The sequence below is a fragment of the Pseudomonas sp. NBRC 111119 genome (genome assembly GCF_001320125.1).
Lineage (GTDB): Bacteria > Pseudomonadota > Gammaproteobacteria > Pseudomonadales > Pseudomonadaceae > Aquipseudomonas > Aquipseudomonas parafulva.
Map to the genome: position 1 here is coordinate 1 of NZ_BCAV01000009.1, position 56,602 is coordinate 56,602.

The following is a 56,602-nucleotide window of genomic DNA, read 5'->3' on the forward strand; positions in this document are numbered from 1 at the left end:
ACAGTTGCACCCACAGGTTTCTGTTGAGTCAAAATGGCGTGACGGGCCGTGAAGCGGCCCATCACCCCATACCCTGCAGCACATCCCGCACCCGATCCAGCGCCGGGTCGATGTCCAGCAGGTCGATAGCCCCAAAACCCATCATCAACCCGGCCCTTACCGGCATTTCACTGAAGAACGGCGCCAGCGAGTACAACCCCACACCCGCAGTGTTCGCCAGCCTGGTCAGCCGTTCCACATCGACCCCAGGGCGCGCCAGTGCGCTTAGGTGCAAACCCGCGTGGGCGGGTATTGCGCCCAACCAAGGCGCAAGGTCGCCCTCCAGCCGTGCCAGAATGCGCTCACGCCGGGCGCTGTACACCTCATGGCAACGGCGGATGTGCTTGTTCAGGTGCCCTTGCCCCACAAAGCGCGCCAATGCCCATTGCAAAAGTGTGGGGCTGTGCCAGTCGCTCAGCTGCTTGGCCACGCAGGCGGCGTGCAGTACCGCCGCTGGCAGCACGGCATAACCCAGGCGCAGTTCAGGCAACAAGGTTTTCGAGAACGTGCCCACGTAGGCCACCACCCCGTGCTGGTCCAGGCGCTGCAGCGCATGGGCGGCAGGGCCGTGGTAGCGGAACTCGCAGTCGTAGTCGTCTTCGATGATCAGCGCGCCCAGCGTGGCCGCACGTGCCAGCAGCGCATGCCGGCGCGCCTCGCTCATCGGTACGCCCAGTGGGAACTGGTGCGAAGGGGTGACGTAGATCAGCTGGGTGCCTTCGGCGATCTGCTCCACGCACAAGCCTTGCTCATCCACCGACACCGACTGCACACGTGCGCCCAAGGCCAGAAACAGCTGCCGCGCCGGTGGGTAACCTGGGTCTTCCATGGCCACCTGGCAACCCGGTTCCACCAGCACCCGGGCGATCAGGTCCAGCGCCTGCTGGGCGCCGTTGCACACCAGCACATCGTCGGCCGAGCAGTGCACGCCGCGGGCATAGGCGATGTGGTGGGCGATGACCTCTCGCAGCTCTTGCAGGCCCTGGGCGGGGAACTGCCGCTGTGCATGGCGCTGGCAGCGCCGCGCAGCGTCGTTCAGGCAACTGCGCCACTGGTCGAACGGGAACTGGGCCTTGCTTGAGGCACCGCCGACGAAATCATAGCGCACAGGTTGCTGCGGGCGCTGGCCCAGCACCGTGGCGCGTTGTTGCCAGCGCTGCAGCGAGGCACTGCCGGCCAGGGCGATGGGGCTGGCCTCGGCCGCGCGGTTTGGCTGGCGTGGGGTGATGAAGGTGCCACGGCCCACCACACCGCTGAGCAGGTTGTCGTAGGTGAGGCGTGAGTAGGCTTCGGCCACGGTCTTGCGGGACACGCCCAGCTGGACTGCCAGCAAGCGGCTGGGCGGCAACTGGCTGCCCGCCGCCAAATGGCCACTGTCGATGCTGGCGCGCAGCTGCCGGTAAAGCTGGTCGGCCAGGCCTTTGCGGCCTTCGAGGCGGATGTGCAGTTCCATGGTGCGATCCGGTGCGGAGGGCCGCTCAGGATAGCGGATTTGCCGCCGCTGTTGCGCTGGCCGTTCACAGCCGGGCAGTACTGACCGTGATGTAGTGCTTGTCGGGCAGCAGGATGCGGATCATGGTCTCGTCCGCAGGTGCGTGGCGGTTGCGTTTGATCGACACGCCCTCCAGCGCCACGGCTTTCATGTGCTGGGTGATCGCCCGCCCGCTGGCATCGAAGAATGCCTCGCTGGCGAGCAGTTCGATCCGTTCGATAAGCTGCCGCGTACGTTCGTCGGTGGCACAGAAAAACAGCACCCCGGACAAATGCGGGTCATCCTCCGGGTTGCTGAGGTCGTGGGCCAGCAATTCGCAAAGGCTGCTGCGCAACTGGGCGATGGTCGGTGGGTAGGGGGGCATGGGCGGCTTCCTCGGGTGCTCAATCCAAGCCGATCATGTTTTCTCCACGGAAGGCTAACAAGTAAGACGTTTCTGATACTGCACTAGGAAGCTTCCTAATCTGACGGTCGTGAACGCGCCACGGCCTAGGCCAACGGTGCTTCAGTGCCTGTCAGATCAAGTGCCGCCTCGACGATTTCCACCCAATGCCGCACGGGCGTGCGCCGGGCACCGCCCAGGTGCACCTGGCAGCCGATGTTGGCGGTGGCGATCAGCTGCGGGTTGCCGCTTTCCAGGGCATCCAGCTTGTTGTCGCGCAGTTGCAGTGCCAGCGCCGGCTGTGTGAGCGAGTAGGTACCGGCCGAGCCACAGCACAGGTGGCCGTCCGGCACGCTGGTCAGGCTGAAGCCCAGCCGCAGCAACAGGGCTTCCACCGCGCCGCCCAGCTTCAATGCATGCTGCAGGGTGCACGGGCAGTGAAAGGCCAGGCGCTGCCCGGTGTTTACCTGCAGTTGTTCGACCGGTTCGTTGGCCACCACCTCCACCAGGTCGCGGCACAGGCCACTGACCGTGGCCGCTTTATCGGCGTAGGCCGGGTCGCCTGCCAGCAGGTGCCCGTACTCACGTACAAAAGCGCCGCAGCCGCTGGCGGTGATGACGATGGCCTCGGCACCGGCGGCGATTGCCGGCCACCAGGCATCGATGTTGCTCCGTGCACGCTGCAGGCCCCGCTGCTGGGCGTCCAGGTGATAGTCGACCGCGCCGCAGCAACCCGCCTGTGGCGTGGTTGCAACGCTGATACCCAGGCGGTCCAGCAGGCGAGCGGCAGCCGCGTTGGTCGCCGGCGACAGGGCGGGTTGCACGCAGCCTTCGGGCAGCAGCACCTGCCGCGTGTGCCGCGCGGTGGGGCGTGGACCAGGCGCCGGCTGGTGCGCCGGCAGCTTGTTCCTCACGGCGAGCGGCAGCAACGGGCGCAACACCTGGCCGCTGCGCAACACTGCCTTGAACAGCGCCGGGCGTGGCAGCACGGCACGCAGACCCTGGCGTAGCAGGCGCTGACCCAGTGGGCGAGGGATCTGCCGCGCGGCGAACCCCCGGCCAATGTCCAGCAGGTCATGGTACTTCACCCCCGATGGGCAGGTGGTTTCACAGCTGCGGCAGGACACGCAACGGTCCAGGTGCAACTGGGTACTGGCGGTGACCACCTGGCCTTCGAGCATCTGCTTGATCAGGTAGATCCGCCCGCGCGGGCTGTCCAGCTCATCCCCCAGCAACTGGTAGGTCGGGCAGGTGGCGGTGCAGAAGCCGCAGTGCACGCAGGACCGTAGAATGCTGTCGGCTTCGTCGGCGCGGTCCAGGGCACGGGCGTGTTTGCTGAGCGTGGTCTGCATGGTCTGGCCTCACAGGTCCGGGTAGAGACGGCCGGGGTTGAACACCCGCTTGGGGTCCATCTGGTGCTTGAGTGCACGGTGGTAGCGCATCAGCGCTTCTGGCAAAGGCGGGCTGTGGTGCACGCCGGTGCCATGACAAGTCGCATGGCCACCGGCCTGCTCGGCAATGGGGTGGATGCTGTGGGCGTCTGCGGCGCACTTCAGCCAGCGCTGCGCGCCACCCCAGTCGAGCAGCTGCCTGCCGGGCAAGGGCAGATCACCTGTGGCAATCGGCAATGACAGGCGCCAGAGCGGCTCGGCACCTGCGAAAAAGGCCAGGCGCTGCTCGCGCAGCTCGGCCCAGAAACCGCCGTCTACCACTTCGCCGCCCAGGCGCATGCGTGCCGACTGCACCGACCCTTCACCGCCTTCCAGGCGCAACCACAGGGCATCACCGTCATGGCAGGCGGCGCTGATCGGCAACGGCTGCTGGCCCCAGCGCAGCAGTTCGGCCAGGGCCTGTTGGCGGCTCATCGGCAGGCACAGGCTGAGACACTGGCGCGGCCGGGGGAGCACTTTCAACGACACTTCGGTCAACACGCCCAGGCAGCCGAAACTGCCGGCCAGCAGCCGTGACACATCGTAGCCCGCGACATTCTTCATCACCTCGCCGCCAAAGCGCAGCAACGTGCCGTGGCCGGTGATCACCCGCGTGCCCAGCACATAGTCACGCACCGAACCTGCCCAAGGGCGCCTGGGCCCAGACAGCCCGGCAGCCACCATGCCACCCACGGTGGCCCCAGGTCCCAGATGCGGTGGCTCGCAGGGCAGCATCTGCCCGGCCTGGTGCAAAACTGCTTCGATTTCCTGCAGCGGCGTACCGGCGCGGGCGGTGATCACCAGCTCGGTGGGGTCGTAGCTGACGATGCCACGGTGGCAACGGGTATCCAGCACCTGGCCAATCACCGGGTTACCCAGCATCGCCTTGCTGCCGCTGCCTTGAATGGCCAATGGCGTCTCTGATTCCAATGCCCGGCACACCTGCTCCAGCAGGGCCTCGCTCATGTCCCGGTCAAGGCTCATCAGAACCGCTCCAGTTGCGGAAACGGCAATTGCCCGTGGTGCACGTGCAATGCGCCGAATTCAGCACAACGGTGCAGGGTAGGGATGTTCTTGCCAGGGTTCAGCAGGCCGCGGGGGTCGAAGGCCGCCTTCACTGCATGAAACAGGCGTAGCTCGTCGCTGTTGAATTGCGCGCACATCTGGTTGATCTTTTCCCGGCCGACCCCGTGCTCGCCGGTGATGCTGCCCCCCACCGCCACGCAAAGCTCCAGAATTCTGCCGCCGAGGGTTTCAGCCAGTTCCAGCTCGCCGGGCAGGTTGGCATCGAACAGAATCAGCGGGTGCATGTTGCCGTCCCCGGCATGGAACACATTGGCCACCCGCAACCCGTGCTCGCAGGCCATTTCTTCAATGCGCTTGAGCACGTGGGCCAGTTGCCGGCGCGGGATGGTGCCGTCCATGCAGTAGTAGTCTGGCGACAGCCGCCCCACAGCCGGAAACGCATTCTTGCGCCCCGCCCAGAAGCGTACCCGCTCAGCCTCGTCACGGGCCAGGCGCACCTCCCGTGCGCCGGCCTGTGCCAGCACTGCCGCCACCCGCTCGCAGTCGTCCTGCACATCGGCTTCCACGCCATCGAGTTCGCACAGCAGCATGGCTGCTGCATCTACCGGGTAGCCGGCGTGAATGAAGTCCTCCGCAGCCCGAATGGCCAGGTTGTCCATCATCTCCAGCCCACCTGGAATGATCCCTGCGGCAATGATGTGCGCCACAGCGCGCCCCGCGTCTTCGACGCACTCGAAGCTGGCCAGCAGCACCCGCGCCACCTGCGGTTTGGGCAGCAGCCTCACGGTGACCTCGGTGACCACCCCCAGCATACCTTCGGAGCCGGTGAACAGCGCCAGCAAGTCGAAACCTGGGCTGTCCAGGGCTTCGCTGCCCAGGGTCAGGTGTTCGCCCTCGATGGTCAGTATCTCGACCTTGAGCACGTTGTGTACGGTGAGCCCGTATTTGAGGCAATGCACACCCCCGGCGTTCTCCGCAACGTTGCCGCCAATGGAGCAGGCAATTTGCGAGGACGGATCGGGGGCGTAATACAGGCCATGGGGCGCGGCGGCCTGAGAGATGGCCAGGTTGCGGACACCCGGCTGCACCCGGGCAAAGCGGCCCTCCGGGTTAACTTCGAGAATGCGGTTGAGGCGCGCCATGACCAGAAGCACGCCTTTGGCCAGGGGCAGGGCGCCCCCGGACAACCCCGTCCCGGCACCGCGCGCCACGACCGGCACATTGCGCTGGTGACACAGGCTCAGCACGGTCTGCACCTGATCGGTTCGCTCCGGCAGCACCACCAGCAAAGGCAGCGTGCGGTAGGCCGACAGGCCGTCGCATTCGTAGGGTGTCAGGTCTTCTTCACGGTGCAGCACCTGCAGATCGGGCATCGCTTGGGTAAGGGCCTGGCGCAGGCCTTCCCGGTCTATGGCAGGTAACACGCCGTCGATGCGTTCGTCGTAGAGCATCGTCATGAATGACTCGGTTCTTATTGTTATGGGGGGCAGGAAACGCCCCAAGCATAGCGATGCCGGCCAGACATCACGACCTTGTCACTTGGCCGGCACGCAGGCCCTCATTGCTGGGCGACCAGGTCGTCCTGGGACAAAATGGCCTGGGCAAGTTCGTCATCGCTGGCCTGCAGGCCAGGGTGGTCCTTGCGCGCCTGTTGCAGGGCCGCCTCAACATAGGCGCCCCGGATCGCGCCACCGCTGGCAACGAATGCAGACAACTCGTCACGGGCGGGGATGATCCGTTTGTCGTCTTTGAAGGTTGAATACAGCGAGGCCGATACACCGGCCGAGGTGGCGATGTCACGCCCGTCGACACGGGCCAGTGCCGCACCGGCAGGTACTAGAAGTAGCAGGGCAGGGACGAGCATAAGGTGGCGCATGTCGTGTTCTCCAATAGGGTGACGCCCAGGGAAGATGACCACTCACAGTTTATGAGGCCAACCCACCAAGGGTAGTTCCATTGCCGCGTCGGGCCACCCGCGGCTGCGGCTTGAGGCGTCAGGCCACGGCTGACGGCGCGCCCCGGCGATACAGCGGCCTTGGCGTGGCGGGTTGCTGGTCACAGTGCTGGTGGCCGGTCAGCGCAAAACCTGCCCGTTCAGCCAGGCGCTGGCTGGCGGCATTGTCAGCGGCGGTGGTGAGCCAGACCGGTGCCGCGACCGCATCCAGCAGGCAAGTGAGAGCCTCACGCATCAGCCCCTGGCCCGCGCAGGCCTGGTTCACCCAATAGCCCACCTCATAGGCGCCGTCGCCAGGGGTCAGGCCAATGCAGCCGATAACCGCGCCACTGTCGGGCGCCAGCACGAAGTAGCGCTTTTCCTTGGTGGGCTCGTGGAATGTTTCGGCGCTGGTCTGCAGGTTGTCGCGCACTTCGTCCAGGGTCCAGTCAGGCTTGGCCCACTCCAGAAAAGGCTGATGCAGGGTGTAGCTGTGGAGCAGTGCCTGATGCACCTGTTGAGCGAATGCCGGGGCAGGGCGTACCAACAGGGTACGGGCCGTGCTCAGGGTACGGGGGAGTGGGGGGTAAGGCATGGTGAGCCGTCCTTGCGCAGTGAAGACAGCATCTAAGCACAGCTTCATGACCGTTTGCACCGGGCCATTGACCAGACCGGTTGGCCCATGGTCTGCTCGCCCTTGCCCCAATCACCTCACGCTAGGATCGCGCCCATGGCCGAATACACGCTGCACTGCTTCGCCGAGTCTGGTAATGCCTACAAGGCTGCCCTCATGCTCGAACTCACCGGGCAAGACTGGCAGCCGGTTTTCGTCGATTTCTTCAACGGCCAGACCCGCGAGCAGGTCTGGCGTGATGAAGTGAACGAGCAGGGTGAGGTACCGGTGCTGGAGCATTACGGTAAATCGCTCACCCAGTCGGCGCTGATTCTTGACTACCTCAGCCAGCGCACTGGCCAGTTCGGCCCGAAGGATGATGATGAGAAGCGCGAGATCTGGCGCTGGATGCTGTTCGACAACCACAAGTTCACCAGCTATTACGCAGCGCTGCGCTTTCTATTCTGCCTGAAGAACACCGGTGAGACGGACGTGACCGGTTTTCTGCGCGAGCGCGCCACCGCTGCCTACCGCATCGTCGACGCGCACCTGGCGAAGACGCCGTTCATGGTCGGCGCTCGGCCGACCATTGCTGACCTGTCACTGGCAGGCTATGTGTTCATGCCCGAAGACACCGGCATCGACCTGGCGGCATTCACCCATATCGAGGCCTGGAAGGCGCGGCTGCAAGCACTGCCGGGCTGGAAGCACCCCTACGACCTGATGCCCCGCGCGGCCGCCTGAAACCAGGCAGCCGCTACCCGTGCGGTGACGCCTTGGTGGTGTTGCCGCTGGCGTACTGCGGCTTGAGGTGCCCCTGGTCATCCAGCAGGTAGGCGTCCATCACTTCCCGCACCACCGGCCCTGCCACGCGGCCGCCTGCTTCGCCGTTTTCGATCATCACCGCCACCACCACGCTGGGGTGCTCGGCGGGCGCAAAGCCGACGAACAGGGCGTTGTCGCGGTGACGCTCAAGGGTCTTGTTGCGGTTATAGCGCTCACCCTGCTTGATGGCGACCACCTGCGCCGTGCCGCTCTTGCCGGCGATGCGGTACTGGGCACCTGCCGCCGCCGCCCGGGCAATGCCGCGCGGGTCGTGCATCACCATCTGCATGCCCTGGCTGACCTGGTCCCAGGCGCGCCGGTCGCGCAGCACGATATCGGGCATGGGGTTAGGGTCTACCGGTGTGTCGCCGCCCACCGTCATGGCCAGGTGCGGGCGGTGCCACACCCCCTTGCTGGCCAGCAGGCTGGTGGCCTGCGCCAGTTGCAACGGCGTCACCTGCATGTAGCCCTGGCCAATCCCGAGAATCAGCGTTTCGCCCGGGAACCAGGCCTGGCGCCGGGTGGCCCGCTTCCACTGCGCCGAGGGCATCAGGCCGGACGATTCTTCGAACATGTCCAGCGAGACCTTCTGGCCCAGGCCGAATTCGGCCATGTAGTCGTGCAGGCGGTCGATGCCCAGCTTGTGTGCCAGGTCGTAGAAGTAGGTGTCGTTGGACCGCATGATCGCGGTGTACAGGTCTACCCAACCGTCACCGGTGCGGTTCCAGTTACGGTACTTGTGGTCGTAGTTGGGCAGTTCGTAGTAGCCAGGGTCGAATACCCGGCTACCCGGTGTGATCACGCCACTGTCCAGGCCCGCGATGGCCACCTCGGGCTTGACCGTGGAACCTGGGGCATACAGCCCGCGCAGTACCCGGTTGAACAGGGGGCGGTCGATGGAATCGCGCAGCTCGGCATACTGCTTGAAGCTGATGCCCTTGACGAACAGGTTGGGGTCAAAGCTGGGGTTGCTGACCATCGCCAGTACATCGCCATTGGCCGGGTCCAGTACCACCACCGAGCCACGGCGATCACCCAGGGCCTTTTCCGCAGCCTGCTGCAAGTGGGCGTCCAGCGTCAGCACAATGTCCTGCCCCGGGGTCGGGTCCTTGTGGTTGAGTACGCGCATCACGCGGCCCTGGGCATTGGTTTCCACCTCTTCGTAGCCCACATGGCCGTGCAGCTGGCTTTCGTAGAAGTGCTCGATACCGGTCTTGCCGATCGACTGGGTGCCGCGGTATTCGGTGCTGTCGAGGGCCTTGGCTTCTTTTTCGTTGATGCGCCCCACATAGCCGACCGAGTGGGCGAAGTGCGCGCCCAGGGGGTATTCGCGGATGAACTGTGGTTCCACGTCCAGGCCCGGCAGGCGGAACTGGTTGACCGCCACCAGGGCAATCTGCTGCTCATCCAGCCCAACCATCAGCGTGACCGGCTCAAACGGCTTGCGACCGCGCCGCAGGTCCTTGTCGAACTGCTTGCGGTCTTCTTCGCCAAGGCCCAGCACCTGCGTCAGGGTATCGAGCACCTGGGCGGTGGCGCCGCCGGTACGTTCACGGGTCATGGTCAGGTCGAAGCTGGGCTTGTTGTCGGCCAGCACCACGCCGTTGCGGTCGTAGATAAGCCCCCGCTCGGGGGCGATGGGCAGCACATGCACCCGGTTGTTTTCCGACACCGCGCTCTGCTGGGCATGCTGCAGTACCTGCAGCACGTAGAGGCGCCCCACCAGCACGGCCACCAGGCTGAACACCAGGGCAGCGCAGGCCAACAGCCGACGGTTGACCAGGTTTTTCTCCTTGTCGTGGTCCTTGAGGGGGATCGGTTGCGGCATCGGCTCGGTCTGCTGGGGTACTGGGCGAAGGCGCGTGGCCTGCCGGGGCATGGGGGGCAGTGATGCTACGCAAGGCAAGAGCCACGCTCAAGGCGCCAGGCCCCGCCGCCCGCCCGGCCTGGCGTGCCACGCCCGCCAGCACAGGGCTGGCTGCAAGATGAAGATTTGTTCATTGGCGCCGCTGGCAGCGTTACTGCGCGCACCTGCCATACCCACGCAAGCAGGTATACTCGCCGCCCGTTCTTCTACCCCGGAATATGCCAATGCGTCAGGTTTTACTCGTCGTCGATGTCCAGTCCACGTTCAGCCCGCCGGAATGGCTGGTGGATGGCCTGCGCGTGCTGTCGGCGAACATCCCGACCATTGCCTCGGTGGAGTTGCATGACGAGCAGGTAACGCCCTTCGAACGGCAGCTCGGCTGGCACCCCGCAGCCCAGGACGACAGCCTGATCGAGGCCGACCAGGTGTTCGTCAAGCATGGTTACGGGCAGAGCGCAGAGGCCATTGCCTACATCCGTCAGCTGGGCGTGGAGCGTGTGCTGGTGTGTGGCCTGCAAACCGACACCTGCGTGCTGGCGGCAGGCTTTGCCCTGTTCGACGCAGGGCTGATGCCGACGCTGGTTACCGACATGACGGTGGGCTCTGCCCTGGACCGCAGTGCGAAGATGGGGATCGCCTTGTGGCAACACCACTTTGGCCAGGTCACCACCTCGGCTGAAGTGCTGGCTGACCTTGCGGGTGAACGCCAGGGCTGAGCCAGCCGGCGAGGGTAGGGTGGCCGGGGTCAGGCCACGTCTACCAGCACGATCTCGCTGTCTTCCAGGGCGGTTACCCGCAGCACCGCCTCTTGCTCGATCGCCACACCGTCACGCGCCTTGGCCTGCACACCATTGACTTCGACCCGCCCTTTGGCCGGCACCAGGTAACCGCGGCGGGCCGTGTCGAAATGGTACTCGGCGGTTTCGCCGGCGCGCAGGGTGGCGGCTACCAACCGCGCGTCGGTGCGAATCTGTAAGCTGCCTTCGTCGCCCTCGCGGCCACTGGCCAGGGTGACGAAGCCCTCACCGCGCTCGCCTTTGGGGAATGGCCGGGTGCCCCAGGCCGGGGCATCACCGGTGCGCTCGGGGATGATCCAGATCTGGAAGATGCGCGTGTCCACCGCTTCGCGGTTGTACTCGCTGTGCACGATGCCAGTGCCGGCACTCATCACCTGCACGTCACCCGCTTCGGTTCGGCCCTTGTTGCCCAGGCTGTCCTGATGGCTGATGGCCCCTTCTCGCACATAGGTGATGATTTCCATGTCCCGGTGCGGGTGTGGCGGGAAGCCACTGCCTGCCGCGATCAGGTCGTCGTTCCAGACCCGCAGGTTGCCCCAGTGCATCCGTGCAGGGTCGTGGTACTCGGCGAACGAGAAGTGGTGATGGGCGTCAAGCCAGCCGTGGTTGGCATGGCCCAGGCTTTCGAAAGGTCGCAGTTGCAGCATGATCAGGTTCCTCGGTGAGGTTGGAATGGCACCATCATGCGTCATTCACGTATCGAAAATAAGTGTAAATATTGGCTTTATACAATCTATGTACTCGATATTTTTATAGGGAAGGATTTATGCGCTTCATCGCCTAATGCACTGATCCGCAAGCAATTGCTGGTAGTTTTTGCGTGCAGCGGCGAACATTGGCAGCTGTTTTTGCCAGACAACGGAGTGACCGTGGCCAACGAGCAACCCCAGGCCCTCGCCGAACTGATCCCACCCGCCCAGTTGCCCTGGTTCCGGCGCCTGGTGGCCCGCTTGCTGGGCCGCTGGCTCACCGGCCTGCAGGCGCAACACCGCCATTCGGTGGAGTATGGCCGCGCTGAAGGCTACGAGGCCGGGCGGCAAGTGCTGGTCATCCGTGATTGCCGGTCCGACCTGCCGGCGGTCCCCGGCCAGGACGACAACCTGTTCGACGATTGGCGCCTGCCCTTGACCGCAGAGCTGAAGAAACGCTTCAAGGCCGATGTCGCCCAGCGCTTGCCGGCCCACTCACAACCCAGTGCCGCACAGTGGAAGCTGATTTTCAGCGACACGCCCTCCACGTGCGTGGTGGCCGGGGCGGGCGCGGGCAAGAGTACCTCCCTGGTGCTGCGCATCCTGTTGCTGCGCCATTACCTGGGTTATGAGCTGGACGCGATGACCGTGGTCACCTTCACCCGCGAGTCGCGCAAGGATTTCATCAAGCGCCTGTTGCAGGTGTTTGCCTTGTGGCAGATCAACCTGCTGCCAGCCCAGGCCCGCGACCTGGTGCGCACCTTCCATTCACGTATCCTGCCGCTGGTGCGCAGCCTGCCGGGCTTCGACAGGGTGCAGGCGTTCGAGACCCTGGGCAACGACCTGCCGGCCGGCCAGGAGGCGGGGGCCGACAGCAACCCGTTCGACCTGCGCCTTAACGATGCCCAGCGCCAGCAGTTGAACCAGTGCTACAGCACGTTGCTGGGCCATAGCCCGCGTTTTGCCGAGCTGGTCGGCCAGTTGCGCAACGAAGCGCTGCAGCTCAAGCCGCTGGACCCCGACAACCCGGATGTGCAAAAGCGTGCCCAGGTCACCCAGTTGGCGGCCCAGCGCGATGAAGAGCTGTGCGATGTAATCGAAGACCTGTGGTTTGCAGCAGGCGCCTGGCCCATAAAGGGCATCGAACCGTGCCGGGAGACGGTGTCGATACGCGGCAGCCGCTTTCATGTGCACGGTCGCCTGGGGCAGGGCGGGCCGCTGCTGGTGCTGGGTTTCGACCCGTCCGAGAGCGCGCAATACCAGCGCCCGGGTGCCAAGCTGGCGGTGCGCGGCGAATGGGCGGTCAAGCGTACCTTGTTGCAGGCCTTCTGCGACCAGCCCCTGATCTGGCTGGACAACTACGCCATGGCCCGGCGCCTGGCCGCCTCGCTGGCCGGTGATGCCGTAGCGGGCCCAGGCTTTGAATACAAGGTGAAGGGCGAGCTGGCCCCGGCGCCACTGCTGGATGCATTCGTGGCGGCGGCCAACTTCATCGAAAACCTCGGCCTGGATGTGCCCACCGCCGTGCGCGCCATGCAATTTGCGTCAGGCGACAGCGATGCATTGTTCTTCGAGGCGCTGGCCCTGTATTGGCGCGCGCTGGAAGGGCATCTGCTGGACCAGTCGCCCCCGGTCATGACCTACAACCACATGTTCGCCCTGTTCGGCGAGAACAACGCGGAAAACCTGCGGTTGCTGCCCGACCCGCTGCTGCGCCCGCTGGCGCACCTGATGATCGACGAATTCCAGGACGTTTCGCCGCAGATCGTCAGCTGGCTGCGTGCGTGCCTTGCCGAGATCCGCCGGCGCGGCTCAGCCATGCACGTAGGCCGGCAAGCTCAACACTCATCGCTGATGTGCGTGGGCGATGACTGGCAGTCGATCTATGGCTGGCGCGGCAGCTCGCCCAAGTACTTCATGGAGTTCACCAAGGCCTTCCCCACGCCCGCCAATACGCGCGTGCTGCTGGTTGACAACTACCGTTGCCAGCAGCAGGTGATCGATGCGGCCGAGCACCTGGTCAAGGGTACCCCGACCATTACCGGCAAGAAGGCCCGTGCCAGTGGCCCGGCGGCGGCGTTGCCCGGCACCCCGGTCAAGGTGTTCGACCGCGACGAGGCAGCACTGGGCCAGACCCTGATCGAACACTACCAGCGTGGCGAATCGGTGCTGATGCTGTACCGCAAGGGGGCCGATCGCGCCCTGATGAGCGAGCACCTGCACAGCGTGATGCAGGCCGAGTCGGCGCTGCCCCCCGAGCAGCGTCGGTTGCGCCAGCTCACCTACCACAGTGCCAAGGGCCTGCAGGCCGACGCGGTGTTCATGCTGGGTGATTGCCAATACCTCACCCGTTCACCTTACAAGAACCAGGTGTACCGCCTGGCGGGGCTGGGCAAGGCCGGCGATGGCCAGCCGTTCGACACGGCGCAAAAGGACGAGGTGCAGCGCCTGGCCTATGTGGCCGTGACCCGGGCGGTGCAGCACTGCTACTGGCACGTGGAGCCGGCCAATGGGGACGGTGTGGTGGCGGCCCGGGCGTCCAGCCAGGTCGATGCCGGGCAGGTGTTTTTCGAGGACTGCCGCGGGCAGTAGGGTCGGTGACGGTTAAGTCACCGTCGGTGAGGGGCCAGTGGCCGGGCGTTTCTTGGGCCAAGGTTGAGTGTCGGCGCCCAGAGCGGCCCGGCGCAAGGGTTGCCGCTGGCGACAGGAGTCGAATGCCACGGTGGCGTATTCGGCCTGGAGCGGTCGTACCAGGCATCATGTCAGGAAGCGTACCCATGCGATCATCATCCACACCCAAGGATCACCCCCTGGACCTCCACGGCATCGAAATCGCAGTGCGGTGCTGGGGGCCGGAAGACGGCATCCCCGTGCTGGCATTGCACGGCTGGCTCGACAACGCGGCCTCGTTCGAGCGCCTGGCGCCCATGCTTGATGGCTGCTTCGTGGTCGCCCCCGACCTGGTCGGGCACGGGCGCTCCGACCACCGTCGACACGACAGCGGCTATTACCTGTGGGAACACGCCGAAGACATGTTGGCCGTGGCTGAAAGCCTGGGCCTGGGGCAGTTTCACGTACTGGCCCATGGCATGGGCACCGGCGTGGCCTCGCTGCTGGCCGCCATGACCAGCGCCATTGTCAGCATGACCTTTCTCGACGGCATGGGCGCACCGTTCACGGTGGCCGAGCATGACCGGGTTCAGCATCTGGCCCGGGCCTACCGCCTCAAGCGCATGGTGCAGCGCAGCCAGCTGCAGGGTTTCAGCGAGCGTGACGTGCAGCGTTTCGACGACCTGGACACCGCCCTGGCCCAGCGCCGCGAGCGCCTGGACACCGGCCTGTCCGAAGCCTCCGCCCGGCTGCTGGCCCTGCGCGACTTGCTGCAACTGAACGAGGGTTACTGCTGGCGGCACGATCCTCGGCTGGTGCTCCCCGAGCCCATGCCGCTGACCGAGCGCGAGGCGTGCGACCTGCTCGCCCAGATCCGCTGCCCGTTGTACCTGTTGTTCGGCCGCCAGGGCGCCTTCAGCGGTGAAGCCTTCGGCCGGCGCGAAGCCGCATTGCCCAGCCAGGCCAAAGTGTCCTGGCACCCGGGCGGGCACCACTTCCACCTGGATGCGCCGGACCGCGCGCTGGTGGACCAGTTGCTGCGCATTCTGGCGCGTCATGAAGGCGGGGTACTGCAGCGCCTGGTCAACGAGTAGGTGGAGTCAGTCGAAGTAGCCCCGCAGGCTGAAGCTGTAGCGGGTATCCACGGTCGTGGCTTCGCCGCGGCTCCAGCGCCGGGTGAGGACGAACTCGAAGGCCGGCTCGTACAACCCGTCGCGGACCAGTGCCCCGGCCAGTACCTCTACACCGTACCAGCCGTTTGCCACTTCGATCATGGGGCGGCCTGGGGCCTGGTAGCGCGCCATCAGGTCGCCGAGTGTCTTGGCGGTGAAGTGCTGCAGGATACCCCAGGTGTACAGCATCAGCGCGCCGTGTTCGACCCGTACCACATAGCCATCGCGTTGATGCTTCAGGCGGCTGCCCGGCATGCGCAAGGCCGGTGTCTCGCCCTCGAGGGTGAACAGAATGTGGTAGGGCAGGTTGTCTACCCCTGCAAGTGGCAACACCACGCCCTCGCGCACCGCCTGGTCGCCGGAGTCGTTGTGGGTGAACGCGTAGGCCAGGTCATCTGGCAGTGCATGCTCCTGCTTGAAGCGCTCCAGCAGCTGGATATCCCCGAGCAGAAAGTAGTCCACCAGGTCGTTGAGCACTTCACTGAATTCGTGGCGCATCTGTTTTCCTTGTAAGTGCGCGGAAACGGCTGAGGCAAATGTAGCACTTCAGATTGCCTTCAGATTGCCCGTCGATACTCCCCCGAACTTGACCTGAAGGGGATCGCCATGACCCAGCCAGATTGCACCCGCCTGCTTGCAGTGGCCCTGGGCAGCCAGCCCGGGCGCCTTGCCCATCTGCACCTGGAGCGCCCGGGCGACAGTGGCCGTGTTGCGCTGGAGCAGTTTATCCACGACCGCTTCGCCTGTGTGCATCAGGCCGATGTCCGCCATTACCTGCCCGAGCTGCTCGGCCTGCACGACAGCCAGGGCCACCTGGTCGCGGCGGCGGGCATGCGCCTGGCTGGCACCGGCAAGACCTTCATCGAAGGCTACCTGCAAGAGCCCCTGGAGGCCGCAGTAGCACGGCTAAGCGCTGCGCCAGTGAACCGAGCGCAACTGGTCGAGGTGGGTAACCTGGCCTCGACCAGCGCCGGCAGTGCCCGGGTGATGATTGCCGTGGTGACCTGGCTGCTGGCGAGCCGCGGGCTGCAATGGGTGGCCTTCACCGGTGCCGCCACCCTGGTGAACAGCTTTCACCGGCTGGGGCTGATGCCCACCGCGCTGGCCTTGGCTGACCCGGGGTGCCTGGCAGACGAAGCGCGCTACTGGGGCAGCTACTACGCGCACTGCCCGCAGGTGTTCGTTGGCAATATTCAAGCCGGCTACACGGCCTTGGCTGAGGCTGGCGTGTTCGAGCGCCTGCACTTGCCAGTGGGCTTGCAGGAGGCTGGTCATGCCGCGTGAGTGCCAACTGTTCAAGCAGGTGTTGCAGGCCCACGCACGGGATCGGGCCACGCAACCGGCGGTTGTAGGCCTAGGCGGGCGCTTCACCTACGCTGAGCTGCTGGCCGCAGTGGAGCAGCGCCAGGCCTGGCTGGCAGCGCAGCCTTCCGGCACCTTGGTGCTTGGCCTGGACAACGGCCCCGAAGCCTTGTTCTGGGACCTGGCCGCGCTGTTCGCGGGGCGCCCTGTGGTGGTGCTGCCCACGTTTTTCAGCAGTGCCCAGCGGTGCCACTGCCTGGCCCAGAGCGGGGCGGTGCTGGCGTTGATTGACGAGGGCTTTGCCGATGACCTGCTTGCCGCCGGCTTCAGCGCCGGTGAGCGGTTCTGGCACCGCCTGCCCCCGGCGTGCGCGAGCGTGCCGCCGGGTACCGCCAAGCTGACCTTCACCTCGGGCAGCACCGGCGCGCCCAAGGGCGTATGCCTGGGTGCCCCGGCGTTGCTGCGCGTGGCACGGGAACTGGAAGCTGCCAGCCGCTCTGCGGCACCTGGCATCTACCTGGCCGTGCTGCCCATGGCGGTGCTGCTGGAGAACATCGGCCTGTATGCCGGCCTGCTGGCCGGGGCGCAGCTCATGCTGTACCCCTCGGCGCAACTGGGGTTGCGCGGTGCCAGCCAGGTCGACCTGCGCAGGTTGCTGGGTGCGGTCGCCTTGAGTGGTGCCCACAGCCTGATCCTGGTGCCGCAACTGCTGCTGGGCCTGGTAACCGCTGTCGAGCGTGGGCTGATGCAGGTAGGGCCGTTGCGTTTCGTGGCGGTGGGCGGCGGGCGGGTTGCACCCAGCTTGCTGGCCCGCGCCGAGGCCGTCGGGTTGCCGGTGTTCGAGGGCTACGGCTTGTCCGAATGCGCCTCGGTGGTCTGCCTGAACCGCCCCGGCGACCGGCGCCCGGGCAGCGTAGGGCGGCCGTTGCCCCATGTGCAGGTGCGCATCGCTGAAGATGGGGAAGTGATGGTGGCAGGGTCGATGATGCTCGGTTACCTCGGCGAAGCGCCTTTGCGAACACCCTGGTTCGCCACAGGGGACCTGGGCCGGCTCGACAGCGACGGCTTCCTGCACCTGGCCGGGCGCAAGAAGCACCAGTACAGCACTGCCTACGGGCGCAACGTCAACCCCGAATGGGTCGAGGCAGAGCTGACCCAGGGCGGCGTCATCGCCCAGGCCTTCGTCCACGGCGATGGCCTTGCCCGCAACCTGGCATTGCTTTGGCCGCTGGACCCCCTGGCCGACGCTGCCGCCCTCGAGCAAGCGGTACACCAGGCCAACCAGGGCCTGCCTGATTACGCCCAGGTGCACGCCTGGCAGCGCCTGCCCGAGCCGCTGTCCACGGCGCAGCAGACCCTGACCGCCAACGGCAGGCCCCGCCGCGAGCAGATCCTGCAGCGCTACCAGGCGCTGTTATCCGATGTTCAATGAGCCACGAGGTTGACCATGCCTTTCTTCGACACCCTGCAACAGCACACAGCAGCCGAGCGCGCGGCATTGTTCAGCGTTCCGGTGATCCGTGACGCACTGGCCGGCACGGCCAGCCTGGAGGCCTATGTGGCCTTCCTTGCCCAGGCCTACCACCATGTCCGGCACACGGTGCCACTGATGATGGCCTGTGGTGCCCGCCTGCCGTCCCGCCTGGAATGGCTGCGCGGGGCCGTGTGCGAGTACATCGAGGAAGAATACGGCCATGAGCGCTGGATTCTCGACGACATCCGCGCCTGTGGGGGGGACCCGCAGCAGGTGGCGGCCAGCCGCCCTGCGCTGCCCATCGAACTGATGGTGGCGTACCTCTACGACACCATCGCCCGCGGCAACCCGGTCGGGCTGTTCGGCATGGTCAACGTGCTGGAGGGCACCAGCATCGCCCTGGCCACCCAGGCGGCCGGTAGCCTGCAGAGCAGCCTGGGCCTGCCCGATCAGGCGTTCAGCTACCTCAGTTCGCACGGTGCCCTGGACCAGGACCACATGGCCACCTACCGCAGCCTGATGAACCGCCTGGACCAGCCCGATGACCAGCAGGCGGTGATCGACGCCGCCAACGTGGTCTACCGCCTGTACACGGCGATGCTCGAACAGCTGCCACGTGCTGCGCAGCCGGAGGCCCGGCATGCATTTGCCTGATTGCGTGGCGGTATTGACCGGCGCCAGCGGTGGTATCGGCCTGGAACTGGCCGACCAGCTGTGCGTTGCCGGGGCCAAGGTACTGGCGGTAAGCCGGCAGCCGGGCAGGCTGGCCGAGCTTCAAGCCCGGTACCCCCAGCAATTGCGCTGGCTGCAGGCTGACCTGCGCAGCGCAGAGGGCCGCGGCCAGGTGCTGGCGGCGGCGCAGGCGATGGGCGCCTGCAACCTGCTGATCAACGCGGCTGGCGTCAACCGGTTTGCGCTGCTCGAGCAGATGGACGAAGCCGCCCTGGACGAACTGTTCGACCTCAACATCAAGGCGGCGGTGCAGCTTACCCGGCTGTGCCTGCCCCAGTTGCGGGAGCAGCCCAGCGCGCTGGTGGTCAATGTAGGGTCCATCTATGGCTCGATCGGCTACCCCGGGTACGCCACCTATTGCGCCAGCAAGTTTGCCCTGCGGGGGTTTTCCGAGGCGTTGCGCCGCGAGCTGGCCGATACCACCGTGAAGGTATTGTATGCTGCGCCACGCACCACCCGCACCGCCATGAACGGTGGCGCTGCGCAGGCCTTGAACCAGGCGCTGAAGGTGGGCGTAGACGACCCGCAGGATGTGGCCCGGGCGGTGCTGGCCGCGGTGCAGGCCGAGCGCAGCGAGCTGTACCTGGGCTGGCCGGAGCGGCTGTTCGTGCGCCTCAATGGCATGCTGCCGGCGCTGGTGGACCGCGCCTTGCGCAAGCAGTTGCCGTTGATCCGGCGCCACAGTGGCTGGCCGGGCAAGTGAAGCCTTTTTCACCTTGGCGCCAGGCGCGTTGCTGGCTGCTTTACTCAAGGCGATACGGACATTGAAGGTTGAACATGCGCCTGCTGCTGATTGAAGACGATGCCGCCCTGGGGGAGGGTATCTGCGATGGCCTGCGTCGCGAAGGCTACACCCTGGACTGGCTGCAGGATGGGGTCAGCGCGTTGCATGCCCTGTGCCATGAAGAATTCGACCTGGCCATCCTCGACCTGGGGCTGCCGCGGCTGGATGGCATCGAACTGCTGCGGCGCCTGCGGGCGGCGGGGCGCAGCCTCCCGGTGCTGGTGCTGACGGCGCGCGACGCCACCGATGACCGCATCACCGGGCTGGATGCCGGGGCTGACGACTACCTGGTCAAACCGTTCGACCTCAACGAACTCAAAGCCCGCCTGCGCGCCTTGCTGCGCCGCAGCAGCGGCCGGGCGCGGGTGCTCATCGAGCATGCCGGGGTGTGCCTGGACCCGGTCAGCCAGCAGGTGCAGTACCAGGGCCAGACGGTGGTGCTGACCCCCAAGGAATACCGCCTGCTGCACGAGTTGCTGGCCCAGCCCGGCAAGGTCTTCACCCGTGAGCGCCTGACCCAGCTGCTGTATGGCTGGGACGAAGAGCCCGAGAGCAACACGCTGGAGGTCAACATTTACCAATTGCGCAAGAAGCTGTTCAACGGGTTGATCCGCACGGTGCGCGGCATCGGTTACCTGGTGGAGGGCAAGGCATGAACTCGCTGCGCCAGCGCACGCTGTGGCGGGTGATGCTGTTGCTGGTGATCGGCAGCGGCTTGCTGGGGCTGTACAACTACCACGACAGCCGTCACGAAATCACTGAAGTGTACGACGCCCATCTGGCGCAGAACGCCCGGCTGCTGCAGGGCATCATGAGCCTGCCGGTGCATGACCAGAACCGCGCCGAGCTGTACCGGGCCTTCGACGCGGCCCTTAGCCAGGCGGGCCGGCACCGCGTAGGGCACCCCTACGAGAGCAAGTTGGCCTTTCAGGTATGGGGTGACGACGGTACCGTCCTGGTGCACACCCCCAGCGCGCCGCACCTCAACCAGCCGCCGCGCACGCCGGGGTTCGCGGATGTTGTCGCGGGTGGGGATCGCTGGCGCAGCTTCGTGCTGCCGGTGCCGGAAAAGCGCTGGGTGATCTGGGTGGGCGAGCGCAACGACGTGCGCTACGACCTGATCGACCGCATCGTGCGGCACACCCTGATGCCCTTCATCCTCGGCAGCCTGGCCCTGGCATTGCTGGTGTGGGCAGCCATTGGCTGGGGGCTGGAGCCTTTGCAGAACATGGCCACGGTCATCCGGGGGCGGCATGCCGACTCACTGGAACCGCTGCAACTGGTACCGCTACCCAAAGAGCTGGAACCCATGCAGGCGGCCATCAACCGCTTGCTCGGGCAGATCGACGACCTGTTGCGCCGCGAGCACCGCTTCATCGCCGACGCCGCCCACGAAATGCGCACCCCCCTGGCCATCTTGCGCCTGCATGCGCAGAACGCCCTGGACGCCGGCGATGACGCCGAGCGGCGCAAGGCCCTGCATTTTCTGATGGGGGGTGTCGACCGCCTGGCCCGGGTCGTCAACCAACTGCTGACCTTGGCTCGCCTGCAGCCGCGCCCCGGCCAGCGCGACTGGCCGCTGGTGGACCTCGCCGTGGTGGTGGCCGAGGTGCTGGCCGAGTTCACGCCCTGGATTCTGCAGCGGGGCCTGGAGCCGGCGCTGGAAATTGCCGAGGGCGACTATCGGCTGCGCACCGATGTAGGCGCCCTGGGCATCGCGCTGCAGAACCTGGTGACCAACGCGGTTGATCATTCCCCGCCTGGCGGCCGCGTGCTGGTGACGCTGCAGCGTGAGGGGCTGGCCTTGCTGGTGAGCGTGGAAGACGAAGGGGCAGGTATTCCGGAAACGGAGCAGAGCCGGGTGTTCGAGCGGTTCTACAGCAAGGGCTCGCCCAACGGGGCGGGCTTGGGCTTGTCGATCGTCAGCACCATCATGACCCGCCTGGGAGGCAGCGTGCAGCTACGCAACCGGGCGCCGCAGGGGTTGCGTGCCACCCTGCGCGTCCCGGCCGGGCAGCCTGTCGGCTAATGTTTCTGGATGATTTGTATCAGGTTGCCGCAAGTGTCATCGAACACCGCCGTGAGGGCAGCGTCGGCTTCTGAAGGTGGCTGGGTAAATTGCACGCCTGCCGCACACAGCCGGGTGTATTCGGCCTGCAGGTCGCGCACGCCAAACGACGCGGCGGGTATGCCGTCATGCTTCAGCGCCGCTTTGTACACCTTGGCAGCCGGGTGTGCATCGGGTTCGAGCAGCAGCTCCACGCCATTGGGGTCGTTCGGGGAGGTGAGGGTGAGCCAGCGGTGCCGTCCCATCGGGGTATCGTGCTTGGGTTCGAAGCCCAGTACGTAATGGTAGAAGGCCAGGGCTTTGGCCTGGTCGTCAACGAGGATGCTGGTGACCATGATCTTCATAGGCATGCACCTGGGCTGGGGCTGTTACTACCAGTAAAGACGGTCCCGCGGGTTTGACCAGCCTTGGGCGCAGCGGGTGACCATAAAAAACCTGCTCTGGTCATAGCCAAATGCTTGCCAGTACTGCGCCACCCGTGACCCTGCGGGGGGGTAAAGTGTGGTCATCATTCCCGAGCGCCCTGACGCGTCAGAGAGGAACCTGTGGCCGCCTACACCTTGCGACAACTCAAGTACTTCGTTACCACCGTTGAGGCCGGGAGCGTGGCCGAGGCCTCACGGCAGCTCTACATCGCACAGCCGTCCATTTCCACGGCGATCAAGGGCCTGGAAGAAAGCTTCGGCGTGCAGTTGTTCATCCGCCATCACGCCCAGGGCGTATCGTTGACCCCCAGCGGCAAGCGCTTCTACGCCAAGGCCAAGTCGCTGCTGCAAATGGCCCATGAGTTCGAGCAGAATGCCCTGGCCGACAATGACACCGTCGCCGGGCAGATCGACATCGGCTGTTTCGAAACGGTCGCGCCCCTGTACCTGCCGCGCCTGATCGCAGGGTTCAGGCAACGCTACCCCGGCGTGGACATCCGCTTGCGCGACGGCGAACAGCAAGATTTGATTCAAGGCCTGACGGCGGGCACCTTCGACCTGGCGTTTCTGTACGACCATGACCTGGATGGCACCATCGAGGCCGAGCCGCTGATGCCGCCGCAGAAGCCCTATGTGCTGCTGCCGGAGAACCATCGCTTTGCCGGGCAGGCGCAGGTGTCGCTGCGTGACCTGTGCCCGGAGCCGATGATCCTGCTGGATGTTGCTCCGAGCCGCACCTATTTCGTCAGCCTGTTCAATGAAATGGGCCTTACCCCCAACATCGTCTTCAGCTCACCCTCCATCGAGATGGTGCGCGGCATGGTGGGGCAGGGTTTTGGTTTCTCGCTGCTGGTCACCCGCCCTCATTCGCCCTACACCTACGATGGCCAGCGCCTGGCGATGCTCGACATTACCGAGCCGGTCGCCCTGTCGGGTCTGGCTGCCGCCTGGTTGAAGCGGGTGCACCTGACCAAGCCTGCCCAGTTGTTCGTCGAGTTTTGCCGGGAAGAGCTGGCCAAGTTTTAAGGGCGCTGCGCTAATGCTTGGCGTCGAACACGTTTTGAAGGTGGCTTCGGTAGGCGTCGAATGCGGCAATGGCGCCGTCTATCGCCTCGATTTCCTGCTGCTGCGTCAGGCTCAGTTCATCGACGCCGGCGACGAACGCCTGCCAGTGCAAGGCGCGCCCTTGTGGGTGGGCGGCCAGATGGCGGGCGCCGCAAGTGCCGTCCAGGCCCAGGTGCTGGGCCCACTTGAACAGAAAGGCCGCCCCCAGGTTCGAACCCTCGCAGCAGTACAGCCAACCCAGCGCCTGGGCCGGGCTTGCCCGCACCCGCGTGGGCACGGGCGGTTGTAGTAGCAGCAGGTCCTGCATGTCCTGCTGCACTGCGGCAAAACGCGATAACCCATGAAGGCCCGGCAGTTGCCGGTTCAGCTGTTCATCCTGATAAAGCCCCACAAGGCTGCCGTGGAACTGGTACTGCACCTGCAAGAAGCGGGCATAGCGTTCGCGGCTTTCGAATGGCCGTGCGGCCACCACCAGCTGATCGACGCTGTCGTGCTCCCGGTGGGTGGACGCTTTGAGGCGTTTGCAGCGGCTTGCTTCAGCAGGTGGCAAGGGTACAACGGTCATCGGCAAATCCGCAGCATCAAGTAAGGTGCCCATGATGCTTGCCATTACGGCATCGCGGCAAGCTTGACGGGCGGTTACCATAGACCAGCCCTACGCCTCACCCAAGGATAACCGCCATGCCCATGCTTCAATTCCGCTCCCCGGTCGCAGAGGATGCCTACCGCTGCCATGCCATCGAAACCGGCGCCTACGAAGGGGACGAAGCCGCCACGCTGGAAAAGATCGCCACCCGCATCACCCAATACCCCCAAGGCTTCCTGCTGTTGGAGAGCGATGGTGATATCGTTGGCTTCATCAACAGCGGTTGTGCCCACCAGGTGGTCATGTCGGACGAGGCCTTCAAGGAGCTGGTGGGGCACGACCCAGCCGCACCGAACGTGGTGATCATGTCGGTGGTGGTCGACCCCGCCCAGCAGGGCAAGGGCTACGCCAGGCAACTGATGCAGGCCTTTGTCGCCCAGATGAAGGCCGCAGGCAAACAGACCATCCACTTGATGTGCAAGGCCCAGCATGTGCCGTTGTACGAGAAGATGGGCTACCGCTATGTGCAGCCGTCACCCTCCGAGCATGGGGGCATGGCCTGGCACGAGATGGTGATGGCGCTGTGAAAACGGCCGGGCCTGCGCACACCCCGCGCGGGCCCGGCTGGGCGGTCAGTCGCCGCTGACCAACTGGCGCGCCAGCTGGTTGTGGCGCTCCAGTACCCGTGGCAGGTCCACGGTAACCAGGTGGCCGCCCTGCACCACGACGCGGCCATTGATCACGCTGGTGTGCACCTGGGTTGGGGTGCAGAACACTAACGCCGCCAGCGGGTCGTGGTGGGCCCCGGCATAGGCCACGTTCCCAAGGTCGAAAGCGACGAAGTCGGCCACCATGCCAGGGGCCAGTGCGCCGATGTCATCACGGTTAAGCACCTTCGCCCCGCCCAGTGTGGCGATCTCCAGCGCCTCGCGCGCGGTCATGGCATCCGGGCCGAATCCTACCCGCTGCAGCAGCAAGGCCTGGCGTACCTCGCCAATCATGCTGGCGCCATCGTTGGACGCCGAGCCGTCCACCCCGAGGCCCACCGGCACCCCGTGATCTCGCATGCGGCGCACCGGGGCAATACCCGAAGCCAGGCGCATGTTCGAGCAGGGGCAATGGGCAACACCGGTACCGGTGCGGGCGAACAATTCGATGCCGTGCTGGTCCAGTTGCACGCAGTGGGCGTGCCAGACATCGTGCCCCACCCAGCCAAGGTCTTCGGCGTATTCGGCAGGGGTCATGCCGAATTTTTCCCGGCTGTAGGCGATGTCGTTGACGTTCTCCGCCAGGTGCGTGTGCATCGACACACCGTAGTGCCGGGCCAGCACGGCCGCTTCGCGCATCAGGTCGCGGCTGACCGAGAACGGCGAGCAGGGCGCCACCACAATGCGGCGCATGGCGCCGTGGCTGGCGTCGTGGTAGTCCTCGATCAGCCGTTGCGACTCCTTGAGGATGTCGGGTTCCTTCTCCACCACCGAGTCTGGTGGCAGGCCGCCCTGGCTGCGGCCCACGCTCATGCTGCCGCGCGCGGCATGGAAGCGCATGCCGATGTCGGCGGCCGCGTGAATGCTGTCGTCGAGCTTGCAGCCGTTGGGGTAGATGTACAGGTGGTCGCTGGAGGTGGTGCAACCGGACAGGATCAGTTCGGCCATGGCGGTCTGGGTCGATACCGCGATCATTTCCGGGGTCAGCCGTGCCCAGATCGGGTACAGCTGGGTGAGCCAGTTGAACAGCTCCCCATCCTGGGCGGCAGGCACTACCCGGGTGAGGCTCTGGTACATGTGGTGGTGGGTGTTGACCAGCCCTGGGATAACCACCTTGCCGGCCATGTCCAGCACCACATCCGCGTGTTGGGGCAGGATGTCGCTGGGGCCAACCTGGGTGATCAGGTTGTCTTCAATGAACAGGCCGCCGCCGCGTATTTCGCGGCGTTGGCCGTCCATGGTCACCAGCAGTTCAGCATTTTTGACCAGCAGTGTTTTTTTGGGTTGTACGAGTGACATGGCTTGAGCCTGTCGCAATACGCGTCAGCGATGACAGACGTCGTAGGCGAGGGGTTATGTAATCAGGAATCTGAAAAGTTGTATACATCGGCGCTTAATTGATGATCTGTATTCAGGCAATTTGTGAAATATGGCCGGCAATAAGAAGCCAGAGAATGAATAGACTGATGTTTTACCGTTGTGAGTATTAACCGATGCCTGTTGCACAACCTGATCTTGCCGTTCCCCCCGCTGATCGAAACGCCGGGATCAGCATCGCCATCCTGGCCTTTTCCGCCTTTCTTATCGTGACCACCGAGTTTCTGATCGTCGGCCTGTTGCCCGCGCTCAGTCGTGACCTGGGGGTGTCGATTTCGGTGGCTGGGCAATTGGTCACCCTGTTCGCGTTCACGGTCATGCTGGCGGGGCCCTTGCTGACCGCGCTGCTGGCCCACCTGGACCGCAGGCGGCTGTTTATCGGCATTCTCGTGCTGTTTGCCGCCTCCAATGCGCTGGCCGCCGTCTCGGGCAGCTTTTGGGTACTGGCCATTGCGCGGGTGATTCCGGCCTTGGCGCTGCCGGTGTTCTGGGGCACTGCCAGCGAGACGGCTGGCCAGTTGGCCGGGCCGGGCAACGCCGGGCGTGCGGTATTGAAGGTATACCTGGGCATTTCGGCAGCCATGCTGCTGGGTATTCCGCTGGGCACCCTGGCGGCTGAGGCCATGGGCTGGCGCGGCGCGTTCTGGATGCTGGCCAGCTTGTCGCTGCTGATGGCCCTGGCCATGTGGGTGTGGATGCCGCAGGTGCCCCGTACGGCGAAGGTGGATTTTGCCCGTCAGGCGCGGATCTTCACCGAGCGCTTCTTCCTCGCCAACGTGCTGCTGTCAGTGGCGGTGTTTACCGCCATGTTCACCGGATACACCTACCTGGCCGACCTGCTGCAGCGCGTCGCCGGCGTGCCGGCAGCCCACACCGGCTGGTGGCTGATGGGCTTCGGGGCAGTCGGGTTGCTCGGCAACTGGGTCGGGGGCCGCGCGGTGGAGCGTTCGGCGCTTATGGCAACTGCCGGTTTTCTGGTGTTGCTGGCCATGGGCATGGCAGCACTGGTGCCGCTGGCGCATATGGGCGTGCTGTTTTGCCTGGCGCTGGCGGTGTGGGGCGTGGCCAACACCGCGCTGTACCCCATCAGCCAGGTCCGGGTGATGGCGTCGGTAAACCACGCTCAAGCGCTGGCAGGTACCACCAACGTTTCCGCAGCCAATGCCGGTATCGGCTTGGGGGCCGTGCTGGGTGGCCTGGCCATTCCTGCCCTTGGCATCGAAAACCTGGGCTATGTGGCCGCAGCGGTGGCGTTGTTGGCGCTGTTGCTGGTGCCCCTGGTGCGGGGCCTTGCACCTCAGGCTGACGGCCCTGGCCGTGTGCCGTGTGGCGCCAGCCGCGCCAGCAGGTAGTCAAGCAACGCCCGTACCTTGGGCAGGGCTTCGCGGCTTTTCAGCCATACCAGGTTCATCGGCAGGCCGTCGGTCGCCAGCCCTGGCAGCACTTCCACCAGGTCACCCCGGTCCAGGTGCCGTTGGGTCAGCCAGGTGGGCAACTGACCGATCCCATGGCCGGCCAGCACCGCCGCGACCTCACCCTCGCCATCGCCCACCGCGATACGCGGTTGCAGCGTGCGTTGCTCCATCTCGCCCGGTTGGCGGCCCTTGAACAACCAGGGGCTGACCTGGCCGTCGGTATGCCCATAGCCGACGCAGTGATGGTGTTCCAGGTCCCGCTCGTGCCGGGGTACGCCGTGCTCGGCCAGGTAGGCGGGCGCTGCGCAGAACACCAGGCGCTGCGCACCGAAATACTGGTGCCCCAGCGCGGCTGGCCAGGTGTCGGGGCCGCCGATGCGTACCACGATGTCGATGCCTTCGTAGACCGGGTCGACGAAACGGTCCGAGAACGACACATGCGGCTGCAGCAAAGGGTGCAGACGAATGAAGTCGAGGATCAGCGGCAACACATGCAGGCGCCCGTAGGACGCCGGCAGCTCGATGCGTACCTTGCCGTGGGGCTGGTCGCCTGTTACCAGCAATGCGTGCTCCACCTCTTCGAGGTCGGCCAGTACGCAGGTGCAGGTGCGGTAAAACGTCACGCCGGCTTCGCTGAGCGCCAACCGGCGAGTAGTGCGGTTGAACAACCGCGTGCCCAGGCGCGCCTCCAGCCTGGCAATGCTCTTGCTCACCGCAGAGCCGGTAAGGTTCAGCCGCTCGGCGGCTGCCGTGAAGCTGCCGAGGTCGGCCACGGTAACGAACACATCGATGCCTTTCAGGCGTTCTGAGGAATACATGAGCAACCTTGGCTAAACCCGTTCACTGCCCTGGCAGCATACGGGATCCTGTGTGAGACTGCCGATTGGCAGCATGAACACCGTTTGGGCAGCGCTGTGATGGAACACTGAACGCCCCCTCGTACTCTTAGCTGCACTACCCACCACCGGACGCCCTCGCTGTCCGACATCGCCCGGAGCGCAAGCATGACCGTTACGCTGCTGACCTTCTTCGGCACCCTGGCAACCATGGAAGCCGTTGCCTGGCTGGCGCACAAGTACATCATGCATGGCTTCGGCTGGGGCTGGCACCGCTCGCACCATGAGCCGCGCACTGGCCTGTTCGAAAAGAACGACTTGTATGCGGTGGTGTTTGCCGTGCTGGCCATCATCCTGATCGCCCTAGGCACCGCCGGGTGGTACCCGCTGCAATGGGTAGGCGCGGGCATGACTGCCTATGGCCTGCTGTATTTCGTGGCCCATGATGGCCTGGTGCACCGGCGCTGGCCGTTCAAGGTGGTGCCGCGCCGGGGCTACCTGAAGCGGCTTTACCAGGCGCACCTGTTGCATCACGCAGTACCGGGCAAAGAGGGGTGCGTCTCGTTCGGGTTCCTGTACGCGCCCTCTATCGAACGGCTGCGCCGGCAACTGCGTGCTCATCATGACGGGCCACTGCGCCGCAAGGGCGCTGCCACAGCTGCGCAGGCCGCCGAGGGTGGCGATGCAGCCGCCGGGTCAGGGCCTGCCACAGGCCACTGAGCAACGCGCCCACCTTTTCCAGCCGTGTGGTGGACAGGCGCCCGTCCCAGGCGTCGGTGCCTGCCCGCATCACCTTGTGGCCAATACGCCGGTACACTTGGCCTGCGGTGGCAACGGCCCACGCGCAACGCAACGGCAGTGCTGCCAGCCCGGCCTGGGCGCTGGCGTAGTAAGGCTCGGCTTCGGCTACCAGGCGCTGGGCCATGCTCGCCACGGCGCGGCGGTGGCGGGGGTCGGCCAGTGCCTGGGCGGGTACCTGGAACTCTGCCAGCCAGGTGGCTGGCAAGTAGCAGCGGCCCACCCGGGCATCGTCGACGATATCCCGGGCGATATTGGTCAGCTGCATGGCCAGGCCCAGGTCGCAGGCCCTGTCCAGTACCTGTTGTTCATGGACCCCCATCACCCTCGCCATCATCAGGCCGACCACGCCGGCCACGTGGTAGCAGTAGCCCATTACCTCGTCCAGCGTCTGATAGCGGCAGCCCGAGACATCCTGGGCAAAGCCCTCCAGCAAGGCGAATGCCTCGTCCCGGGTGACGCCATGGCGGCGCACCACCTCCTGCAAGGCGGCGAAGGCCGGGTCATGCACCGGCCGGCCGGCGCAGGCGGCGTCGGTCTGCAACTGCAGTGTGGCCAGGCGTTCGCGGGCCTGCTGAGGTGTCAGCACCACCGCGTCGTGGCCCGCCTGCTGGCCATCGATCACATCGTCGCAGTGCCGGCACCACGCATACAGCAGTACAGCACTGCGCCGGGTTTGCGCGTCGAACAGGCGGGAGGCGGCCGCGAAGCTCTTGGAGCCCACCGCGATGCTGTGTTCGGCGTGGGCCAGCAACGCGTCATGGCTGGCCGGGGTCATGGGTGCAGGTCCTCCAGCATCAGGGCGGCGGTGGCCTTGGCCGAAGCGATCACGCCGGGTACCCCGGCGCCTGGGTGGGTACCAGCGCCTACCAGGTACAGGTTGCTCACCTGGCTGTCGCGGTTATGCGGGCGGAACCAGGCGCTTTGGGTCAGCAACGGCTCCAGCGAGAAGGCCGACCCTACGTGGGCGTTGAGCTCGTGGTGGAAGTCCTGCGGGGTGAAGATGCGGCAGGTGACCAGGTCGTCGCGCAGGCCGGGGATGTAGTGGTGCTCCAGGTACTGCAGGATACGGTCCCGCAAGCGTGGGCCTTCCACTTCCCAGTCGATAGGGGCATTGCCCATGTGCGGCACCGGCGCGAGCACGTAGTGGCTCGAGCAGCCCTCGGGCGCCAGGCTGGGGTCGGTGGCGCAGGGGGTATGCAGGTACAGCGAGAAGTCATCAGGTAGGGTAGAGCCGTTGAAGATATCGTCGATCAGCTCGCGATAGCGCGGGCCGAAGCACACGGTGTGGTGCCGCAGGTGGGGCTGGGGGCGTTTGAGGCCGAAGTGCACCACGAACAGTGAATTGCTGAAGCGCTTGCCCTTGAGCCGTTTGCCCTCCTGGGTGCCGCGGGGGTGCCCGCCCAACAGGTCGGCATAGGTGTGCACCACGTCGGCATTGGAGGCCACCGCGTCGGCCTCCCAGCGGCGCCCGTCACGGGTGCGCACGCCGGTCAGGCGGCTGCCCTGGGTTTCGAAGGCCTCCACTTTGGCGTTGAGCTCCAGCGTGCCGCCCATGTCGGTGAACAGCTTGGCCATACCCTGTACCAGGGCGCCGGTGCCACCTTTGGGGAACCACACGCCCCAGGTACGCTCCAGGGCATGGATCAGCGTGTAGATCGATGAAGTGGCGAACGGGTTGCCGCCGACCAGCAAGGCGTGGAACGAGAGCGCCTGGCGCAGTTGGTCGTCCTTGATGAACTTGGCGACCATGCTGTACACGCTGCGCCACGCTTGCAGGCGCGCCAGTTGCGGGCCGGCGTGGAGCATGTCGCGAAACGACAGGAAGGGCACCGCGCCGAGCTTGATGTAGCCCTCCTGCAGAACGTCCTTGGAGTAGGCCAGAAACTGCCGGTAACCCTCTACATCCGCTGGCTCGAAAGCTTCGATTTGGCGCTCCAGTTCGGCCTGGTCGTTGCCATAGTCAAAGGCGCGGCCATCTTCCCAGCACAGGCGGTAGAACGGCGCCACCGGCAGCAATTGCACGTAGTCCTGCATGGGGCGCCCGGCCAGGGTGAACAGCGCCTCGATGGCGCTCGGGTCGGTGATCACCGTGGGGCCGGCGTCGAAGGTAAACCCTTGGTCGTGATAGACGTAGGCGCGCCCGCCCGGCTTGTCGCGCCCCTCCAGCAGGGTGGTGCGTACACCGGCAGCCTGCAGGCGAATGGCCAGGGCCAGGCCACCCAGGCCTGCGCCGACAACCAAAGCGGATCGTTCGTTGCTCATGAAGGGTCCTTGAAATGGGCTGGAGAATGGCGCAAGGCGGCCTGGACGGCCTCACCGACCGGCACTGGCGGCTTGCCAGACAAAATGCGCAGGCGGTCGCGCCAGGTGTTGTGGCCCGCATAGAACCGGGCGATCAAACCTTCGGGCAGTTGGTAAAAGCGTTGCATCACACGCCAGCGCTGGTCCGGTCGCCCGGCCAGGAACAGCATGCGGTTGAGCAGTCGGTAAAAGCGCTGGTCTCGCCAGCGTTGTTCCAGGTAGCCGCCCAGCGCCTCGGCCAGCGAGGCTGCGCTGTCCAGTGGTTGGGCGGCCAGCCAGTCGGCCAGGCGTACCGCGTCCGGCAACGAGTAGCCGGTGGTGCAGTGGAACAGCCCGGCACGCAGGCCGACCGCAGGCTGGCGGTGCTGCGCCCCCCACCAGGCGGGAAAATCGTCGGCCAGGGTGATGGGCAGCACGCCTTGTTCTTCGCGCAGGCATTCGGCAACGTGCCAGCCGCGCTGTTGCAGGTAGGCGCCGATATGTTCGCGCAACTGCTCGGGGGCCGGTGCCTGGCGGTCTACGTAGTGGGTGTCTTCCACCAGCAGGGTGTCGCTGCTGAACGGCAGCACATAAACAAAGCGATAGCCTTGGCCTTGCGGCACCCGGGCATCCATTAGGATGGGGGCCTGCAAGCCGTGGGGGGCGGTCAGGCGCAGCACCTGGCCGAGAAACGCCTGCTGGCCGAGTACCCGGTGCGGGCTGGGCTGAATGCCACGCCCGTCCAGCACCACGTTGGCGTGCAGGGTTTCGCCACTGGCCAGGGTGACCTGGTCGGGGCGAGCCTCGGTTACGTGGCAGCCCGTGCGCAGTGAGGGGCCCAGGGCAGGGGTGATGACCTGGGCGAAGTGCTCGCTGGTGATGCTGGCGTAGCCACTGGCAAGGCACCGCGAAAAAGCCGGGAAGTGCACGTGGTAGGCCGGCCAGCGCTTGACCACCAGCGGTGCCAGCCAGCGCTGCTGCGGTGGCGTCAGGTCGGCATCATGGAACGACCAGGTGTGGTTGCCACCCAGCTCGGCGGCTTGCTCCAGGCACAGCAGGCGCAGTTCCGGTCGCAGTTGCTGCAGGCGCCAGGCAATCAGGCCATTGGCCAGGCCGCCGCCCAGCAGAATCAGGTCATGGCGCACAGGTTGCCCTCCTGCAGCACAGGTTTGCCGCTGCGTAATGCGCTTTCAAGGATGTCAGCGCCGCGCTGGACGCCGCCGCAGGTGGCGAGTTCGGCCTGCAGCGCGGGGTGTGTGGGGGCTGGCTGGCTGAGCAGCCGCCCCAGCGCATCGCTGATGGGGCCGACCCCGGCGTGGCGCGACAGCACCTCACCGAGCCGGTGGTAGCGCACGCGCGCAGCCACGCCAGGCTGATCGAAGGCAATGGGGATGACCAGCAGTGGGGTGCCAGCCGCCACCGTGTCGAGCACGGTGTTCAGGCCGCCATGGCTGACCACCACGCTGGCCTGGCGCACGGCCCACTGTTGGGGGGCGAAATCGGTGACGAGGGTGGCGCCCAGGTGCATCAGGCTGGCCTGTTGTGCCGAGCTCAACCCGCCGCAGTGGGCAACCAGCAGTTGAGCATCCAGGCGACGGCAGGCTTGGGCGATACGCGCGAACAGCTCGAAGCGGTGACCTTGCAGGGTGCCCAGGCTGGCGAAGACCAGTGGCTTGCCGGCGTCGAACGCCCAGTCGGGGGTTGCGGTGGAAGGTGCGCCGCGCAACGGGCCCACCGCATGGAAGTGTGCGGGTAGCCCTTGCCGGTGGAAGTCCAGGTTACAGGGTGTCTGGCTCAACTGGGCCAAGGGCGACAGGCACTGGTGGGCCGCCTGGCGTGCCGGCAGGCCCAGCGCCAGGCACGCTTGCTCCAACGCATGCTGCATGGGCCGCATCAGCCAGTCATGCACGCGCTCACTGCCTTCGTAGATGCGCGGGTCAAGGCCATGATTGAAGGGCATGACGGGCAGCGGCAGGCCGGGCTCCCGGTTGATCGGCAATGCGCAGGCCACCGAGAAGAACGGCAGCCCACAATGTTCGGCGGCCAGTGCACCTGCGGGCTCCATCTGGTCGCAGATCACCGCATCCACGTGCTGTTCACGCAGCGCCGCAGGCAGCCATTTGCACAGCATGGCGGTGGTCTGTGCCAGGTGCCGTATCAGCTGGCGCAGTTGCAGCGGCCCGGTTGGCCTGGCCACCAGCCCCATGGCGTGGTCCAGGCTACCCGGCGGGCAGTCGGCATGGCCAACCTCGACGTAACCCAGCCGTGTGTCGCTGACCCAGCGCTGCGCTTCAGGCTGATGGAAGAAACTCACCCGGTGCCCACGCGCAACCAACTCGGCGCCCAGCGCCTGCATGGCCGCAAAGTGGCTGGGGTAGGGCGGTGCAACGACCGCAAAGTGGCTCATACCAGGTCCAGGCGCGGCGGCACCAGGCGTGCCCGACGCAACTGGGCAAGATTTTGCGAGCCGGTGCAGAAGCAGGCGATGCGCAGTTGGCGGATGATCACGTCGAAGTGCGTCACTACCGCTTCGGTTGACGCCATGGCCGCTGTGAGCACCCCGGCGGCCTGGCCCACCAGGTCGGCGCCCAGGCGGATGGCCTTGGCCACATCCACCCCGTCGCGCACACCGCCCGAGGCGATCAGGCCAATACCGGGCACGGCGCGGTGCACCGCCAGTAGGCTCTGCGCCGTTGGGATGCCCCACCCGCTGAACGCCATCGCCACCGCGTGATCGGCGGCATTCTGGGCGCGTTCGGCTTCCACCGCAGCCCAGCTGGTGCCGCCAGCGCCTGCCACGTCGATCATCGCGACGCCGGCATCGCTCAACTGGCGTGCCACTGCCGGGGAGATGCCAGCCCCTACCTCCTTGATGACAACGGGCGCGGGTAGATGCCGGCACAAGTGCTCGATGTGCGCCAGTACGCCCTGCCAGTTGCGATCACCCTCGGGCTGCACGGCTTCCTGCAAAGGGTTCAGGTGGATGATCAACGCGTTGGCCTGCAAGCTGTCCACGGCGCGCCGGGCCAGGTCCAGGCCATCGAGCTCACGCAGCTGCGCGGCGCCCAGGTTGGCCAGCAGCGGTGTATCAGGTGCCAGGCGGCGCAATTCACCAGTCAGGCCTTGGTCCTGGCCGGCGCGCAGGCTGACCCGCTGGGAACCCACCCCCATGGCAACGCCGAGTGCCTGGGCCGCTTCGGCCAGGTGATGGTTGATAAAACGGGCCCGTTCCGCCCCTCCGGTCATCGAGCTGATCAGCAACGGCGCCCGCAGGGGCATGCCGAACAGCTGGGTGCCCAGGTCTACATCGTCCAGTGCCATTTCAGGCAGGGCGCAGTGCTCGAAACGCAGCGCCGACCACCCCGGGTCGACCCCGTGGCTGGCGCTGCTGGTAGCCAGGACGATATCCAAATGATCGTCCTTGCGTTGACTCAACGGGCTTTTGTTCATGCCGGCTCCATTGCCAGGGAATCATCCTGCGGTGCGTGCGGTCTGTGTGCATGAGCCAGACAACTTGTACAACGCGACGCGCTTTGTATAGCTAAGCTGAAAATTGGCACAGCATCAGGCAACGGCGTGCATCAGTCGTTCCTTTTCTACTACGGTCAATGGGCCGCCCACATCGCGAGGCAAGGATGACGACCACAGCCCCCACGCTCAGCGCCGCCGACGCCGGCCACGATCACCAGCTGGCTGCAGCGCATGCCGCCATCGAAGCCCGGCTGGCCGCCTTGTTGCCACCCGCCGGGCATGAACGCGACCTGGTCGCGGCGGCCATGCGTGACTGCACATTGGCACCGGGCAAACGCTTGCGGCCCATGTTGCTGCTGTTCACGGCCAAGGGCCTGGGGGCTTGCCCGCAGGCAGCGCTTGACCTGGGCTGCGCCGTGGAGATGGTGCACGCGGCCTCCCTGGTGCTGGACGACCTGCCTTGCATGGACAACGCAGCGCTGCGCCGTGGCCGGCCAACGCTACACCTGGCCTTCGGCGAGGATGTAGCGGTACTGACGGCGATTGCATTGCTGTCGCGCGCCTTTGGCGTGGTCGCCGGGCTGCAGACGGTGGCACCGGAGGTGCGCAGCGACCTGGTGGTAACCCTCACCGCTGCCATTGGCAGCGAGGGTTTGGTCAAAGGGCAGCTACAGGATTTGCGCGATGGTGCGCGCCCGCGCACGGCGGCGGAAATCGCCGAGACCAACCAGCTCAAGACGGGCGCGTTGTTCGCTGCGCTGTTGGGCATGGCCGGCCGGCTGGCCGGTACCGGCACTGCGCAGCTGGCCTGCTTGCACCGCCTGGCCGACGCCCTGGGCCAGGCGTTTCAACTGCACGATGACCTGCACGACCGCGACCCGGCCAGCGGCAAGAGCACCGGCCTGGACCAGGGCAAGTCCACGCTGCTGGCCATGTGCGGTGAGCGTGAGGTGCGCCAACGGCTGGAGGTGCACCTGCAGACCGTAGAGCAGTGCTTGGTGAACCTGGCGCTGGCCGATTCGCCGATCTGCACGGCCATGCGCAGGGTCTTTACGCGAAGCGCAGGGCAGGCCGGCGGTACCACGGGCGCGTGGTGCCAGAACCGGCTGGACGCCTCAGCGGGTGGCGCCTTCACCCAGCATGTCTGAACCGTTGGCCGCCGCTGGCTGTTCATACGCGGTGGCGCCGGCAATGTGCCGGCCTGCCACGTAGCCGAATGTAAGCGCAGGCCCCAGGTTGATGCCCCCTGAGGGGTACCAGCCGCCAAAGATGCTGGCCATGTCCGTGCCCGCTGCGTACAACCCTTCGACCGGTTTCCCGTTGGCGTCCAACACCCTGGCATTGCCATCGGTGCGCAGGCCGGCGAAGGTGCCAAAGCAACCTGGTTTGACCTTCACGGCGTAAAACGGGCCATGTTCTATAGGGGCCACGCAGGGGTTCGCGCCGTTGTGCTGCGGGTCGCCCTGCTTGCGGTTGAACGGTGTCGAGCCGCGGCCGAAGGCCGGGTCCTGGCCATTGCGGGCATGCAGGTTGAAGGCATCCACCGTCGCGCGCAGCCCCGCAGGGTCGATCCCGCATGCCTGCGCCAGCAACTCGAGGGTGGCAGCCCGCTTCAGGTAGCCGCTGCGCACATGTGGGCCCACCGGCAGCGGTGCCGGGCGCGCATGGCCCAAGCCGTAACGCCGAATGAACCGATGGTCGCACAGGAGCCAGGAGCACACCTCCTGATCCTCCGGTACCGCCGCCACCATCGCAGACACGTAGTCGTAGTAACCGTGCGCCTCGTTGACGAAACGCTTGCCGCTGGCGAGCACGCCAATGATGCCCGGTTTGCCTCGCTCGATGATGTGCGGAAAGTGGCCGATGCTGCCGTCGCGGTGCGGTACCTGCGAGACCGGCGCCCAGGCCACGGGCGACTTCAAGTCGGTGGCAACGATGCCGCCTGCCGACTCACCCAGGCGCAGGCCATCGCCAGAACAGCCCATGGGGGGCAGGGCCAGGTTGTCGTGGCCGCTGCTGTCGCGGGGGAATAATTGCTGACGGCGCGCGGTGTCGTGGGGGAACCCGCCCGCGGCCAGCACCACGGCGCGGGCGCGGATGCGTTGCTCGCCATTGGGTGTGGTGACCGATGCGCCACAGACCCTGCCTTGCTCGATCAGCAGGTGCCTGGCCGGCGACGACGCCTGCAGGCGCACACCCAGGTCCTGCGCCGACTTGGCCAGGCGTGCAACCAGCGCCACCCCATTGACCAGGTGCATGGCCCGGCCGTAGCGTGCCAGGTGATAGAGGTGGCGGCCGAAGCGTTTGCACACATGCAGCAGCGCTTTGGGCGAGCGTGTCATGTTGAGGAACGCGGCCAGGTCTGGCCCCGCCATGATGGGCATCCCCATGAACGAGGTTTCGCGCAGCGTCCTGCGCAGGCGCGGCAGCAGCGCGCCGACTTCGCGGGCGTCGTAGGGTGCGGCAATCACCTGGTGCCCCCCTTGTGCCGCGCCTGGGGTATCGCCGTGCATGTCGGGGATGCCATTACCGTCCACGAACTGCAGCGCTGTGTGCTGCTCGAAGAACGCCACCATGTGCGGGCAGGCGTGCAGGAAGGCCTCGACGCGCTCCGCGTCGTAGAACGCGCCCAGTTCATGACGCAGATACGTCAGTGGCTGGGTGATGTCTTCTTCGAAGCCAGCACGCCGCGCCAAGGGGTTGCGCGGTACCCAGGCCCAGCCGCCGGACCAGGCGGTGGCCCCGCCGAACACGTCATCCTTTTCCACTAGCACCACCTTTTGCCCGTGCCAGGCCGCCGTAACAGCAGCAGCCAGGCCGGCAGCACCAGAGCCAATGACCAGTACATCGCATTCGGTTTCAACGGGCGCGGCAGACATCGTGAGATTCCTGTATTTTTATTGGAACTTGATTCCATATTCTTATGAGGGCCGGCATTGCCCGCAAGTAGCGGAGCGTCGAACCCCGCGTTTTATGGGCGATAATCGGCCGAATTGAGCCGACCCCACCGCACGCGACTTTATCGACATGGAATCATCTTCCACCCTTTGTTCCCTTTTTCAGGACACCTCCTATGGCCGGCAGCCAAATCGAGCGCGCATTCAGCCTTGTCGAAAGCCTTACCGGGGAGCCTCAGGGTTTGGCCCTGCAAACCCTTGCAGAGCGCCTGGGTATTCCCAAAAGCGCCACTCACCGCATGCTTGCCGAGCTGGTGCGGCTGGGCTACGTGCGCCAGAACCGTGACACCAGCCGCTACCAGTTGTCGGCCAAGCTGGTGGCGCTGGGCTTCCGCTACCTGTCCAGCAGTGGTGCTGACATCGTCCAGCCCATCCTTGATCGCCTGGCCCAGGACACTGGTGAACTGGTGCGCCTTGGGGTGATCGACGGTGCCCGCCAGGTGTGGATCGCAAAATCCCAGGGCGCGCGCTCCGGCCTGCGGTACGACCCGGACATGGGCCGTGACGCGCCGCTGTTCTATACCGCCTCCGGGCATGCCTGGCTGGCCTGCCTGGAGGACGAGCAGGCCGTGCAGATGGTGCTGCGCCAGGGCATCGCCGACCCCGAACAGTTTGGGCCGAACGCGCCGCGCTCCATGGACCAGTTGCTCGGCTACCTGCACCAGGCCAGGGAGCGGGGCTACGCCTGGGTGGAGCAAACGTCCGCAGTGGGCATGTCTGCCCTGGCGGCGGTGATTCGACGCCCCAGCGACCTGGGGGTGATCGGCGTGCTGAGCATTGCCGGGCCCAGTGCACGGCTTGCGCCAGGGCGCTTGGCCGAGCTAGCGCCACTGTTGCTGGCGGCGGCGCAGGAGCTGTCGGTAGCAAGCCCGGCCAGCGAGCTGTTCGCCTGACGCGCTTACTGGTCGATTACCGAACAGTGTCTGATGGCAGGGATGTCGAAAACAGGAACGAAGTTCTACAGTGCTGGTTATTGAATCCGGAATCCTGTTCCAGAAAGCCAACAATAATCTGCCGAGGACCTTCTTTTGAGTTCACCTCTACGTATCGCGCTGGTCGGCGCAGGCATCATGGGCCGCCAGCACTACCAGCACCTGCAGCACGTGCCGGGCGCGCAGCTGTGCGCGGTAGCAGACCCAGGCCCACAGGCCGAGGCGTTCGCTGCTGAATGCGCAGTCCCTTGGTTCGCGGACCACCGCGTGATGCTCGACAAGGTGCAGCCGCAGGCCGTGATTGTCGCCAACCCCAACAACCAGCACGTGCTGACGGCCCTGGACTGTGTACAGGCGGGCGTGCCTGTGCTGGTGGAAAAGCCGGTGGGTGTGCACCTGGATGAAGTCCGCACCCTGGTGGAGGCCTCTCGGCGCACAGGTGTGCCCGTTCTCGTCGGGCACCACCGTCGGCACAACCCGCTGATCGCCAAGGCTCACCAAGTCATTGGCGGCGGCGCGCTCGGCCGGCTGATCAATGTGACGGCCATGTGGCAACTGCAAAAGCCTGACAGCTACTTCGACACCGCATGGCGACGCGAGCCGGGGGCGGGCTTTCTCCTGACCAATCTCATTCACGACCTCGACCTGCTGCGTTACCTGTGCGGTGAAGTGGTGCAGGTGCAGGCGTTCACCCGCAACGATGTGCGCGGTTTTGCCAATGAAGACAGCGCGGCCGTGCTGCTGCAGTTCGAGAACGGCGCCTTGGGCAGCCTGACCGGTTCGGACGCTGTGGCAGCGCCCTGGAGTTGGGAGCTGGACTCGGGCGAAAGCCCCGTTTACCCCCGTCAGCCGGATCAACCGTGCTACCTGCTGGCGGGCACCCGGGGCTCACTGAGCATTCCGCAGCTCAAGCATTGGCATTACGCACAGGCGGGGGCGGGGTGGCATACGCCATTGCTGCAAAGCCAGGAAGGTATCCCGGTTGGCGAAGCCTTGACCCTTCAGTTGCAGCATTTCGTGCGCGTGGCCCGTGGCGAGCAGGCCCCATTGATTGATGCCGCCGATGGGGGGCGTACCCTGGCACTGGTCGACGCTATCCGCCAGGCAGCCGCCAGCGGCCGGGCCTGTGCTCCAGAATTGATCGCCTGACGGGCGTGTTCTTTATTGACGGTGAAGCAAAATGACGGATCGAATTTTTTCCCTGGCAGCGCTTACGGTACTGGAGCTGTCGCCGCCGGACATGGTGGAAGCCGCTGCACGTGCGGGGTATAGCCACGTAGGCCTGCGCCTGGTGCCGGCGACAGAGCAGGAACAGCACTTCCCGCTGGTGGCCGACGCGAGCTTGCGCCGGCAAACCCAGGCGCGGTTGCGCGACACCGGCATCAAAGTGCTGGACCTGGAGATTCTGCGGCTCAAGCCGGATACCTGCGTGGCGGACTTCAAGGCCATTCTCGACGTGGGCGCGGAACTGGGCGGTACCGAATTGCTGGTGGCGGGCAACGACCCTGACGAGTCGCGGCTGACCGAACGGTTCGCGCACTTGTGTGACCTGGCCGCAGACTACGGCATCTACCCGCATCTGGAGTTCATGCCCTGGACAGAGGTGCGTGACCTGCGCCAGGCCATGCGCGTTGTGGCCAATGCTGATCGCCCCAACGCCTGTGTATTGGTGGATGCCTTCCATTTCAACCGCTCGGCTTCGGCGCTGGCAGACCTGGCCACGCTGGCACCCGAGCGCCTGCGCTATGCCCAGTTGTGTGATGTGGCGGGCCCGGTACCGGATGACATGGATGAAATCCTGCGCCAGGCGCGCAACGAACGGCGCTTTCCGGGCGACGGCGATGCTGACCTCGTAGGGTTGCTGCGTGCTCTGCCAGCGAACGTGCCGCTGAGCCTGGAAATACCGACCCGCCAGTTGCTGGAGCAGGGTATCAGTGGCGAACAACGGGCACGCATGGCCCTGCAACGGGCCAAGGCCGTACTCGCCAAAGCCACCTCCCTTTCGTAAAAGCGAGGGATGCGCCGCAAAGCGGCGCCGCTTGCAGCCATCGCCCTTTCACACCCCCCCACGCCGCACATGCTTGGCCAGCACCTGCTCCAGCATTTCCCACATCAACGGGTCCAGGCTGAATGCCACGTTGAAGCGCATCCACCCGGTCTGCCCGGCATCGACCATGAACAACTGGCCAGGCCCGAGCATGATGCCTTTTTCCAGCGCATCGTCCAGCAGCAGCGCGCTGTCGGTAATCGCCGGGTGGCGGGTCCAGATGTACATGCCTTCGTCCGACTCGGTGAACAGCTCGAAGCCCAGCCGGTGCAAGTGCCGGCCGACTTCCTGGTGGGCTTCGGCCAGGCGCTGGCGCAGGCGTTTGAGGTGCTTGCGCCAGCGGCCGTCGATGATCGCGGCATACACCACACGCTCCATCACCTGGGACGTGGTCAGCCCCGAGCGCATCTTCATCTGCAGCAGCTGCTGCGCCAGGCCCGGGTTGGCCAGCATGTAGCCCACCCGCACATTGGGTGAGATGCTCTTCGAGTAGCTGCCCACGTACACCACCTGCTGCAGATGGTCGAGGCTGGCCAGGCACGGCTGGGGTTCGGCGATCATGTCGGCATACAGGTTGTTCTCGACCAAGCGGAAGCCATGCTGGCTGGCCAGTTGCAGCAGGCGGTGCAGTTGCGGCAGCGGGGTGCGCGAGCAGGTCGGGCTGTGCAGGTGCGGCTGGGTGAAGAACGCCGTCGGGCGGTGCTGCGTCAGCAGGTGTTCGAGGTGGTTGAGGTCGTAACCGGTAGGCGTGCGCGGTACGCCCACCAAGGTGGCGCCCTGGGTACGCAGGATGCTCATCAGGTTGGGGTAGCCAGGGTCGTCCACCAGCACCACGTCACCCGGCCGAACCAGCGTGCGCACCGCCAGGTCCAGGGCCTGGCTGGCGCCGTGGGTAAGCATCAATTGCGCAGGGTTGGCGACGATTGACAGTTCCTGTTGCAGGTTCTGCGCGGTCAGGGTACGCAGCTCCGGCAACCCCATGGGGTCGCCGTAACCGGACAACTCCAGCGGGCTGCCGGCCACCTGGCGCAAACCCCGGCGCAGGCCGTCCTCGTACATCCAGTCGTTGGGCAACCAGCCGCACCCCGGCTTGAACGGCAGCTGGCGGATCTCGAAGATCTGCTGCAGGTACCATTCGGAGTTGAACGTTGGTCGGCTGGCGTCAGCCTCGGCAGTGTGCTGCTCCAGCAGTTCGCCTGCGGCCCGGTTGACGAAGAACCCCGCATTGCCCCGGCTCACCAGCAGGCCTTGAGCGACCAGGCGGTCGTACGCCTCGACCACGGTGAAGGTGCTCACCGAGTAGGTGGCGGCAAAGGCGCGGATGGACGGCACCTTGGCGCCGGGCTTGAGCGTCTGGTTGTCGATAAGGGTGCGAAGCCCGTCGATGATCTGGTTGACCAGCGGCGTCGTGGACTCTGGATGTAGTTGCAGCATGGGGTGCCTTCAGGTGGGTGTAGCCAGGCGCTTTGCCGGTGTATTGGTTCGGCGGCCTATACAGTGCAGTGCGAGTTTCATGCCACTGTGCATGGCTCTCTGCGTCGGACATTTTTACATTAGGTGTCAGATATCGCCACATAAAGCATGTTCAGTTCGCCCCAGGTGTCAGCCCTGGGGCGCGTCAGCAGGCCGCCATGGAAGGCCTGCGTGTGTTTGTCACACCATCCTGCCCGCATTAGCACTGATGTACAGGTGAAGCCGCCAGCCATCGGGGTTTCACGCATTTCCTTGGATAAAAAGAAGCACGGGGTACACAACTGATGGACGCAACATCCACAACAACCACCGCGAAAGGCGGGCACGAGAGCAAGCTCAGTGCCTCGCTCAAGTCGCGCCACCTGACGATGATGTCCATCGCCGGGGTGATCGGCGGCGCCTTGTTCGTCGGCTCCGGCAGCGTGATTCACAGCGCCGGGCCGGCTGCGGTGCTGGCCTACCTGGCAGGCGGCATCCTGGTGGTGCTGATCATGCGCATGCTGGGCGAAATGGCGACCTCGTCGCCCGACACCGGTTCGTTCTCCACCTATGCCGACCGCGCCATCGGCCGCTGGGCCGGGTTCACCATCGGTTGGCTGTACTGGTGGTACTGGGTCATCCTCATGGCCTGGGAGGCCTACGTGGCGGGCAAGATCCTGCATGGGTTCTTCCCGGATGTCAGCGTCAACGTCTTCGTGCTGGCCACCACCCTGGTGCTGATCACGGTCAACTTCTTCAACGTCAAGCACTACGGCGAGTTCGAGTTCTGGTTCGCGTTGATCAAGGTGATCGCGATCGTCTGCTTCCTGATCGTGTGTACCGCCGCAGTGTTGAACATCTGGCAGTTCGGTGAAGTGCGGGGCATCACCCACCTTACCGCCGAAGGCTTCATGCCCAACGGGATCACCACGGTGATCGGGGCCTTGCTGGGCGTGATGTTCGCCTTCCTGGGCGCCGAGATCGTCACCATCGCCGCCTCCGAAGCCAAGGACCCTGCCGCGCAGATCGTCAAGGCCACCAACTCGGTGGTGTGGCGCGTATGCCTGTTCTATGTGGGTTCGATCTTCCTGATCGTCTGCCTGGTGCCGTGGAACGACCCGCACCTGGGCGTCTCCGGTTACGGTGCCTACCGCCGGACCCTGGAGCTGCTGGGCGTGCCTTACGCCGAGCTGCTGATGAACTTCGTGGTCCTGACTTCGGTAAGCAGTTGCCTGATCTCCGGCCATTACACAGCTTCGCGCATGCTGTTCTCCCTGGCCCAGCGCGGCGATGCACCGTCGTTCTTCACGATCACCCGGGCCGGCACCGGCGTACCGGTGTACGCAATCATGGGCTCGTGCGCCGTGGCCATCGTCTGCGCGCTGATCAACTTCAGCGAGACGCTGCGCCCCAAGGACGTGCTGGACACCCTGATGAACACCACCGGCATGATCGCCTTGCTGGTGTACCTGGTGATTGCCTGCTCGCAGCTGCGCATGCGTCGCAAGCTGATTGCCGAGGGCAAGGAAGTGCGCCTGAAGATGTGGCTGTTCCCCTGGCTGACCTACCTGGTGATCGCGTTCATCGTTGCTGCCCTGGTGACCATGGCCTTCATGCCTGACTACCAGATTCTGGTGATCTCCACCGGTATCGCCGCTGCGGTGGTGGTGGCAATGGGCGTGGTGCATCAGCTGCGCAGCAGCCGCCAGCACTAAGCGTCAACGGCGTTACGCTGCGGCCGGCTCCCTTGGGACCCGGCCGTTTTGCATTGTGGGCCTTCCCCAGCCCCAGACACCCGGCAGATGGCATATGCTGCACCCATCGCTCAAGGAGATTGCTCCCATGTCCTGGTCCGCCACCCAGTATTCCCTGTTCGAAGACGAACGCACCCGCGCCGTGCGCGACCTGCTGGCCGCCGTGCCCCCGCGCCCGGTGCGCCACGCCACGGACCTTGGGTGCGGGCCTGGCAACTCGACAGAAGTGCTGCTGCAGCGTTGCCCCGACGCCCAGGTGACGGCGCTGGACAGTGACGCCGACATGATCGACAAGGCCCGTGAGCGCAAGCGTCTGTGCATTCCGCGGGTGCGCATGATCACTGCCGACATTACCGGCTGGTGCGCGGCCGAACCCCAGGACCTGATCCTGGCCAATGCGTCGCTGCAGTGGGTACCCGACCACGCCAGCCTTTATCCGCACCTGGTCCAGCAGCTCAGCGAGGGCGCCAGCCTGGCCGTGCAGACCCCCGACAACCTGGAGGAACCGGCCCATGCCGCCCTGCGTGAAATCGCCAGCCAGGGCCCATGGGCGGCAACGTTCGCTGATTTCCGATTGCCACCCAGGCACGGCGCCAGCTTCTACTACGATGTGCTCAGCCCGTTGTGCACGCGGGTGGATGTGTGGCGTACCACCTACTATCACCCGCTGGTCGGCGGCGCCCAGGCGGTGGTGGAGTGGTTCAAGGGCTCAGCCCTGCGGCCCTACCTGGCACGCTTGCAGCCCCAGGAGCAGGCGCAGTTCCTGCAGCTGTACCTGCAGGCCATGCAGCACGCCTACCCGGCGGCCAGCGATGGCAAGGTGTTGTTGCCGTTTCCGCGGTTGTTCGTGGTCGCGACCCGTTGAGGCGCGGCCTGATACCGACATGTGTTGTCGATCACGGGGCAGAGGCGTATAAAATGCACCCACTTTTTGTGCCGGTCGCTTCCTGAACCGGCCGCTGAAACAAGAGAGTCGACATGGGCGCACAGTGGAAAGCCAAACATAAAGAAGCCGCGGCCAACGCCAAAGGCAAGGTCATGGGCAAGCTGTCCAAGGAAATCCAGATTGCCGCCAAGGCTGGCGCCGACCCGGACATGAACCCGCGCCTGCGCCTGGCCATCGACCAGGCCAAGAAAGCTTCGATGACCCGCGAGACCCTGGAACGGGCCATTCGCAAAGGTGCGGGCCTGGACGGTGATGCCGTGCAGTACGCGGCGGTCAGCTACGAAGGCTTCGCGCCGCACCAGGTGCCGTTGATCGTCGAGTGCCTGACTGACAACGTCAACCGCACTGTCGCGCAGATTCGTGTGTTGTTCCGCAAGGGCCAGCTGGGTGCCAGCGGCTCGGTCGCCTGGGATTTCAACCACGTTGGCCTGATCGAAGCCACCCCCACCGGCGACGCCGACCCGGAAATGGCTGCCATCGAAGCCGGTGCCCAGGACTTCGAGCCAGGTGACGAGGAAGGCTCCACGCTGTTCATCACCGACACCACGGACCTGGATGCGGTGCAGAAGGCGTTGCCGGAGCAGGGCTTCACCGTGACCTCTGCCAAGCTGGGTTACACCCCCAAAAACCCGGTGAGTGCGGCCAGCCTGAGCGCCGAAGCCCTGGCCGAGGTTGAAGCATTTCTGGAAGCCATCGACGAGAACGATGACGTACAGAACGTGTACGTGGGCCTGACCGAGTGACCTGCCTGGGCCGCTTTCGCGGCCCGATCGCCGGCAGCGCCGGCGGCCACGGCCGCGCGTGACCTCCGCCAGGTTGCGCCTGGCCTGTGGGGCTGTCGATACCCCCGAGGGCAGCCTGCATGAACCCTAGTTTCGCCTCCCTCAGCCTGGCGCACCTGCGCACGCTGGAGCATCTGCTGCAACTGAAGAACCTGAGCCACGCTGCCGAGCGCCTGGGCGTGAGCCAGTCGGCCCTGAGCCGGCAACTGGCCCACCTGCGAGAGGCGTTCGACGACCCGCTGCTGGTGCGCCAAGGGCGTGGCTATGTGCTCAGCGAGCACGCCGAGGCCCTGGTCGAACCCCTGCGCCAGGTGCTTGAAGAGCTTCACAGCCTGCGCCAGCCCGCCGTCTTTGACCCTGCCCGCTGTGAACGGCGTTTTTGCCTGGCCGCCTCGGATTACGTGGCCGAGCACATGTTGCCGCTGCTGGTGGCAGCGCTGGAGCAGGAGGCCCCTGGGGTGTGTCTGGAGTACCGCACCTGGCAGGCCGGGCAATACGCCTTGCTTGCCAGTGGCGAAATCGACCTGGCCACCACCCTGTTCGACGAGTCGCCGCCCAACCTGCACGGGCGCCTGCTGGGCGAAGACCGGGCCGTGTGCCTGATGCGGCGCAACCACCCGCTGGCCGCCCACCCCGTGCTCGGCCAGAACGATTACCTGGCGCACAAGCACGTGCGTATTTCCGGGGGTGGCGACAAGGACAGCTTCATCGACCGCCATTTGCGGGCGCAGGGCCTGCAGCGTCGGGTAGGCCTGGAGGTGCCGTTTTTCTCCGCTGCGGTGCAGGTGATCGCGGCCAGCCAGGCGGTAGCGACGGTGCCCGAGCATATTGCGCGGCAACTGTGCCGCCTGCATGCGTTGGCGTGGCGGCCACTGGGCTTCGTGGAGCACACCCAGCGTTATTGGGTGGTCTGGCATCAGCGCTTGCAGGCCTCGGCTGAGCATCGCTGGTTGCGCAACCGGGTGTTCGATCTGTGGCGTCAGTCGCAGTTCGGCGTGCAGGGTGGGGTCGCCTGACAGCCTCGGGCATCAGGGCGGTTGGCTTCAGTAGTACCGTCGCGGGTCCGAATCGATCAGGCTGGCCAACTTGGTCAAGGCAAAGCGCAACTCGTCGTGACTGGTTGGCGACATCAGCACCAGCCTCACGCAGCGGTTATCCCCCCCACGCTCGGCCTGGAACTGAGTGCCGCTCAGCACCAGCACGCCGTTGGCGCGGGCGAGCAGGGTGAACTCGTCCGCGCTCCACGGCTCAGGCAGGGTGAGCCAGAGGTGGTACGAGTAAGGCTGGGTCTTGAACTGGAAGCCTGCAAAGATTTCCCGGGCGATTGCCTGGCGCTCTGCCGCCTGGGTACGCTGGATGCGTACCAGCTTGCTGTCCAGGCCTTCGGTGATGGCATTACTGGCCAGTTGGGCCGTGAGCGGGGAGGGCATCCACACACTGCTGCGGACCATGGAGGTCAGGCGCGACAGCAGTTTGGGTGGGCTGTACAGGTACCCCACGCGCAGTGCCGGCATGATCGCCTTCGACAGGCTGGTGAGGTAGACCGACCGGTCTGGTGCATACGCCGAGAGGGGCTTGATAGACGGGTCCGTAGCCAGGAAGCCATAGATATCGTCGTCGAGGATGATGAAGTCGAACTCTTCGGCCAAGGCCGCGATCTGCGCGCGGCGAGCAGCAGACATGATGGCAGCCGTGGGGTTCTGGCAGGTCGCAACGCACACCAGCATGGCCGGCTTTTCACGCAGGCACAGCTCGCGTAACGCATCGGGCAGGATGCCCTCGTCATCCATGGGTATGCCGCGCAGGCGGCGCTCCAGGCTGTGGGCAACCGAAATGATGCCGGGGTAGCACAACGCTTCGCACAGCACCAGGTCGCCGGCATGGGTCAAGGCACTCATTGCCACCATCAGGCCGTGTTGCGCCCCGGCAGTGATCACGACTTGCTGCCACTGGGCATCGGGCAAGGCGTGGCGCAACCACTGCGCACCCGCCTCACGGTGGGCAGGGTGGCCGCCGTCAGGTGCGTAATCGAGGGCGCGGGCGAAATCCGTGCTTTTGGCCATGCCGACCAGGGCGCCGCGCAGCCAGTACTCGAGGGTTTCGCTATAGGGCTTGATGATCGACAGATCAAGCAGCTCCGACTGCCCCAGGTTCAGCGGGGCAGCGCTGTTGCTGGCCGGCAGTTCCAGCTGGCCCTGGCTGAGCACGTAGGTGCCGCGCCCCACTTCCCCCTGTACCAGGCGACGGCGATGGGCCTCGTTGTAGGCTCGGCTGATGGTACCGGGTGTGACGTTCAGGGTAGTCGCCAGCTCGCGCAGCGTCGGCAGCCGATCACCCTGGTTCAAGACGCCACTGTTGATATCCCGTGCCAGCGCATCGGCGATCGACAGGTACATCGGCTGATTGGACTCGTTTAGCTGGGGAACCCACATGAATGACACTGCCCATCGAATAAATGATCAATGTCCGAGGATATCACAGCGGCATTGATCCACCAGTAAAACCCAGCAACAGCGATTCATTGATTCGAATCAATGATCTAAGCCAGTGGCCGCTGGGGGTGGAATAATTTCATCTACGTTTTAACTCCATATAAATCAACGTGCTACATCGTCGTTAGGCTGTTTTCACAGTCTGTATTCATGAAAATTGAGCCAATGATGGCAATCAGGTATTGAATCATTTCAATTTGTTGCAATACACTCATTGTGCATCGAATCAATCGACTCAATCCTGCTAACCAATGCGCAATGCCGCCGCGCCAAGCCGAGGCCTCATGGACACAATCAGAAAGGATCTATCGCTCTCCGCCGTTATCGCAGGCCTCATCGCCGTGATCATTTCTTATGCCGGGCCACTGATCATCGTGTTCCAGGCCGCCAGGCAAGCGCACCTGCCGGATGATGTGGTGTCGTCCTGGATCTGGGCCATTTCCATCGGCAGCGGGGTCACCGGCCTTTTGCTCAGCTGGCGCCTGCGCATCCCAGTCATCACAGCCTGGTCGACGCCAGGGGCGGCCCTGCTGGTGTCGCTACTGCCCACCATCACGCTGCCACAGGCCGTGGGCGCCTACGTGGTGGCGTCGCTGATCATTGCGGCGGTGGGTTTGTCCGGTGCGTTCGACAAACTGATGAACCGTTTACCCAAAGCCATCGCTGCGGCGATGCTCGCCGGCATTCTGTTCCGCTTCGGCACCGAGCTATTCACTTCAGTGACGCTACAGCCGGCGCTGGTGTTGTCGATGATCGCGGCTTACCTGGTCTTCAAGCGCCTGTCCCCCCGTTACGCGATCCTCTCGGTGCTGGTTGTCGGCTGCGTCGTAGCGGGCTCGCTCGGCACCCTCAATAGCGGCTCGATCGTGATCGCGGTGGCCCACCCCGTATTCACCGCACCGCAGTGGAACTGGCACGCCATCATTAACCTGGGCCTGCCGCTGGCGCTGGTGACGCTCACCGGCCAGTACGTACCCGGCATGGCCGTGTTGCGCACCTCGGGCTACACCACCCCGGCGCGCTCGATCATCTCGGTCACCGCGATCGGCTCGGTGCTGCTGGCGCCGTTTGCCTCCCATGGCTTGAACCTGGCGGCCATCACGGCAGCGATCTGCACGGGCCGCGAGGCCCACGAGGACCGCGACAAACGGTATGTCGCCGGAATCGCCTGTGGCCTCTTCTACATTCTGATGGGGATTTTCGGTGCGACCCTGGCGTCGGTCTTTTCAGCGCTGCCCAAAGAACTCATCGCGTCCCTTGCGGGCTTGGCGTTGTTCGGCGCGATCAGTGCCGGCCTGACCGGCGCCATGGCAGACGACAAACAGCGCGAAGCCGCATTGATCACCTTCCTTGTCACCGCCTCGGGCATGAGCTTCCTGGGCCTGGCGGCTGCGTTCTGGGGGCTGGTGTTCGGCCTGGTCGCCCACTTCGCGCTGACCTGGACCCGGGAAAGCAAAACCGTCGCCATCACCGAGGGCAGCCGAGCATGAGCGGGTCTTACGATTTCATTGTGGTGGGTGGCGGCATCGCCGGGGTGTCGGTGGCTTACGAACTGCCGCCCATGGCAGCGTGTGCCTGCTTGAGCAGGAGCAGCAACTGGCCTATCACACCACGGGCCGCTCGGCTGCGATCTCGATGGAGAGCTATGGCAACCAGCAAATCCGCTCCTTGACCTGTGCCTCGCGGGCCTTCTTCGAAAACCCGCCCGAAGGCCTGGCCGAGCACCCGCTGTGGGCACCCCGGGGTGCGCTGATCGTGGCGCAAGCAAGCCGCGAAGACAAACTCAGGGCACGGTTCAAGGCCGTGTCGGCCCAGGTGCCCAGCGCCTGCTACCTCGATGCCAAGCAGGTGCTGGAGCATGTGCCTTACCTGGCCGAAGGTGCCTGGGCTGCCGGTATCTACGAGCCCAGCGCCTTCGACCTGGATGTGCATGCTATCCACGGTGCCTACCTTGGCGGGCTGCGCAAACGGGGCGGGGTGGTCAAGCGGGCGTGCGAAGTGCTCAGAGGCGAATGGCAGCCCGGCCACTGGACATTGCTTACCCAGGACGGTCAGCGCCTGCAGGCAGCCATCGTCGTGAACGCCGCCGGCGCCTGGGCCGACGAGCTGGCAGAGCGCTGCTCAGTACCCAGGGTTGGCGTGCGGCCGCTGCGCCGTACCGTACTGGCCGTGGACCCGCAGTGCGACGTCCATGGCACGCCGTACCTGGGCACGGTCGACGAAGACATCTTCATCAAACCCGAAGCCGGGCGGCTGATCGTTTCGCCGTGCGATGAAGACCCTTCGCCACCCTGCGATGCGTTGCCGGATGAGCTGGGGCTGGCAATCACCATGGACCGCCTGCAAACCGTAACGCGGCTGCGGCCCCGGGCGATCATCAATAAGTGGGCGGGCCTGCGTACGTTTGTTGCCGATCGCTCTCCAGTGCTCGGCCAGGACCCGCAACACGAAAACTTCATCTGGTTGGCCGCACTGGGTGGCTATGGCATTCAGGCCGCCCCCGCCATCGCGCGGCTGTGTGCGCATGCTGCGCTGGGCGTGGCCGTACCGGATGACCTGGCTGCCCTGCAACTGAACTACCTGCTTTTTTCCCCGGCGCGATGCCGTGATACGGCGTTCGCCAGCCTGGCCGTGAAGAAGGTTGCCGACCTGCACTAACCCTCACACTCAACAAGGACCGTCACCATGCAAAGCACTGCTCAAATCAATACTGCTGGCACCCCTTTCCTGGCCGAGGAAAACGTGATTTTCACCAACAAGGCCCCGTTGCCGCTGGGCACTTATTCCCAGGGCATCAAGGTGAGCCGCGGGCAGACCATCTACCTGTCGGCCCAGACACCGGTTTCGGCGTTGACCAACGAAGTGTTGGCACAGGATTTCGAAGGCCAGCTCCGCCAGACCCTCGACAACCTGGCGCAGATGGCCGAGGCGGCAGGCGGAACACTGGCAAACGTGGTGAAGGTAACCGCGTTCATCACCGACTTGAGTGAGTTCCCCACCCTGAACCGCGTGATGCAAGAGTACTTCACCCCGCCATACCCGGCGCGCACCACCGCAGGGGCCAGCGCCCTGGCGCGCAATACCCTGGTGGTCATCGACGCCATCATGGTGGTCTGAAGCGCCCTTTGTCAGCGAGTGCCCGTCGGTTCTGTGCAGCGGACCGACGTCGGCAGGGAAAGCACCCGCACAGCACACTTCCTAAGGATGGCCATGAAGAATTCGTACAAAGCGTATGCATTGCAGTGCCTGGTGTGCGACCGCCAATACCAGCCCCATGAGGTCAGTTACTTTTGCCCACATTGCAAGGTCGAAGGTGCCCTCGATGTGCTTTACGACTACCCCACGCTGAAGCGTGAATGGCCCCGAGCAGCCCTGGCGGACCAGCAGGCCCGTGGCATGTGGCGCTATGACCGGCTGATGCCACTCAGTTCGACCCAGTACGTACCGCCGCTGCTGGTGGGGAATACGCCGCTGTATGCGCCGGCCGATCTGCTTGGCGAAGGCTCGGCGATCAAGGTGTTGATCAAGGACGAATCCAGGCAGCCAACCGGCTCGCTGAAGGACCGCGCCAGTGCGTTGGCTGTAGCCCATGCCTTGCAGTCGGGCGCCCGCACCGTGGCCGTGGCCAGCACGGGCAACGCCGCCTCGGCGCTGGCCGGGATGAGTGCCAGCATGGGCCTGCGCAATGTGATTTATCTGCCACGCACCGCACCCCGGGAAAAGCGCGCGCAGATGTTGGGCTATGGGGCCGAGATCGTATTGGTGGACGGTCAGTACGATGAGGCATTCGAGCAATGCCTGGCCGGCTGCCAGGCGCACGGATGGTACAACCGAACCACCGGTATCAACTCGTACATGAGCGAGGGCAAGAAGACCGTTGCCTTCGAGATCTGTGAACAGCTGCACTGGCAGGTGCCCGATCTGATATTCGTGCCGGTCGGTAACGGCTGCATCCTGGGGTCAGTCTACAAGGGCCTGTTCGATTTGCTGCAACTGGGCTGGATCGCCCGTATGCCGCGCCTGATCGGTGTGCAGGCCGAACACAGCAACTTCATGTACCGGGCGTGGCGCAGCGACCGCTCCATGGCACGCACCGCACGCATCGTACCTACCAGCCTGGCCAGCAGCATCAACGTGGCATTGCCACGCGATCGCCTCAAGGCCATGCGCGCGGTAACAGCCAGCAACGGCGAGTTCATGTGCGTCAGTGACCAGGACATCGTGACAGCGGCGTCCAGGCTTGCCTCGCGCACCGGTGTATTCGCCGAATCGGGTGCTGCCAGCGCCTTCGCTGGCCTGATCAAGTATGCCCAGGCACATCCCGATACCGCGCAGACCGCTGTGGTGCTGATCACCGGCAGCGGCTTGAAAGACACCTCCATCTTCCTCTCCGGCAGCGCCGGCGGCCCGCCAGGCGCACTTGCGGGTCAGTTGCCGACGCTGCTGAACACAGCGCCATCACAAGGAATCTCCGCATGAGCTTGCAATTTCGCGACCCCGCCATCGCTCGTCTGATCGACCGCGAGCGCAATCGTCAGGAAACCCACCTGGAGCTGATCGCCTCGGAAAACTACGTGAGCGAACAGGTGCTCCAGGCCCAAGGCTCGGTACTCACCAACAAGTATGCCGAAGGCTATCCAGGCCGCCGTTATTACGGTGGCTGCAAGGTTGTCGACGAAATCGAGAACCTTGCCATCGACCGAGCCCGCCAACTGTTCGGCTGCGAATATGTCAACGTTCAGCCGCACTCCGGCTCACAGGCCAACCAGGCAGTTTTCCTTGCGGCGCTTGAGCCGGGCGACAGCATTCTAGGGATGTCACTGGCTCACGGCGGCCATCTGACCCACGGCGCCTCGGTGAATTTTTCGGGCAAGTTCTTCCAGGCCCTTGCCTATGGCCTTGAGCCAGACAGTGAGACCCTCGACTACAAACAGATGGAAGCGCTGGCACGCGAGCATCGGCCGAAAATGATCATCGCAGGTGCATCGGCCTATTCCCGCGTCATTGATTTCTCGCGCTTTCGCAAAGTCTGCGATGAAATCGGCGCCTACCTGATGGTCGACATGGCCCATTACGCCGGCTTGGTGGCAGCAGGCGTGTACCCCTCGCCAGTCGGTATCGCCGACTTCATCACCTCGACCACCCACAAGACCCTGCGCGGCCCGCGCGGCGGCTTGATTTTGGCCAAGGCTGAATACGCGGCCCTGCTCGACAAGACGGTGTTCCCGGTGTACCAGGGCGGGCCGCTGATGCACGTGATTGCCGCCAAGGCGGTGGCGTTTGGCGAAGCCCTGAGCGACGACTTCAAACAGTACCAGCGACGGGTGATCGACAACGCCCGGACCATGGCTGATGTGCTGACCCGGCGTGGCTTGCGGGTTGTGTCCGGCGGCACCGACAGCCACATGTTCCTGCTTGACCTGCGCGCCATGAACATTACCGGCAAGGATGCGGAAGCCCTGCTGGAAAGCGCCCATATCACCCTCAACAAAAATTCGATTCCAGGCGATCCGCAGAAACCGACGATCACCAGTGGCATCCGTATTGGCACACCCGCACTGACGACCCGTGGGTTTGGCGAGGTTGAATGCGCTGAAGTGGCTGGCCTGATCGCCGACCTGCTGGCGCAGCCCAACGACAGCGCACTGCTGGAAAGCGCCCGACGCCGTGTGATGCATCTGTGTGAGTGCTTCCCGGTGTACCTGTTGGCATGAGGAACCTTGCGGGTTCGCCATAGCAGCTATGCACGAAGCGGGGTTATTCGCCAGGGGCACTGTGCCTAGACTAGAGCAGTATCTGGCAATCACATTCCTCAGGAGAGCCCCCGTGACCCCCGAACAATTCCGCCAATACGGCCACCAGCTGATCGACCTGATTGCCGACTACCGCCAGACCGTGGGCGAGCGGCCGGTGATGGCCCAGGTTGAGCCCGGCTACCTGAAGGCGGTATTGCCTGACGCCGCTCCGCAACAGGGCGAGGCGTTCGAAGCGATCCTCGCGGATGTCCAGCAGGTGATCATGCCTGGGTTGTCCCATTGGCAGCACCCGGACTTCTACGGCTACTTCCCCTCCAACGGCACCTTGTCGTCGGTATTGGGCGATTTTCTCAGCACCGGCCTGGGCGTGCTGGGCCTGTCCTGGCAGTCCAGCCCGGCCTTGAGCGAGCTGGAAGAAATCACCTTGGGCTGGTTGCGTGAGTTGCTGGGTTTGTCGGCCCAGTGGAGCGGGGTGATCCAGGACACCGCGTCGACCAGCACGCTGGTTGCGCTGATCAGCGCCCGTGAACGCGCCACCGATTACGCCCTGGTGCGTGGCGGCCTGCAGGCCGAAGCCAGGCCGCTGATCGTGTATGTCAGCGCCCATGCCCACAGCTCGGTAGACAAGGCGGCGCTGCTGGCCGGCTTCGGGCGTGCCAACATTCGGCTTATCCCCACCGACGAACGCTACGCCTTGCGCCCAGAGGCACTGCAGGCCGCCATCGAACAGGACCTGGCGGCAGGCAACCAGCCGTGTGCAGTGGTTGCTACCACCGGCACTACCACCACCACGGCCCTCGACCCGCTAAGCGCTATCGGCGCCATCGCCCAGGCGCACAAGCTGTGGCTGCACGTGGATTCCGCCATGGCGGGTTCGGCGATGATCCTGCCCGAGTGCCGGTGGATGTGGGACGGCATCGAGCTGGCGGACTCGGTGGTGGTCAACGCGCACAAGTGGTTGGGGGTGGCGTTCGACTGCTCGATCTACTATGTGCGCGACCCGCAGCACCTGATCCGCGTCATGAGCACCAACCCCAGCTACTTGCAGTCGGCCGTGGATGGCGAGGTGAAGAACCTGCGCGACTGGGGTATCCCGCTGGGGCGCAGGTTCCGGGCCCTGAAGCTGTGGTTCATGTTGCGCAGCGAAGGGGTAGAGGCGTTGCAGGCGCGTCTGCGGCGCGACCTCGACAATGCACAGTGGTTGGCCGGGCAGGTAGCGGCTGCCGCCGATTGGGAGTTGGTGGCGCCGGTGCAGTTGCAAACCCTGTGCATTCGGCATCGGCCTGCGGGGCTGGAAGGCGAGGCGCTGGATACCCATACCCGGGGTTGGGCGCAACGGCTGAACGCTTCCGGGGCAGCTTACGTGACACCGGCCACGCTGGATGGCCGCTGGATGGTGCGGGTTTCGATTGGCGCGTTGCCGACCGAACGGGCAGATGTGGAGCGGCTGTGGCGAGGGCTGCAGGGAGTGGTGAACTGATTGTCAGACAGCGCCTTGGGTGGCGGAGCGCAGCTTGCGATCTGCCACCCAAGGCGCTGGGATCAATGACCCATCACTGGCTCATGGCCTGCAAGCTCCCCTTGCGGCTGGCCTCGTAGGCCTCTTTCTCCATCGGTTTGGCCTGAGGATTACCCAGGTCTTCCATGGCCAGGCGATGGGTTTCCGGCGCGATGTAGGCCGCCAGTGCGCACACGCAAGTGATGAAGAAGGCCAGGCCGCCGACCACCAGCGGAATGTTCTCCGAACCAGGCGGCGCCACCAGGGCGAACAGCGCCGGCAGCATGGCGGTGAGCATGGTGCCGATGTTCTGCGCGATGGCCATGGCCGAAACGCGGTAGCGGGTCTGGAACAGCTCTGGGTAGAAGCTTGGGAACACCGCGTTGTAGCCTTGGTAGACCATGCCCCACATGACGATCGACGAAGCGAAGGCCAGCGGCACGTTCTGGATGCTGATCGCGTACAGGTACACGAAGGCCAGCAGCCCCGACCCCAGGCACCCGGCAATCATGGTCGGGCGACGGCCAATGCGGTCTGAAAGGTTGCCCACGAACGGGATCACCAGCACTGCCACGATATTGCCCACCACCGGAATCCACAGGTACACGCTCTTGTCGAACCCGATGCCATAGGCTGGCTGTACCGCGTAGGCCGCGCCGAAGATGGTGGCGACCACAGGGATCACGTTCATCAGTGCCATGAACATCACCAGCACCATGTGTTTCCAGCTGTGGCGGAAGGCTTCGCTGATGGGTGACTTGGCAACCTTGGCCTGCTTTTCTTCCTTCACGAACGCGGGGGTTTCATGCACTTCCTTGCGGATGATGAAGCCTGCAATCAGCACCACTGCGCTCATCAGGAACGGAATGCGCCAGCCCCAGTCGTTGAACGCCTCGCTAGGCATGAAGTAAGCCAACGGCAGGAACACGGCGGCAGCCATCACCTGGCCCGCCTGTACCCCTTGCAGGGTAAAGCTGGCGTAGTAACCGCGTCGCCCGAACGGCGCATGCTCCATGATCATCGAGCTGGCGCCGGAGATTTCACCCGCCACGGCAAAGCCCTGAACCAGCCGCAACAGCACCAGCAGGGCGGGTGCCAGCATGCCGATGTCGTGGTAGGTGGGCAGCAGGCCGACGGCCATGGTCGAGATGCCCATCAGGAACATGCACAACAGCAGCACGTTCTTGCGACCGCGCGTGTCGCCCCAGTGGCCGAGCACGAAGGCCCCGACCGGGCGCGCCAGGTAGCCCACACCGTAGGTGGCCAGCGAGGCAATGATGGCCATTTTGGGGTCGGTATTGGGGAAGAATATCTGCGGGAAAATCAGTGCAGCGGCTTGGGCGTAGATGAAGAAGTCGTAGTACTCGAGTGCCGAGCCTATCCATCCACTGGCGGTCGCTTTCTTGGCTTGAGAGCTGGAGTGAGCCATCGTTGTCTCCGTTGTTATTGTTGTAGCGCAGGCTCCGGCTGGAAACGCCAAGGCAGGAGGCGGTGAACATTGGGCCTGCGTCTGTGATGCATGTTGACCACGGGCCAGCGGTCAGGCAATTCGCTAAAACGGGTTTCGTGCGATAATCGAACGCAAAACTAACCATTCCGTACAAAGGGATTGAAGCGCCGACTTTACCTGCGAATAATCCATCGTGCCAGAAACTGTAACGGGGGTTTTGCATCCCCGCTGGCCCTGTGATCCCCCTGACAACAAGGAACTCCCGCCATGCAGCGTTCGATCGCCACCGTGTCCTTGAGCGGCACCCTGCCGGAAAAGCTCGAGGCCATCGCCGCCGC

Annotated in this window: 51 protein-coding genes and 1 pseudogene (1 of these 52 cut by a window edge); 29 read left to right on the plus strand and 23 right to left on the minus strand. The window is 65.1% G+C overall.

All coding sequences use genetic code 11. The features are described 5' to 3' along the window. Positions 1–61 precede the first annotated feature (61 nt). From APH25_RS04915 to APH25_RS04945, 7 genes are all read right to left on the minus strand, one after another. Positions 62–1,492, minus strand: a complete 1,431-nt coding sequence (locus APH25_RS04915; RefSeq protein ID WP_060481261.1) for a PLP-dependent aminotransferase family protein — start codon at positions 1,490–1,492, stop codon at positions 62–64. A gap of 64 nt (positions 1,493–1,556) precedes the next feature. Beyond that, entirely contained in the window at positions 1,557–1,895 is a 339-nt protein-coding gene (locus APH25_RS04920; protein WP_028634395.1) for a hypothetical protein, read from the minus strand. A 125-nt stretch (positions 1,896–2,020) separates the two neighbouring features. Then, the gene (gene glcF / locus APH25_RS04925) at positions 2,021–3,265 is read right to left on the minus strand and encodes a glycolate oxidase subunit GlcF (RefSeq protein WP_060481262.1); all 1,245 of its coding nucleotides are present in this window, start codon (positions 3,263–3,265) and stop codon (positions 2,021–2,023) included. Positions 3,266–3,274: 9 nt separating this feature from the next. After that, complete coding sequence (gene glcE, locus APH25_RS04930; RefSeq protein WP_060481263.1) at positions 3,275–4,327, minus strand: glycolate oxidase subunit GlcE; 1,053 nt, start codon at positions 4,325–4,327, stop codon at positions 3,275–3,277. Further along, complete coding sequence (glcD, locus tag APH25_RS04935; RefSeq protein WP_060481264.1) at positions 4,327–5,826, minus strand: glycolate oxidase subunit GlcD; 1,500 nt, start codon at positions 5,824–5,826, stop codon at positions 4,327–4,329. The genes glcE and glcD overlap by 1 nt, the downstream gene beginning before the upstream one ends. 101 nt (positions 5,827–5,927) lie before the next feature. After that, positions 5,928–6,245 carry a DUF2388 domain-containing protein gene (locus tag APH25_RS04940; protein ID WP_028634391.1) on the minus strand — a complete coding sequence of 106 codons (318 nt, stop codon included), beginning with the start codon at positions 6,243–6,245 and terminating at the stop codon, positions 5,928–5,930. A gap of 118 nt (positions 6,246–6,363) precedes the next feature. Continuing rightward, positions 6,364–6,897: a GNAT family N-acetyltransferase gene (locus tag APH25_RS04945; protein WP_028634390.1), complete on the minus strand. Its 534-nt coding sequence runs from the start codon at positions 6,895–6,897 to the stop codon at positions 6,364–6,366. Positions 6,898–7,032: 135 nt separating this feature from the next. Here APH25_RS04945 and APH25_RS04950 point away from each other — a divergent pair, with 135 nt between their 5' ends. After that, a complete protein-coding gene (locus APH25_RS04950) occupies positions 7,033–7,659 on the plus strand; it encodes a glutathione S-transferase family protein (protein ID WP_060481265.1) in 627 nt (208 codons plus the stop codon). 13 nt (positions 7,660–7,672) lie between these two features. On the opposite strand, the gene mrdA is transcribed toward APH25_RS04950, so the two are convergent. Continuing rightward, positions 7,673–9,568, minus strand: coding sequence for a penicillin-binding protein 2 (mrdA, locus tag APH25_RS04955; protein ID WP_060481266.1), 1,896 nt, complete (start codon positions 9,566–9,568; stop codon positions 7,673–7,675). A 263-nt stretch (positions 9,569–9,831) separates the two neighbouring features. Here mrdA and APH25_RS04960 point away from each other — a divergent pair, with 263 nt between their 5' ends. Continuing rightward, entirely contained in the window at positions 9,832–10,323 is a 492-nt protein-coding gene (locus tag APH25_RS04960) for an isochorismatase family protein (protein ID WP_060481267.1), read from the plus strand. A gap of 29 nt (positions 10,324–10,352) precedes the next feature. On the opposite strand, the gene APH25_RS04965 is transcribed toward APH25_RS04960, so the two are convergent. Beyond that, a complete protein-coding gene (locus tag APH25_RS04965) occupies positions 10,353–11,051 on the minus strand; it encodes a pirin family protein (RefSeq protein ID WP_028634386.1) in 699 nt (232 codons plus the stop codon). Positions 11,052–11,273: 222 nt separating this feature from the next. Here APH25_RS04965 and APH25_RS04970 point away from each other — a divergent pair, with 222 nt between their 5' ends. Together APH25_RS04970 and APH25_RS04975 are read left to right on the plus strand one after the other, a co-directional pair. Beyond that, positions 11,274–13,685: a UvrD-helicase domain-containing protein gene (locus APH25_RS04970; protein ID WP_060481312.1), complete on the plus strand. Its 2,412-nt coding sequence runs from the start codon at positions 11,274–11,276 to the stop codon at positions 13,683–13,685. A gap of 185 nt (positions 13,686–13,870) precedes the next feature. Next, positions 13,871–14,797, plus strand: coding sequence for an alpha/beta fold hydrolase (locus APH25_RS04975; protein ID WP_060481268.1), 927 nt, complete (start codon positions 13,871–13,873; stop codon positions 14,795–14,797). Positions 14,798–14,803: 6 nt separating this feature from the next. Here the strand turns inward: APH25_RS04975 and APH25_RS04980 are convergent, their stop codons facing one another. Further along, complete coding sequence (locus APH25_RS04980) at positions 14,804–15,373, minus strand: hypothetical protein (RefSeq protein ID WP_060481269.1); 570 nt, start codon at positions 15,371–15,373, stop codon at positions 14,804–14,806. Positions 15,374–15,481: 108 nt separating this feature from the next. Between APH25_RS04980 and APH25_RS04985 the strand changes: the two genes are divergently transcribed. From APH25_RS04985 to APH25_RS05010, 6 genes are all read left to right on the plus strand, one after another. Continuing rightward, positions 15,482–16,159 (plus strand): thermostable hemolysin, encoded by a 678-nt coding sequence (locus APH25_RS04985; protein ID WP_060481270.1) that lies wholly within the window; start codon positions 15,482–15,484, stop codon positions 16,157–16,159. After that, positions 16,149–17,609, plus strand: a complete 1,461-nt coding sequence (locus APH25_RS04990; protein ID WP_060481271.1) for an AMP-binding protein — start codon at positions 16,149–16,151, stop codon at positions 17,607–17,609. The genes APH25_RS04985 and APH25_RS04990 overlap by 11 nt, the downstream gene beginning before the upstream one ends. Before the next feature lie 15 nt (positions 17,610–17,624). Further along, positions 17,625–18,305 (plus strand): TenA family transcriptional regulator, encoded by a 681-nt coding sequence (locus tag APH25_RS04995; protein WP_060481313.1) that lies wholly within the window; start codon positions 17,625–17,627, stop codon positions 18,303–18,305. Next, positions 18,292–19,086, plus strand: coding sequence for an SDR family oxidoreductase (locus tag APH25_RS05000; RefSeq protein WP_060481272.1), 795 nt, complete (start codon positions 18,292–18,294; stop codon positions 19,084–19,086). The genes APH25_RS04995 and APH25_RS05000 overlap by 14 nt, the downstream gene beginning before the upstream one ends. A gap of 74 nt (positions 19,087–19,160) precedes the next feature. Then, entirely contained in the window at positions 19,161–19,823 is a 663-nt protein-coding gene (locus APH25_RS05005; protein ID WP_028634378.1) for a response regulator transcription factor, read from the plus strand. Further along, the gene (locus tag APH25_RS05010) at positions 19,820–21,196 is read left to right on the plus strand and encodes a sensor histidine kinase (protein ID WP_060481273.1); all 1,377 of its coding nucleotides are present in this window, start codon (positions 19,820–19,822) and stop codon (positions 21,194–21,196) included. Before APH25_RS05005 ends, APH25_RS05010 begins: the two co-directional genes overlap by 4 nt. On the opposite strand, the gene APH25_RS05015 is transcribed toward APH25_RS05010, so the two are convergent. Beyond that, on the minus strand, positions 21,193–21,579 hold the full coding sequence (locus APH25_RS05015) for a VOC family protein (protein ID WP_060481274.1): 387 nt from the start codon (positions 21,577–21,579) through the stop codon (positions 21,193–21,195). The two genes, APH25_RS05010 and APH25_RS05015, sit on opposite strands and share 4 nt — an antisense overlap. A 201-nt stretch (positions 21,580–21,780) precedes the next feature. On the opposite strand from APH25_RS05015, the gene APH25_RS05020 reads away from it, so the two are divergent. Further along, on the plus strand, positions 21,781–22,686 hold the full coding sequence (locus APH25_RS05020) for a LysR family transcriptional regulator (RefSeq protein ID WP_028634375.1): 906 nt from the start codon (positions 21,781–21,783) through the stop codon (positions 22,684–22,686). A 10-nt stretch (positions 22,687–22,696) separates the two neighbouring features. Here the strand turns inward: APH25_RS05020 and APH25_RS05025 are convergent, their stop codons facing one another. Next, positions 22,697–23,290, minus strand: a complete 594-nt coding sequence (locus APH25_RS05025; RefSeq protein WP_060481314.1) for a biliverdin-producing heme oxygenase — start codon at positions 23,288–23,290, stop codon at positions 22,697–22,699. Between the two features lie 116 nt (positions 23,291–23,406). On the opposite strand from APH25_RS05025, the gene APH25_RS05030 reads away from it, so the two are divergent. Further along, the gene (locus tag APH25_RS05030; protein ID WP_060481275.1) at positions 23,407–23,898 is read left to right on the plus strand and encodes a GNAT family N-acetyltransferase; all 492 of its coding nucleotides are present in this window, start codon (positions 23,407–23,409) and stop codon (positions 23,896–23,898) included. 45 nt (positions 23,899–23,943) lie between these two features. Here the strand turns inward: APH25_RS05030 and APH25_RS05035 are convergent, their stop codons facing one another. Continuing rightward, entirely contained in the window at positions 23,944–25,317 is a 1,374-nt protein-coding gene (locus tag APH25_RS05035) for an 8-oxoguanine deaminase (RefSeq protein ID WP_060481276.1), read from the minus strand. A 194-nt stretch (positions 25,318–25,511) separates the two neighbouring features. On the opposite strand from APH25_RS05035, the gene APH25_RS05040 reads away from it, so the two are divergent. After that, positions 25,512–26,747 (plus strand): MFS transporter, encoded by a 1,236-nt coding sequence (locus APH25_RS05040; protein ID WP_060481277.1) that lies wholly within the window; start codon positions 25,512–25,514, stop codon positions 26,745–26,747. On the opposite strand, the gene APH25_RS05045 is transcribed toward APH25_RS05040, so the two are convergent. Next, positions 26,693–27,628 (minus strand): LysR family transcriptional regulator, encoded by a 936-nt coding sequence (locus tag APH25_RS05045; RefSeq protein ID WP_060481278.1) that lies wholly within the window; start codon positions 27,626–27,628, stop codon positions 26,693–26,695. The genes APH25_RS05040 and APH25_RS05045 overlap by 55 nt on opposite strands. A 186-nt stretch (positions 27,629–27,814) precedes the next feature. Between APH25_RS05045 and APH25_RS24835 the strand changes: the two genes are divergently transcribed. Then, positions 27,815–28,366, plus strand: a complete 552-nt coding sequence (locus APH25_RS24835; protein ID WP_082428214.1) for a sterol desaturase family protein — start codon at positions 27,815–27,817, stop codon at positions 28,364–28,366. Here APH25_RS24835 and APH25_RS05050 read toward each other — a convergent pair. The 5 genes and pseudogenes from APH25_RS05050 to fni all read right to left on the minus strand — a co-directional run. Next, positions 28,290–29,222: pseudogene (locus tag APH25_RS05050) on the minus strand (phytoene/squalene synthase family protein); the annotation flags it as partial. The gene APH25_RS24835 and the pseudogene APH25_RS05050 overlap by 77 nt on opposite strands. After that, a complete protein-coding gene (locus APH25_RS05055; protein ID WP_060481280.1) occupies positions 29,219–30,709 on the minus strand; it encodes a phytoene desaturase in 1,491 nt (496 codons plus the stop codon). The gene APH25_RS05055 and the pseudogene APH25_RS05050, both read right to left, overlap by 4 nt. Further along, complete coding sequence (gene crtY / locus APH25_RS05060; protein ID WP_060481281.1) at positions 30,706–31,872, minus strand: lycopene beta-cyclase CrtY; 1,167 nt, start codon at positions 31,870–31,872, stop codon at positions 30,706–30,708. Before crtY ends, APH25_RS05055 begins: the two co-directional genes overlap by 4 nt. Further along, positions 31,857–33,134, minus strand: coding sequence for a glycosyltransferase (locus tag APH25_RS05065; RefSeq protein WP_060481282.1), 1,278 nt, complete (start codon positions 33,132–33,134; stop codon positions 31,857–31,859). Before APH25_RS05065 ends, crtY begins: the two co-directional genes overlap by 16 nt. After that, positions 33,131–34,177: a type 2 isopentenyl-diphosphate Delta-isomerase gene (gene fni / locus APH25_RS05070; protein WP_060481283.1), complete on the minus strand. Its 1,047-nt coding sequence runs from the start codon at positions 34,175–34,177 to the stop codon at positions 33,131–33,133. The genes APH25_RS05065 and fni overlap by 4 nt, the downstream gene beginning before the upstream one ends. Positions 34,178–34,362: 185 nt before the next feature. On the opposite strand from fni, the gene APH25_RS05075 reads away from it, so the two are divergent. Continuing rightward, positions 34,363–35,346, plus strand: coding sequence for a polyprenyl synthetase family protein (locus tag APH25_RS05075; protein WP_082428215.1), 984 nt, complete (start codon positions 34,363–34,365; stop codon positions 35,344–35,346). Here APH25_RS05075 and APH25_RS05080 read toward each other — a convergent pair. After that, the gene (locus APH25_RS05080) at positions 35,314–37,077 is read right to left on the minus strand and encodes an FAD-dependent oxidoreductase (protein WP_060481284.1); all 1,764 of its coding nucleotides are present in this window, start codon (positions 37,075–37,077) and stop codon (positions 35,314–35,316) included. The two genes, APH25_RS05075 and APH25_RS05080, sit on opposite strands and share 33 nt — an antisense overlap. 194 nt (positions 37,078–37,271) lie before the next feature. On the opposite strand from APH25_RS05080, the gene APH25_RS05085 reads away from it, so the two are divergent. From APH25_RS05085 to APH25_RS05095, 3 genes are all read left to right on the plus strand, one after another. Then, positions 37,272–38,048 (plus strand): IclR family transcriptional regulator, encoded by a 777-nt coding sequence (locus tag APH25_RS05085; protein WP_060481285.1) that lies wholly within the window; start codon positions 37,272–37,274, stop codon positions 38,046–38,048. 135 nt (positions 38,049–38,183) lie between these two features. Then, positions 38,184–39,236, plus strand: coding sequence for a Gfo/Idh/MocA family protein (locus APH25_RS05090; protein WP_060481286.1), 1,053 nt, complete (start codon positions 38,184–38,186; stop codon positions 39,234–39,236). 31 nt (positions 39,237–39,267) lie between these two features. Continuing rightward, entirely contained in the window at positions 39,268–40,095 is an 828-nt protein-coding gene (locus APH25_RS05095; RefSeq protein WP_060481287.1) for a sugar phosphate isomerase/epimerase, read from the plus strand. Positions 40,096–40,143: 48 nt separating this feature from the next. Here APH25_RS05095 and APH25_RS05100 read toward each other — a convergent pair whose 3' ends face one another. Then, positions 40,144–41,568 (minus strand): PLP-dependent aminotransferase family protein, encoded by a 1,425-nt coding sequence (locus APH25_RS05100; protein WP_028634363.1) that lies wholly within the window; start codon positions 41,566–41,568, stop codon positions 40,144–40,146. A 323-nt stretch (positions 41,569–41,891) separates the two neighbouring features. Here APH25_RS05100 and APH25_RS05105 point away from each other — a divergent pair, with 323 nt between their 5' ends. The 4 genes from APH25_RS05105 (at position 41,892) to APH25_RS05120 (ending at position 46,084) form a co-directional block, all read left to right on the plus strand. Then, positions 41,892–43,301 (plus strand): amino acid permease, encoded by a 1,410-nt coding sequence (locus APH25_RS05105; RefSeq protein ID WP_060481288.1) that lies wholly within the window; start codon positions 41,892–41,894, stop codon positions 43,299–43,301. A gap of 127 nt (positions 43,302–43,428) precedes the next feature. Continuing rightward, positions 43,429–44,205, plus strand: a complete 777-nt coding sequence (tam, locus tag APH25_RS05110; RefSeq protein ID WP_060481289.1) for a trans-aconitate 2-methyltransferase — start codon at positions 43,429–43,431, stop codon at positions 44,203–44,205. Between the two features lie 113 nt (positions 44,206–44,318). Continuing rightward, on the plus strand, positions 44,319–45,029 hold the full coding sequence (locus APH25_RS05115; protein ID WP_060481290.1) for a YebC/PmpR family DNA-binding transcriptional regulator: 711 nt from the start codon (positions 44,319–44,321) through the stop codon (positions 45,027–45,029). Between the two features lie 119 nt (positions 45,030–45,148). Further along, the gene (locus APH25_RS05120; RefSeq protein ID WP_060481291.1) at positions 45,149–46,084 is read left to right on the plus strand and encodes a LysR family transcriptional regulator; all 936 of its coding nucleotides are present in this window, start codon (positions 45,149–45,151) and stop codon (positions 46,082–46,084) included. A gap of 27 nt (positions 46,085–46,111) precedes the next feature. On the opposite strand, the gene APH25_RS05125 is transcribed toward APH25_RS05120, so the two are convergent. Beyond that, positions 46,112–47,500: a PLP-dependent aminotransferase family protein gene (locus APH25_RS05125; RefSeq protein WP_060481292.1), complete on the minus strand. Its 1,389-nt coding sequence runs from the start codon at positions 47,498–47,500 to the stop codon at positions 46,112–46,114. 344 nt (positions 47,501–47,844) lie between these two features. On the opposite strand from APH25_RS05125, the gene APH25_RS05130 reads away from it, so the two are divergent. The 6 genes from APH25_RS05130 (at position 47,845) to APH25_RS05155 (ending at position 54,796) form a co-directional block, all read left to right on the plus strand. Further along, positions 47,845–49,050, plus strand: a complete 1,206-nt coding sequence (locus tag APH25_RS05130; RefSeq protein WP_060481293.1) for a benzoate/H(+) symporter BenE family transporter — start codon at positions 47,845–47,847, stop codon at positions 49,048–49,050. A 79-nt stretch (positions 49,051–49,129) separates the two neighbouring features. Then, on the plus strand, positions 49,130–50,218 hold the full coding sequence (locus APH25_RS05135; protein ID WP_256217480.1) for an FAD-binding oxidoreductase: 1,089 nt from the start codon (positions 49,130–49,132) through the stop codon (positions 50,216–50,218). Between the two features lie 27 nt (positions 50,219–50,245). Next, positions 50,246–50,677 (plus strand): Rid family detoxifying hydrolase, encoded by a 432-nt coding sequence (locus tag APH25_RS05140; RefSeq protein ID WP_060481294.1) that lies wholly within the window; start codon positions 50,246–50,248, stop codon positions 50,675–50,677. 93 nt (positions 50,678–50,770) lie between these two features. Beyond that, the gene (locus APH25_RS05145; protein WP_060481295.1) at positions 50,771–52,039 is read left to right on the plus strand and encodes a threonine synthase; all 1,269 of its coding nucleotides are present in this window, start codon (positions 50,771–50,773) and stop codon (positions 52,037–52,039) included. Beyond that, positions 52,036–53,274, plus strand: coding sequence for a serine hydroxymethyltransferase (gene glyA, locus APH25_RS05150; RefSeq protein ID WP_060481296.1), 1,239 nt, complete (start codon positions 52,036–52,038; stop codon positions 53,272–53,274). The genes APH25_RS05145 and glyA overlap by 4 nt, the downstream gene beginning before the upstream one ends. A 112-nt stretch (positions 53,275–53,386) precedes the next feature. Continuing rightward, positions 53,387–54,796 carry a DOPA decarboxylase gene (locus tag APH25_RS05155; RefSeq protein WP_060481297.1) on the plus strand — a complete coding sequence of 470 codons (1,410 nt, stop codon included), beginning with the start codon at positions 53,387–53,389 and terminating at the stop codon, positions 54,794–54,796. A gap of 73 nt (positions 54,797–54,869) precedes the next feature. Here APH25_RS05155 and APH25_RS05160 read toward each other — a convergent pair whose 3' ends face one another. Further along, positions 54,870–56,243 (minus strand): MFS transporter, encoded by a 1,374-nt coding sequence (locus tag APH25_RS05160; protein ID WP_060481298.1) that lies wholly within the window; start codon positions 56,241–56,243, stop codon positions 54,870–54,872. 288 nt (positions 56,244–56,531) lie between these two features. Between APH25_RS05160 and quiC the strand changes: the two genes are divergently transcribed. Continuing rightward, positions 56,532–56,602: the 5' end (the start) of a 3-dehydroshikimate dehydratase QuiC gene (quiC, locus tag APH25_RS05165; protein ID WP_028634350.1), read on the plus strand. The gene runs 1,837 nt beyond the window's last position; 71 of the gene's 1,908 nt are visible here — the first part of the coding sequence; its start codon is at positions 56,532–56,534; its stop codon lies beyond the right edge, outside the window.

Excerpts from the sequence above, each read along its gene's own strand:
- APH25_RS04940 (WP_028634391.1), bottom strand. The coding sequence starts at position 6,245 with ATGCGCCACCTTATGCTCGTCCCTGCCCTGCTACTTCTAGTACCTGCC.
- APH25_RS05035 (WP_060481276.1), bottom strand. The coding sequence starts at position 25,317 with ATGTCACTCGTACAACCCAAAAAAACACTGCTGGTCAAAAATGCTGAA.
- APH25_RS05065 (WP_060481282.1), bottom strand. The coding sequence starts at position 33,134 with ATGAGCCACTTTGCGGTCGTTGCACCGCCCTACCCCAGCCACTTTGCG.
- APH25_RS04985 (WP_060481270.1), top strand. The coding sequence starts at position 15,482 with ATGACCCAGCCAGATTGCACCCGCCTGCTTGCAGTGGCCCTGGGCAGC.
- APH25_RS04990 (WP_060481271.1), top strand. The coding sequence starts at position 16,149 with ATGCCGCGTGAGTGCCAACTGTTCAAGCAGGTGTTGCAGGCCCACGCA.
- mrdA (WP_060481266.1), bottom strand. The coding sequence starts at position 9,568 with ATGCCGCAACCGATCCCCCTCAAGGACCACGACAAGGAGAAAAACCTG.
- APH25_RS04960 (WP_060481267.1), top strand. The coding sequence starts at position 9,832 with ATGCGTCAGGTTTTACTCGTCGTCGATGTCCAGTCCACGTTCAGCCCG.
- APH25_RS04980 (WP_060481269.1), bottom strand. The coding sequence starts at position 15,373 with ATGCGCCACGAATTCAGTGAAGTGCTCAACGACCTGGTGGACTACTTT.
- APH25_RS05115 (WP_060481290.1), top strand. The coding sequence starts at position 44,319 with ATGGGCGCACAGTGGAAAGCCAAACATAAAGAAGCCGCGGCCAACGCC.
- APH25_RS05005 (WP_028634378.1), top strand. The coding sequence starts at position 19,161 with ATGCGCCTGCTGCTGATTGAAGACGATGCCGCCCTGGGGGAGGGTATC.
- APH25_RS05040 (WP_060481277.1), top strand. The coding sequence starts at position 25,512 with ATGCCTGTTGCACAACCTGATCTTGCCGTTCCCCCCGCTGATCGAAAC.
- tam (WP_060481289.1), top strand. The coding sequence starts at position 43,429 with ATGTCCTGGTCCGCCACCCAGTATTCCCTGTTCGAAGACGAACGCACC.
- APH25_RS05140 (WP_060481294.1), top strand. The coding sequence starts at position 50,246 with ATGCAAAGCACTGCTCAAATCAATACTGCTGGCACCCCTTTCCTGGCC.
- APH25_RS05130 (WP_060481293.1), top strand. The coding sequence starts at position 47,845 with ATGGACACAATCAGAAAGGATCTATCGCTCTCCGCCGTTATCGCAGGC.
- APH25_RS05125 (WP_060481292.1), bottom strand. The coding sequence starts at position 47,500 with ATGTGGGTTCCCCAGCTAAACGAGTCCAATCAGCCGATGTACCTGTCG.
- APH25_RS24835 (WP_082428214.1), top strand. The coding sequence starts at position 27,815 with ATGACCGTTACGCTGCTGACCTTCTTCGGCACCCTGGCAACCATGGAA.
- APH25_RS05010 (WP_060481273.1), top strand. The coding sequence starts at position 19,820 with ATGAACTCGCTGCGCCAGCGCACGCTGTGGCGGGTGATGCTGTTGCTG.
- APH25_RS05160 (WP_060481298.1), bottom strand. The coding sequence starts at position 56,243 with ATGGCTCACTCCAGCTCTCAAGCCAAGAAAGCGACCGCCAGTGGATGG.
- glyA (WP_060481296.1), top strand. The coding sequence starts at position 52,036 with ATGAGCTTGCAATTTCGCGACCCCGCCATCGCTCGTCTGATCGACCGC.
- APH25_RS05145 (WP_060481295.1), top strand. The coding sequence starts at position 50,771 with ATGAAGAATTCGTACAAAGCGTATGCATTGCAGTGCCTGGTGTGCGAC.
- APH25_RS04915 (WP_060481261.1), bottom strand. The coding sequence starts at position 1,492 with ATGGAACTGCACATCCGCCTCGAAGGCCGCAAAGGCCTGGCCGACCAG.
- glcF (WP_060481262.1), bottom strand. The coding sequence starts at position 3,265 with ATGCAGACCACGCTCAGCAAACACGCCCGTGCCCTGGACCGCGCCGAC.
- APH25_RS04975 (WP_060481268.1), top strand. The coding sequence starts at position 13,871 with ATGCGATCATCATCCACACCCAAGGATCACCCCCTGGACCTCCACGGC.
- APH25_RS05100 (WP_028634363.1), bottom strand. The coding sequence starts at position 41,568 with ATGCTGCAACTACATCCAGAGTCCACGACGCCGCTGGTCAACCAGATC.
- APH25_RS04965 (WP_028634386.1), bottom strand. The coding sequence starts at position 11,051 with ATGCTGCAACTGCGACCTTTCGAAAGCCTGGGCCATGCCAACCACGGC.
- APH25_RS04945 (WP_028634390.1), bottom strand. The coding sequence starts at position 6,897 with ATGCCTTACCCCCCACTCCCCCGTACCCTGAGCACGGCCCGTACCCTG.
- APH25_RS05025 (WP_060481314.1), bottom strand. The coding sequence starts at position 23,290 with ATGACCGTTGTACCCTTGCCACCTGCTGAAGCAAGCCGCTGCAAACGC.
- fni (WP_060481283.1), bottom strand. The coding sequence starts at position 34,177 with ATGAACAAAAGCCCGTTGAGTCAACGCAAGGACGATCATTTGGATATC.
- APH25_RS04950 (WP_060481265.1), top strand. The coding sequence starts at position 7,033 with ATGGCCGAATACACGCTGCACTGCTTCGCCGAGTCTGGTAATGCCTAC.
- glcE (WP_060481263.1), bottom strand. The coding sequence starts at position 4,327 with ATGAGCCTTGACCGGGACATGAGCGAGGCCCTGCTGGAGCAGGTGTGC.
- APH25_RS05000 (WP_060481272.1), top strand. The coding sequence starts at position 18,292 with ATGCATTTGCCTGATTGCGTGGCGGTATTGACCGGCGCCAGCGGTGGT.
- APH25_RS05120 (WP_060481291.1), top strand. The coding sequence starts at position 45,149 with ATGAACCCTAGTTTCGCCTCCCTCAGCCTGGCGCACCTGCGCACGCTG.
- APH25_RS05075 (WP_082428215.1), top strand. The coding sequence starts at position 34,363 with ATGACGACCACAGCCCCCACGCTCAGCGCCGCCGACGCCGGCCACGAT.
- APH25_RS05045 (WP_060481278.1), bottom strand. The coding sequence starts at position 27,628 with ATGTATTCCTCAGAACGCCTGAAAGGCATCGATGTGTTCGTTACCGTG.
- APH25_RS04920 (WP_028634395.1), bottom strand. The coding sequence starts at position 1,895 with ATGCCCCCCTACCCACCGACCATCGCCCAGTTGCGCAGCAGCCTTTGC.
- APH25_RS05055 (WP_060481280.1), bottom strand. The coding sequence starts at position 30,709 with ATGAGCAACGAACGATCCGCTTTGGTTGTCGGCGCAGGCCTGGGTGGC.
- APH25_RS05085 (WP_060481285.1), top strand. The coding sequence starts at position 37,272 with ATGGCCGGCAGCCAAATCGAGCGCGCATTCAGCCTTGTCGAAAGCCTT.
- APH25_RS05105 (WP_060481288.1), top strand. The coding sequence starts at position 41,892 with ATGGACGCAACATCCACAACAACCACCGCGAAAGGCGGGCACGAGAGC.
- APH25_RS05015 (WP_060481274.1), bottom strand. The coding sequence starts at position 21,579 with ATGAAGATCATGGTCACCAGCATCCTCGTTGACGACCAGGCCAAAGCC.
- APH25_RS05080 (WP_060481284.1), bottom strand. The coding sequence starts at position 37,077 with ATGTCTGCCGCGCCCGTTGAAACCGAATGCGATGTACTGGTCATTGGC.
- APH25_RS05095 (WP_060481287.1), top strand. The coding sequence starts at position 39,268 with ATGACGGATCGAATTTTTTCCCTGGCAGCGCTTACGGTACTGGAGCTG.
- APH25_RS04995 (WP_060481313.1), top strand. The coding sequence starts at position 17,625 with ATGCCTTTCTTCGACACCCTGCAACAGCACACAGCAGCCGAGCGCGCG.
- APH25_RS05030 (WP_060481275.1), top strand. The coding sequence starts at position 23,407 with ATGCCCATGCTTCAATTCCGCTCCCCGGTCGCAGAGGATGCCTACCGC.
- glcD (WP_060481264.1), bottom strand. The coding sequence starts at position 5,826 with ATGACGATGCTCTACGACGAACGCATCGACGGCGTGTTACCTGCCATA.